The 56,493-nt window shown below is 71.1% G+C and carries 48 protein-coding genes and 1 pseudogene (2 of these 49 cut by a window edge); 22 read left to right on the top strand and 27 right to left on the bottom strand.

Going from position 1 to position 56,493, the window contains the following annotated elements; translation table 11 throughout:
• Positions 1–568 carry the 5' portion of an AIM24 family protein gene (locus tag FHS39_RS01265; RefSeq protein WP_184345878.1) on the bottom strand. The gene continues 71 nt to the left of window position 1, outside the view, so 568 of the gene's 639 nt are visible here — the first part of the coding sequence; its start codon is at positions 566–568; the stop codon falls past the left edge of the window.
• Between the two features lie 194 nt (positions 569–762).
• Between FHS39_RS01265 and FHS39_RS01260 the strand changes: the two genes are divergently transcribed.
• The 8 genes from FHS39_RS01260 (at position 763) to FHS39_RS01225 (ending at position 7,359) form a co-directional block, all read left to right on the top strand.
• Positions 763–1,107, top strand: coding sequence for a DUF3817 domain-containing protein (locus FHS39_RS01260; RefSeq protein ID WP_184345877.1), 345 nt, complete (start codon positions 763–765; stop codon positions 1,105–1,107).
• Positions 1,104–1,400, top strand: a complete 297-nt coding sequence (locus tag FHS39_RS01255) for an MTH1187 family thiamine-binding protein (protein ID WP_184345876.1) — start codon at positions 1,104–1,106, stop codon at positions 1,398–1,400. The genes FHS39_RS01260 and FHS39_RS01255 overlap by 4 nt, the downstream gene beginning before the upstream one ends.
• A 90-nt stretch (positions 1,401–1,490) precedes the next feature.
• Complete coding sequence (locus FHS39_RS01250; RefSeq protein WP_184345875.1) at positions 1,491–2,021, top strand: MarR family transcriptional regulator; 531 nt, start codon at positions 1,491–1,493, stop codon at positions 2,019–2,021.
• A 66-nt stretch (positions 2,022–2,087) separates the two neighbouring features.
• Positions 2,088–2,426 carry a DUF3817 domain-containing protein gene (locus FHS39_RS01245; RefSeq protein ID WP_184345874.1) on the top strand — a complete coding sequence of 113 codons (339 nt, stop codon included), beginning with the start codon at positions 2,088–2,090 and terminating at the stop codon, positions 2,424–2,426.
• Positions 2,427–2,521: 95 nt separating this feature from the next.
• A complete protein-coding gene (gene icmA / locus FHS39_RS01240) occupies positions 2,522–4,222 on the top strand; it encodes a coenzyme B12-dependent isobutyryl-CoA mutase large subunit (RefSeq protein ID WP_184345873.1) in 1,701 nt (566 codons plus the stop codon).
• A gap of 274 nt (positions 4,223–4,496) precedes the next feature.
• Positions 4,497–6,254: a TIGR03767 family metallophosphoesterase gene (locus tag FHS39_RS01235; RefSeq protein ID WP_184345872.1), complete on the top strand. Its 1,758-nt coding sequence runs from the start codon at positions 4,497–4,499 to the stop codon at positions 6,252–6,254.
• Between the two features lie 149 nt (positions 6,255–6,403).
• Positions 6,404–7,171, top strand: a complete 768-nt coding sequence (locus tag FHS39_RS01230) for a helix-turn-helix domain-containing protein (RefSeq protein WP_184346619.1) — start codon at positions 6,404–6,406, stop codon at positions 7,169–7,171.
• Positions 7,168–7,359 (top strand): DUF397 domain-containing protein, encoded by a 192-nt coding sequence (locus FHS39_RS01225; RefSeq protein WP_184345871.1) that lies wholly within the window; start codon positions 7,168–7,170, stop codon positions 7,357–7,359. The genes FHS39_RS01230 and FHS39_RS01225 overlap by 4 nt, the downstream gene beginning before the upstream one ends.
• On the opposite strand, the gene FHS39_RS01220 is transcribed toward FHS39_RS01225, so the two are convergent.
• Positions 7,338–8,000, bottom strand: a complete 663-nt coding sequence (locus tag FHS39_RS01220) for a TetR/AcrR family transcriptional regulator (RefSeq protein WP_184345870.1) — start codon at positions 7,998–8,000, stop codon at positions 7,338–7,340. The two genes, FHS39_RS01225 and FHS39_RS01220, sit on opposite strands and share 22 nt — an antisense overlap.
• 195 nt (positions 8,001–8,195) lie before the next feature.
• Between FHS39_RS01220 and FHS39_RS01215 the strand changes: the two genes are divergently transcribed.
• From FHS39_RS01215 to FHS39_RS01200, 4 genes and pseudogenes are all read left to right on the top strand, one after another.
• On the top strand, positions 8,196–9,161 hold the full coding sequence (locus tag FHS39_RS01215) for a tetratricopeptide repeat protein (RefSeq protein WP_184345869.1): 966 nt from the start codon (positions 8,196–8,198) through the stop codon (positions 9,159–9,161).
• A gap of 586 nt (positions 9,162–9,747) precedes the next feature.
• The gene (locus FHS39_RS01210) at positions 9,748–10,374 is read left to right on the top strand and encodes a DUF6230 family protein (RefSeq protein WP_184345868.1); all 627 of its coding nucleotides are present in this window, start codon (positions 9,748–9,750) and stop codon (positions 10,372–10,374) included.
• Between the two features lie 102 nt (positions 10,375–10,476).
• Positions 10,477–10,875, top strand: a pseudogene (locus FHS39_RS01205) (DUF6114 domain-containing protein); the annotation flags it as partial.
• 16 nt (positions 10,876–10,891) lie between these two features.
• A complete protein-coding gene (locus tag FHS39_RS01200) occupies positions 10,892–12,205 on the top strand; it encodes a hypothetical protein (protein WP_184345867.1) in 1,314 nt (437 codons plus the stop codon).
• Positions 12,206–12,285: 80 nt separating this feature from the next.
• Here FHS39_RS01200 and pyk read toward each other — a convergent pair whose 3' ends face one another.
• The 3 genes from pyk to pta form a co-directional block, all read right to left on the bottom strand.
• On the bottom strand, positions 12,286–13,713 hold the full coding sequence (gene pyk / locus FHS39_RS01195; RefSeq protein ID WP_184345866.1) for a pyruvate kinase: 1,428 nt from the start codon (positions 13,711–13,713) through the stop codon (positions 12,286–12,288).
• 72 nt (positions 13,714–13,785) lie between these two features.
• A complete protein-coding gene (locus FHS39_RS01190; protein WP_184345865.1) occupies positions 13,786–14,997 on the bottom strand; it encodes an acetate kinase in 1,212 nt (403 codons plus the stop codon).
• 62 nt (positions 14,998–15,059) lie between these two features.
• The gene (pta, locus tag FHS39_RS01185) at positions 15,060–17,156 is read right to left on the bottom strand and encodes a phosphate acetyltransferase (RefSeq protein WP_184345864.1); all 2,097 of its coding nucleotides are present in this window, start codon (positions 17,154–17,156) and stop codon (positions 15,060–15,062) included.
• A gap of 232 nt (positions 17,157–17,388) precedes the next feature.
• Between pta and FHS39_RS01180 the strand changes: the two genes are divergently transcribed.
• Positions 17,389–18,414, top strand: a complete 1,026-nt coding sequence (locus tag FHS39_RS01180; RefSeq protein WP_184345863.1) for an ATP-dependent 6-phosphofructokinase — start codon at positions 17,389–17,391, stop codon at positions 18,412–18,414.
• Between the two features lie 69 nt (positions 18,415–18,483).
• Here the strand turns inward: FHS39_RS01180 and FHS39_RS01175 are convergent, their stop codons facing one another.
• The 4 genes from FHS39_RS01175 to FHS39_RS01160 all read right to left on the bottom strand — a co-directional run bounded on the left by FHS39_RS01175 (position 18,484) and on the right by FHS39_RS01160 (position 23,465).
• Entirely contained in the window at positions 18,484–21,015 is a 2,532-nt protein-coding gene (locus FHS39_RS01175) for an ABC transporter permease (protein WP_184345862.1), read from the bottom strand.
• 32 nt (positions 21,016–21,047) lie between these two features.
• Entirely contained in the window at positions 21,048–21,860 is an 813-nt protein-coding gene (locus tag FHS39_RS01170; RefSeq protein ID WP_184345861.1) for an ATP-binding cassette domain-containing protein, read from the bottom strand.
• Between the two features lie 188 nt (positions 21,861–22,048).
• Positions 22,049–22,909: a carbohydrate ABC transporter permease gene (locus tag FHS39_RS01165; protein ID WP_184345860.1), complete on the bottom strand. Its 861-nt coding sequence runs from the start codon at positions 22,907–22,909 to the stop codon at positions 22,049–22,051.
• Positions 22,910–23,033: 124 nt separating this feature from the next.
• On the bottom strand, positions 23,034–23,465 hold the full coding sequence (locus tag FHS39_RS01160) for a CBS domain-containing protein (RefSeq protein ID WP_184345859.1): 432 nt from the start codon (positions 23,463–23,465) through the stop codon (positions 23,034–23,036).
• A 210-nt stretch (positions 23,466–23,675) separates the two neighbouring features.
• Here FHS39_RS01160 and FHS39_RS01155 point away from each other — a divergent pair, with 210 nt between their 5' ends.
• Both FHS39_RS01155 and FHS39_RS01150 read left to right on the top strand, forming a co-directional pair.
• Complete coding sequence (locus tag FHS39_RS01155; protein ID WP_184345858.1) at positions 23,676–24,461, top strand: VOC family protein; 786 nt, start codon at positions 23,676–23,678, stop codon at positions 24,459–24,461.
• A gap of 169 nt (positions 24,462–24,630) precedes the next feature.
• Positions 24,631–25,869, top strand: coding sequence for an MFS transporter (locus FHS39_RS01150; protein WP_343069295.1), 1,239 nt, complete (start codon positions 24,631–24,633; stop codon positions 25,867–25,869).
• Positions 25,870–25,876: 7 nt separating this feature from the next.
• Here FHS39_RS01150 and FHS39_RS01145 read toward each other — a convergent pair whose 3' ends face one another.
• Positions 25,877–26,599 (bottom strand): methyltransferase domain-containing protein, encoded by a 723-nt coding sequence (locus tag FHS39_RS01145; protein WP_184345856.1) that lies wholly within the window; start codon positions 26,597–26,599, stop codon positions 25,877–25,879.
• 70 nt (positions 26,600–26,669) lie between these two features.
• On the bottom strand, positions 26,670–27,407 hold the full coding sequence (locus FHS39_RS01140) for a hypothetical protein (RefSeq protein WP_184345855.1): 738 nt from the start codon (positions 27,405–27,407) through the stop codon (positions 26,670–26,672).
• Between FHS39_RS01140 and FHS39_RS01135 the strand changes: the two genes are divergently transcribed.
• Together FHS39_RS01135 and FHS39_RS01130 are read left to right on the top strand one after the other, a co-directional pair.
• Positions 27,406–27,546, top strand: a complete 141-nt coding sequence (locus tag FHS39_RS01135) for a hypothetical protein (protein ID WP_184345854.1) — start codon at positions 27,406–27,408, stop codon at positions 27,544–27,546. The genes FHS39_RS01140 and FHS39_RS01135 overlap by 2 nt on opposite strands.
• A gap of 130 nt (positions 27,547–27,676) precedes the next feature.
• A complete protein-coding gene (locus tag FHS39_RS01130; RefSeq protein WP_246469744.1) occupies positions 27,677–29,029 on the top strand; it encodes an NsdA family TPR-like regulatory protein in 1,353 nt (450 codons plus the stop codon).
• A gap of 7 nt (positions 29,030–29,036) precedes the next feature.
• Here FHS39_RS01130 and FHS39_RS01125 read toward each other — a convergent pair whose 3' ends face one another.
• Together FHS39_RS01125 and FHS39_RS01120 are read right to left on the bottom strand one after the other, a co-directional pair.
• A complete protein-coding gene (locus FHS39_RS01125) occupies positions 29,037–29,399 on the bottom strand; it encodes a DUF397 domain-containing protein (protein ID WP_184345853.1) in 363 nt (120 codons plus the stop codon).
• 9 nt (positions 29,400–29,408) lie between these two features.
• On the bottom strand, positions 29,409–30,260 hold the full coding sequence (locus FHS39_RS01120; protein ID WP_184345852.1) for a helix-turn-helix domain-containing protein: 852 nt from the start codon (positions 30,258–30,260) through the stop codon (positions 29,409–29,411).
• A 180-nt stretch (positions 30,261–30,440) separates the two neighbouring features.
• Here FHS39_RS01120 and FHS39_RS01115 point away from each other — a divergent pair, with 180 nt between their 5' ends.
• Positions 30,441–30,875 carry an ATP-binding protein gene (locus tag FHS39_RS01115; protein WP_184345851.1) on the top strand — a complete coding sequence of 145 codons (435 nt, stop codon included), beginning with the start codon at positions 30,441–30,443 and terminating at the stop codon, positions 30,873–30,875.
• 334 nt (positions 30,876–31,209) lie between these two features.
• Here the strand turns inward: FHS39_RS01115 and FHS39_RS01110 are convergent, their stop codons facing one another.
• From FHS39_RS01110 to FHS39_RS01090, 5 genes are all read right to left on the bottom strand, one after another.
• Positions 31,210–32,067, bottom strand: a complete 858-nt coding sequence (locus tag FHS39_RS01110) for a hypothetical protein (RefSeq protein ID WP_184345850.1) — start codon at positions 32,065–32,067, stop codon at positions 31,210–31,212.
• A 554-nt stretch (positions 32,068–32,621) separates the two neighbouring features.
• Positions 32,622–32,933 carry a hypothetical protein gene (locus FHS39_RS01105; RefSeq protein ID WP_184345849.1) on the bottom strand — a complete coding sequence of 104 codons (312 nt, stop codon included), beginning with the start codon at positions 32,931–32,933 and terminating at the stop codon, positions 32,622–32,624.
• Between the two features lie 84 nt (positions 32,934–33,017).
• Entirely contained in the window at positions 33,018–33,374 is a 357-nt protein-coding gene (locus FHS39_RS01100; RefSeq protein WP_184345848.1) for a hypothetical protein, read from the bottom strand.
• Positions 33,375–33,383: 9 nt separating this feature from the next.
• Complete coding sequence (locus FHS39_RS01095; protein ID WP_184345847.1) at positions 33,384–34,304, bottom strand: LLM class flavin-dependent oxidoreductase; 921 nt, start codon at positions 34,302–34,304, stop codon at positions 33,384–33,386.
• A 64-nt stretch (positions 34,305–34,368) separates the two neighbouring features.
• Positions 34,369–35,496, bottom strand: coding sequence for a serine hydrolase domain-containing protein (locus FHS39_RS01090; protein ID WP_184345846.1), 1,128 nt, complete (start codon positions 35,494–35,496; stop codon positions 34,369–34,371).
• A 173-nt stretch (positions 35,497–35,669) separates the two neighbouring features.
• On the opposite strand from FHS39_RS01090, the gene FHS39_RS01085 reads away from it, so the two are divergent.
• Positions 35,670–36,920: a hypothetical protein gene (locus FHS39_RS01085; RefSeq protein WP_184345845.1), complete on the top strand. Its 1,251-nt coding sequence runs from the start codon at positions 35,670–35,672 to the stop codon at positions 36,918–36,920.
• 13 nt (positions 36,921–36,933) lie between these two features.
• Here FHS39_RS01085 and FHS39_RS01080 read toward each other — a convergent pair whose 3' ends face one another.
• The 4 genes from FHS39_RS01080 to FHS39_RS01065 form a co-directional block, all read right to left on the bottom strand.
• A complete protein-coding gene (locus FHS39_RS01080) occupies positions 36,934–37,788 on the bottom strand; it encodes a carbohydrate ABC transporter permease (RefSeq protein WP_184346615.1) in 855 nt (284 codons plus the stop codon).
• Positions 37,788–39,146: an extracellular solute-binding protein gene (locus FHS39_RS01075; protein WP_184345844.1), complete on the bottom strand. Its 1,359-nt coding sequence runs from the start codon at positions 39,144–39,146 to the stop codon at positions 37,788–37,790. The genes FHS39_RS01080 and FHS39_RS01075 overlap by 1 nt, the downstream gene beginning before the upstream one ends.
• A 137-nt stretch (positions 39,147–39,283) precedes the next feature.
• Complete coding sequence (locus FHS39_RS01070; protein ID WP_184345843.1) at positions 39,284–39,988, bottom strand: response regulator; 705 nt, start codon at positions 39,986–39,988, stop codon at positions 39,284–39,286.
• The gene (locus FHS39_RS01065) at positions 39,985–41,622 is read right to left on the bottom strand and encodes a sensor histidine kinase (RefSeq protein ID WP_184345842.1); all 1,638 of its coding nucleotides are present in this window, start codon (positions 41,620–41,622) and stop codon (positions 39,985–39,987) included. Before FHS39_RS01065 ends, FHS39_RS01070 begins: the two co-directional genes overlap by 4 nt.
• A 120-nt stretch (positions 41,623–41,742) precedes the next feature.
• Between FHS39_RS01065 and FHS39_RS01060 the strand changes: the two genes are divergently transcribed.
• Positions 41,743–43,095 (top strand): cation:dicarboxylate symporter family transporter, encoded by a 1,353-nt coding sequence (locus FHS39_RS01060; RefSeq protein ID WP_184345841.1) that lies wholly within the window; start codon positions 41,743–41,745, stop codon positions 43,093–43,095.
• Between the two features lie 117 nt (positions 43,096–43,212).
• Here the strand turns inward: FHS39_RS01060 and FHS39_RS01055 are convergent, their stop codons facing one another.
• Entirely contained in the window at positions 43,213–43,812 is a 600-nt protein-coding gene (locus FHS39_RS01055) for a TetR/AcrR family transcriptional regulator (RefSeq protein ID WP_184345840.1), read from the bottom strand.
• A gap of 115 nt (positions 43,813–43,927) precedes the next feature.
• On the opposite strand from FHS39_RS01055, the gene FHS39_RS01050 reads away from it, so the two are divergent.
• On the top strand, positions 43,928–45,586 hold the full coding sequence (locus tag FHS39_RS01050) for an MFS transporter (protein ID WP_184345839.1): 1,659 nt from the start codon (positions 43,928–43,930) through the stop codon (positions 45,584–45,586).
• A gap of 148 nt (positions 45,587–45,734) precedes the next feature.
• On the opposite strand, the gene glgB is transcribed toward FHS39_RS01050, so the two are convergent.
• The 4 genes from glgB to FHS39_RS01030 form a co-directional block, all read right to left on the bottom strand.
• Positions 45,735–48,374 carry a 1,4-alpha-glucan branching enzyme gene (glgB, locus tag FHS39_RS01045; protein ID WP_343069292.1) on the bottom strand — a complete coding sequence of 880 codons (2,640 nt, stop codon included), beginning with the start codon at positions 48,372–48,374 and terminating at the stop codon, positions 45,735–45,737.
• A 91-nt stretch (positions 48,375–48,465) separates the two neighbouring features.
• Positions 48,466–49,998, bottom strand: coding sequence for a maltokinase N-terminal cap-like domain-containing protein (locus FHS39_RS01040; RefSeq protein WP_184345838.1), 1,533 nt, complete (start codon positions 49,996–49,998; stop codon positions 48,466–48,468).
• A 313-nt stretch (positions 49,999–50,311) separates the two neighbouring features.
• Positions 50,312–52,024: a maltose alpha-D-glucosyltransferase gene (gene treS, locus FHS39_RS01035; protein WP_184345837.1), complete on the bottom strand. Its 1,713-nt coding sequence runs from the start codon at positions 52,022–52,024 to the stop codon at positions 50,312–50,314.
• Positions 52,021–54,012 carry an alpha-1,4-glucan--maltose-1-phosphate maltosyltransferase gene (locus tag FHS39_RS01030; RefSeq protein ID WP_184345836.1) on the bottom strand — a complete coding sequence of 664 codons (1,992 nt, stop codon included), beginning with the start codon at positions 54,010–54,012 and terminating at the stop codon, positions 52,021–52,023. Before FHS39_RS01030 ends, treS begins: the two co-directional genes overlap by 4 nt.
• A gap of 648 nt (positions 54,013–54,660) precedes the next feature.
• On the opposite strand from FHS39_RS01030, the gene glgP reads away from it, so the two are divergent.
• Positions 54,661–56,493 carry the 5' portion of an alpha-glucan family phosphorylase gene (glgP, locus tag FHS39_RS01025; protein WP_184345835.1) on the top strand. It continues 795 nt past the right edge of the window, so only the first 1,833 of its 2,628 coding nucleotides appear in the window; its start codon is at positions 54,661–54,663; its stop codon lies off the right edge, out of view.

The raw sequence follows: 56,493 nt of genomic DNA, 5'->3' as shown, positions 1-56,493 counted from the left end.
TCTGGAAGGACTCGCCCGAGCCCTCCCCGATGAACGTGCGGAAGTTCACGCCCGACTGGAAGTGCTGCTTGAGGTTGCCGGTGTGCGCGATGTACGCGCCCGGGTCCACCTGCAGCGGCATCTGCTTGGTCACCCGCAGCACGATCGCCGTGCCGTCGGAGAGGATCGCCGCCTGGCCGGACCCCTCCACGGTCGTGGTGAACAGGCCGTTGCCCTGCGAGGCGCCGCGCAGCCCCGTGAAGGTGGTGCCCGTCCGCAGCGACGAGTCGGTGCACAGCAGGTTGCTGGCCTCGACATGGAGCGTCTCGCCCCGCAGCGTCACCAGATTGACCTCGCTCGCCCGGTCGGCGAAGTAGCAGGTGCCGTGCCCCTTCACCTCCATCACTGCCATGTGTTCACCGGTGAGCCGTCTGGTGACCATGCCGCGCAGGCCGTCACCGCCACCGGTCATCTTCTTGAACGTCATTTCGCCTTCGTACGCGACCATCGCACCGTTTTTGGCCTTGACCGCGTCACCCGCCATATCGACGGCGAGAACTTTGCTCCCATGGAGCCGAAACTGAGCCACGCCCCGACGCTAGCGGGCGGACATACGCCTCCAACAGGCCCCAGGGGCCCGGAATGCCCCCGGAATACCCCCGGAATCGCCCGGACCGGACCCCGATCCCTTGATCACTCGCCGCCCTGACACAATGGGGGAGCTTGTGAATGCCGTCACAAGCGGTGACCGTTCCGCCACTCCGACCGAAGGTGTGCCCCACCGTGGACATCAAGACTGCCGACTCCCTGCGCCGGCTCCGCCTGGTCTCCGTCCCGGAGGCCGTCTCCTGGCTGCTGCTGATCTGCTGCATCGTCCTCAAGAACACGACGTCGTTCAACGCGGTGCCGGTCATGGGCTGGGTGCACGGCATTTCCTTCATCCTCTACGTGGTCTTCCTGGCGGACGCCTGGAACCGCACCAAGTGGCCGTGGACGCGGGCCGCCCTCTACTTCGCCCTCTCGATCATCCCCACGGGCGGCTTCTTCGCCGACCGCATGCTGCGCCGCGAGTCCGAGGCGACCGTCATCGCCGCCCGTGCGCGCAAGGAGAGTGTGGTCAACGCATGATCGTTGCCTTCTCGGTCTCCCCGCTCGGCGTCGGCGAGGACGTCGGCGAGTACGTGGCCGACGCGGTCCGCGTCGTCCGCGAATCGGGCCTGCCCAACCGCACGGACGCGATGTTCACCTCGATCGAGGGCGAATGGGACGAGGTCATGGACGTCGTCAAGCGCGCGGTGGCCGCGGTGGAAGCCCGCTGCGGCCGTGTCTCCCTCGTCCTCAAGGCCGACATCCGGCAGGGTGTCACGGACGGCCTCACCTCGAAGGTCGCGACGGTGGAACGGCACCTGGCGGAGGGCTGACATGCGCTCGGCCCGGGGCGGGCCTCAGAGCCTGTCCCGGAGTGTGAGATCGGGGCGGTCATGATGTGGCCGCCCGGTACGCTCGTGTGCGTGCCGAAGCCGCTCAGCCTCCCCTTCGATCCGATCGCCCGCGCCGACGAACTCTGGAAGCAGCGCTGGGGTTCCGTGCCGTCCATGGCCGCCATCACCTCGATCATGCGGGCCCAGCAGATCCTGCTCGGCCAGGTCGACGCGGTGCTCAAGCCGTACGGGCTGACCTTCGCGCGGTACGAGGCGCTGGTGCTGCTCACCTTCTCCAAGGCCGGTGAGCTGCCCATGTCGAAGATCGGTGAGCGGCTGATGGTGCACCCGACGTCCGTCACCAATACCGTGGACCGCCTGGTCAAGGCGGGTCTGGTGGCCAAGCGGCCCAACCCCAACGACGGCCGTGGCACGCTCGCCTCGATCACCGACAAGGGGCGCGACGTCGTGGAGTCGGCCACGCGCGACCTGATGGCGATGGACTTCGGGCTGGGCGCGTACGACGCCGAGGAGTGCGGCGAGCTCTTCCGGGTGCTGCGGCCGCTCCGGGTGGCGGCGGGGGATTTCGAGGACGAGCCGGAGCCGCAGCCGGGCGGATAACGACCGCGCAACTACGGGGCGGGGCGGCGAAGATCGCCCCGGAACGTGCCGTTACGCTCTCTGCTCATGAAGAAGAACGTACTGACCCGCTACCGCGTGATGGCGTACGTCACCGGCGTGCTGCTGGTCCTCCTGACGATCGGCGTCATCGCCAAGTACCTGCTCGACATGGACGGCGCCGCGGGCCCCACGCGCATCGTCGCCATCGCGCACGGCTGGCTCTACGTCCTCTACCTCGTTTTCGCCTTCGACATGGGTTCCAAGGCCCGCTGGCCCTTCGGCAAGCTCGCCTGGGTGCTCCTCGCGGGCACCATTCCGACCGCCGCCTTCTTCGTCGAGCGCAAGGTCTCGCGCGAGCTGGAGCCGCTGGTCGTGGACGAGGCGGCGCAGGCCGCCGGCGCCTGACGCGCGCCCTCCGCGCGACACGCGAACCGCCCGCGCCACAAGGCGCGGGCGGTTTCTCATCGACAATTACTAGGACGTCCTAGTAAATTCGAAGCATGGACGCAGAAGCGATCGAGGCGGGGCGCAGCCGCTGGCAGGCCAGGTTCGACGCGGCGCGCAAGCGCGACGCCGACTTCACCACCCTCTCCGGCGACGAGGTCGACCCCGTGTACGGCCCCCGCCCCGGCGACACCTACGAGGGCTTCGAGCGGATCGGCTGGCCCGGCGAGTACCCCTTCACTCGCGGTCTGTATCCGACCGGCTACCGGGGCCGGACCTGGACCATCCGCCAGTTCGCGGGTTTCGGCAACGCCGAGCAGACCAACGAGCGCTACAAGATGATCCTGTCCAACGGCGGTGGCGGCCTGTCCGTCGCCTTCGACATGCCGACCCTCATGGGCCGCGACTCCGACGACCCCCGCTCCCTCGGCGAGGTCGGCCACTGCGGTGTGGCCATCGACTCCGCCGCCGACATGGAGGTCCTCTTCAAGGACATCCCGCTCGGCGACGTCACCACCTCCATGACGATCAGCGGCCCGGCCGTCCCGGTCTTCTGCATGTACCTGGTCGCCGCCGAGCGCCAGGGCGTGGATCCGTCCGTGCTCAACGGCACGCTCCAGACCGACATCTTCAAGGAGTACATCGCGCAGAAGGAGTGGCTCTTCCAGCCCGAGCCCCACCTGCGTCTCATCGGCGACCTGATGGAGCACTGCGCGCGCTCCATCCCGGCCTACAAGCCGCTGTCCGTCTCCGGGTACCACATCCGCGAGGCCGGGGCCACGGCCGCGCAGGAGCTCGCCTACACCCTGGCCGACGGCTTCGGGTACGTGGAGCTCGGGCTCTCCCGCGGCCTCGACGTCGACACCTTCGCCCCCGGCCTGTCCTTCTTCTTCGACGCCCACGTCGACTTCTTCGAGGAGATCGCCAAGTTCCGCGCGGCCCGCCGCATCTGGGCCCGCTGGATGAAGGAGGTCTACGGCGCGAAGACCGACAAGGCGCAGTGGCTGCGCTTCCACACCCAGACCGCCGGCGTCTCGCTGACCGCACAGCAGCCGTACAACAACGTCGTGCGTACGGCCGTGGAGGCGCTCGCCGCCGTGCTCGGCGGCACGAATTCGCTGCACACCAACGCCCTGGACGAGACCCTGGCGCTGCCCAGCGAGCAGGCCGCGGAGATCGCGCTGCGCACCCAGCAGGTGCTGATGGAGGAGACCGGCGTCGCCAACGTGGCCGACCCCCTCGGCGGCGCCTGGTACGTGGAGCAGCTCACGGACCGCATCGAGGCCGACGCGGAGAAGATCTTCGAGCAGATAAGGGAGCGGGGCCTGCGGGCACACCCCGACGGTCGGCACCCGATCGGCCCGATCACCTCGGGCATCCTGCGCGGCATCGAGGACGGCTGGTTCACCGGCGAGATCGCCGAGAGCGCCTTCCAGTACCAGCAGGCGCTGGAGAAGGGCGCCAAGCGGGTCGTGGGCGTCAACTGCCACCACGGGTCGGTCACCGGCGACCTGGAGATCCTCCGGGTCAGCCACGAGGTGGAGCGCGAGCAGGTCCGCGCCCTGTCCACCCGCAAGTCCGGCCGGGACGACGCCCGGGTCCGCGCCTCCCTGGAAGCGATGCTGGCCGCGGCCCGCGACGGCTCGAACATGATCGAGCCGATGCTGGAAGCGGTACGGGCCGAGGCGACCCTCGGTGAGATCTGCGACGCCCTGCGCGACGAGTGGGGTACGTACACGGAGCCGGCGGGCTTCTGAGCCGGGCCCTCCGGACTGCGCAACCGCCCCGGCTGCCGACCGATTTCACGGTCGGCAGCCGGGGTGTTTTTGTGTCGTCCGTCCTATCCATCTCATTGGCGAGGTTCGGCGAGGTTCGGCGAGATTCATAGCAAGGCTCAACAACTACCTCACTTTTCCTTCCTATTTCGTTCACGGAATCGCCAGTACCGGTCAGCATCCTGACGGTCAGCCAACTTACTCGCGAGTACGTACGTGCGACCCGCGGCCGACCGACCGTCAGGAGACACGCGGCATGCCCGCCTACAGCAGACGCCACTTCCTCACCGGTACCGCCGCGGCCAGCGCAGCCGCGGCCCTGTCCCTGCTGACCGACGGCCGGTTCGCCTCCGCGGCCGCCGCGGACCGCGCGATGGCGGCGAGCGCCGCCCGGGCCGTCCGCATCGAGGGCACCACCCTCGAACAAGTTGCCACCGCGACCGGCAGCGGCCCGTACAAGCGCCTGAGGTCCGGCCCCGGCTGGCCCCTCGTCGTACGGACCGACCTCGCGGCGGCCTCGTCGGCACGGGACGGGCGACGCACCGCGCTGGCCTGCTTCGTGCAGTTCACGGACATGCACCTGGTCGACACCGAGTCCCCGGTGCGCTTCGAGTACCTCGCCCGGGAGCTGGGCAGCGCCTACCGGCCGCAGGAGGCGCTGACCGTGCGCGGCGCGTCCTCGCTCGTGGAACGGATCAACTCCCTGCGGGGCGGCCCCTTCACCGGGAGCCCCTTCTCGCTCGTCATGGCCACCGGCGACAACACCGACAACCACGAGCACATCGAGCTCGACTGGTACCTGTCCGTCATGAGCGGCGGCCGCATCACCCCCAACAGTGGCGACCCCGCCCGCTACGAGGGCGTGCAGAACTCCGGCAGCGCGCTCTTCTGGAACCCGGAGTCCGCTTTCCGGGACGACTTCAAGGGGCAGGGCTTCCCCCAGGTCCCCGGCTTCCTCACCGCCTCCGGCAGTCCCTTCTCCGCACCCGGCCTGCGCACCCCCTGGTACAGCACCGTCGGCAACCACGACGACAGCATCGAGGGCACGCTCCCCGACCTCGGCCTGCTCCACTCCCTCTACACCGGCGACCGCAAGCTCGAAGGCATCGACGAGGACGAGGCCGCCAAGCTCGCCGACGCCCTGCGCAACGACCCCGCCCAGGCCATCGCCCACCTCGCCCGGCTGCTCAGGAACGGCGGCCCGGTCCGCGACATCACCCCGGACCCGCGCCGCACGCCCTTCTCACCCGCCGAGTTCGCCAAGGCCCACCTGGACCCCGCCCACACCGGCCCCGGCCCGGTCGGTCACGGTTTCACCGCGTCGGCGGCCGCGAGCGGGAAGCTGTACTACACCTTCCCGATCTCCGAGGGCGTCCTCGGCGTCAGCCTGGACACCACCAACCCGGCGGGCTTCGCGGACGGTTCGATCGGCACGGCGCAGCTGAAGTGGCTGGAGTCCGTCCTCCAGTCGCGCAGCTCGCACTGGTACGACGCGGACGGCCGTGTCGTACGGGGGAGCAGCGGCTCCGGCGAGCTGATTGTCCTGTTCAGCCACCACACCAGCGGCTCTATGGGCAATCTGCTCCCCGACCCCCACCACCTCTTCGAGAAGCGCCACGACGGCAACGAACTCGTCGCCCTGCTCCAGCGCTACCCGAACGTCGTCGCGTGGGTCAACGGGCACACCCACCAGAACCAGATCCTGGCCCACGGTCACGCGGTGCCCGAGCGGGCCTTCTGGGAGATCAACACCGCCTCCCACATCGACTTCCCGCAGCACGCGCGCATCATCGAGATAGCCGACAACGGTGACGGGACGCTGTCCCTCTTCACCACCCTCGTCGAGTCCGCCGCCCGCTACGAGACGGACTTCGGCGACACGTCGAACGCGGGCCTCGCGGCCCTGTACCGAGAGCTCTCCTTCAACGACCCGAACGCGACCCCGGCGAAAAGACTGGGCGCCCCGGGCGACCACAACACGGAGCTGCTGCTCGCAAAGCCGGGCAAGCGCTGAGGCGCGTACACCGAATCGGCGGATTTCTGAGCGAATCCGTCTCGCACACGGCTTGCCCGCCTTAGCCTCCGTTGGTACTGACAGAGGTACGGAGGGGGGCGGGTACGGCCGTGACGAGTGAGATCTCCCAGCCACCGACGGCCTGGCGCATGTGCGGCAACCAAGTGAAGTTGTGGCGCATGGACGCGGGCATCAGCCGAGAGGACCTCGGCAAGGAAGCCGGGTACGAGTACGAGTCCGTGAAGTCGATGGAACAGGGGAGGCGGCGGCCTACGCAGCGGCTTCTTGAGGTCGCGGATGAAATGTGCGGCGCGAAGGGCAAACTGGTCGCCACGCAGGGCTATTTGCAGCCGGACAAGAGTCCTTGGCTCCTGCCCGCGTTCCTGGACATGGAAGCCACGGCGATCGTGCAGTACCAGTACCAGGCACTTCTCGTCCCCGGGCTGCTTCAGACGGAGGAGTACGCCCTGGCACTGTTCAGAGCCCACTGGCCACCGGCGAATGAGCAGACGATCGAAGACCGGTTGGCGATGCGGTTGCAGCGGCAGGAGCGGCTGAAATCGACAGCGGTGTTCAGCTTCGTCATTTACGAGGCCGCACTGCGCACCGGGGTCGGCGGGCCGGAAGTGATGAAGGGGCAGATGCGGCGCCTGCTTGACGTCGGCACGCAGCGCAACGTCGCCATCCAGGTTCTTCTCGCCGAGCAGGGCTGCTACAGCTGGCTTCACGGGCCGATGACCCTGCTGGAGACGGAGGACCGTTCGGTGTGTGCCTATGTGGAAGGCCAGGGGTACCACACCATGTTTGCGGAGCGCGAGAAGGTGAGCGACTTGTCGCAGCGCTACGGCATGCTCCGGACCCAAGCCCTCAACTGCGAGGACTCAGCAGAGTTCATCGGGAAGTTGGCCGAGGAATGACGTCCAACCGCCGGATATGGCACAAGTCCAGCTACAGCGACGGCGAGGGTGGCGGCGAATGCGTGGAAGTCGCCGCCACCCCCCAAACCGTCCACATCCGTGACTCCAAACGCATACCCGGCCCCCAGCTGGCCGTACCCGCCACCGCCTGGGCGGAGTTCATCGCCTACGCGGCCGGGTCCGTATAACCGGCGGCGGCAGCCGTAAGCCCGCCCACCAGCAGTGCCGTGAACGCGCGTGCCCACTCCGCGTCCACCGGCTCCGCGCTCACCAGCGTCCGGTGGACGACCGCGCCGGCGATCACGTCGAAGATCAGGTCGGCGTTGCGGGCGGCCGCCGAGGCATCCGGTTCGGCCGGGAGTTCGCCGCGGGCCTGGGCGCGCTCGCGGCCCACCAGGACGAGCGTCTTCTGGCGGTCCACGATCGCGGAGCGGATGCGGTCGCGCAGGGCGTCGTCCCGAGTGGACTCGGCGACGACGGCCATCAGGGCCGTCTTGGTCTCGGGGCGTTCGAGGAGGGCCGCGAACTGCAGGACCACGCCCTCGACGTCGGCGCCCAGGCTGCCGCGGTCGGGCAGCTCCAGGTGCTCGTCGAAGAGTGCGGCCACCGCGTCCACCACGAGCTCGCTCTTGCCCGCCCAGCGGCGGTAGAGGGTGGTCTTGGCGACCCCGGCCCGCGCCGCCACGTCGCCCATCGTCAGCTTGCTCCAGCCCAGCTCGACCAGCGCCTCGCGCGTCGCGGCCAGGATCGCGCGGTCCGCATCCGCGCTGCGCGGCCGGCCCGTGCGGCCGCCGCCCGTGCGGTGCGTGGGGGGTGGGGCGGAAGTCATGAAAGCGACCTTACCGCCGGGTAGCACCCCGGGTATGAGCCAGATCACCGGAAAACCTTGCGCCGGGTACCGGGGATGCAGTTACGCTACGGCTCGTAGCGTAAGAGAGCGACAACCACGCATCAGGCTACGAGCGTCGGGTGGGGACCCGGCGTAATTTTCCGGTTAGCACCGCGGAGGGGGGAGGATAGGCCCATGCAGCCACGGAACATGTCCATGAGTGGAGTGGTCGACCTCGCCGCGGTGAAGGCGGCCGGTGAGGCGAAGCAGAAGGCCGAGCAGGCGCGCGCCGAAGCCGCGCGCCAGGGCGTGCCCGCCGCCGGTGCCGCCCGCCTGGTCTTCGACGTCGACGAAGCGGGCTTCGAGCAGGACGTCCTCCAGCGCTCCGCCGAGGTCCCGGTCGTCATCGACTTCTGGGCCGACTGGTGCGAGCCGTGCAAGCAGCTCGGCCCGCTCCTGGAGCGGCTGGCCGCGGAGTACGCGGGCCGGTTCGTCCTCGCCAAGGTCGATGTCGAGGCCAATCAGCTCCTGTTCCAGGAGTTCGGCGTGCAGTCCATCCCCGCGGTCTTCGCGGTGGTGGCCGGGCAGGCCCTGCCGCTCTTCCAGGGCGCCGCGCCCGAGGCGCAGGTGCGGGGCGTGCTGGATCAGCTCGTCGCCGTCGCCGAGCAGCGCTTCGGCATCGTCGGTGCGCCCGTGGCGGCTGGCGAGGCGGGGGAGGCCCCCGTGCCGCAGGCCCCGCCGAGCCCGTACGACAGCGCCCTGAGCGCCGCGCACGAGGCGCTGGACGCGGGCGACCTGGGTGGCGCCGTGCGGGCCTACAAGAACGTCCTCTCGACCGACCCGGCCAATGCGGAGGCCAAGCTGGGCCTGGCCCAGGCGGAGTTGCTGCAGCGGGTGCAGGGCGTGGACGCCCAGCAGGTCCGCAAGGCGGCGGCCGACGCCCCGGGCAATGTCGCGGCGCAGATCGCCGCGGCCGATCTCGACCTGGTCGGCGGGCACGTCGAGGACGCCTTCGGGCGGCTGATCGACACCGTCAAGCGCACCGCCGGGGAGGAGCGGGACGCCGCGCGCGTCCGGCTGCTGGAGCTGTTCGAGGTGGTCGGTGCGGAGGACCCGCGGGTGAAGGCCGCTCGCACGGCCCTCTCGCGCGCGCTGTTCTGAGGCGCGCAGGGCGGAATCTCGCCTCCCCTGTGCCTCACCCGGCACAGGCGCCGCACTTTGCCAAAACTTGGTAAAAGCGGCCGTCGTTACTTTCGGTAAGAAGAGCCCGGGCTTTCGCCCGGGTTTTTCTTTTGTGTCCCCCTCGATGTGTGCACGCAGCGGCACCTTGCCCCGCCTCTTCGATGCCGAGCGGACGCCCTTCGGTTATCGGCCCGTTACTCGCTAGTAATGAACCTCTTGTGCCCCGGCCGCGAATGCACCACGATCGGCGCAGCCCGGTCCATTCACGCGCTCGGCCCACCTGGCCGCGCACGGAGTTTGGGTCCCCACCGGGCGGGCCGGCGGCACAGTCCGCCGGTCCTGGGACAGGGGGGTCCCCGTGCGACAAGGACGGGGCCTGTTCCGCAGGTTGCGCGAAGGCGTGGCCAGTGGTTGTCGCTCGGGGGTGATCGCCGATGTGTAACGGGCGCGTTGGCGCCAGCGGATGCGACGGCGCTCTTCTTCCCGAGGACGTAGCACTTCTCCCATCCCGGGGCACGGGCCGGTGGCCCTGCTCGGGGGTGTACGTCCGAGAAGGAGGAAAGTCGTGAAGTCCCAGACTCGTGGCGGGACCAGATGGCGTAGGTTCGCCGTCGTCATGGTGCCCAGCGTCGCGGCGACGGCCGCGATCGGCGTGGCCATCGCGCAAGGCGCCCTCGCGGCGTCGTTCAGCGTGTCCGGCCAGCAGTTCCAGGTGACGGCCAAGAGCCTCGACGGTACTGGCTTCGTCCAGTACGGGGCGCTGGACCAGACCAAGAAGGGCAACAAGCCCGTGGCCGTCGTCGGCCTGCAGTCCGCGAAGATCACCAATCTCTGCCAGGCGGTCACCATTCCGACGCCCATCGGCGATGTGTCGATGACGCTCAAGGCGGGCGGCGGTGAGCAGGTCGACGCGCAGAAGCTCTACATCGACGCGACCGACATGAAGGCCAACGCACGGTTCGACGAGGTGGACATCGGCGTCGCGGTGGACGCCACCACCAAGGGGCCGGGCCCGGCGACGCCGGGTGAGAACGGCCGGGGTGCCTATGTGCCCGGCTCGTTCGCCCAGCAGGCCAAGACCGTGCACTTCACCGACGTCGACCAGAAGGCCTGGGCGACCTCGGCGGGAACGTTCACCCTTCCGGGTCTGACCATGAACGTCGCCATGGGCGGCGCCGAATGCAAGAACTGATCCGGTGAACGGTCGGGTGCGGGGCGGCGGTTGCCCCTCCCGTGCCCGTACCGTGCCCCGGTAACGCACCACGATTTCGCCCGTCCCGAGGAGCTGTAGACCATGAGCGCCGACACGCGACCACGGCTGATCGACACTCTCGGCCGCACCCGCCGTTCGTTCTGGGACTGGCGGGGCCGACGCCCCTTCTGGGGCGGGCTGTTGTGCATTCTGGCCGGCATCCCGATCATGTACATCCCGTACCAGACCATGACATTGGGCGACTTGAGCATCCGGCTGGCCACCACCGCCGGTGCCGGTTCGCTGATCATCGGGGTGCTGCTGATCGTCCTCGGGCTGACCATGTGGTTCCAGCCGCACTCCAGGGTCTTCGCGGGGGTCGCCGCGATCCTGCTCGCGCTGGTCTCCCTGGTCGTCTCCAACTTCGGGGCCTTCCTGGTCGGATTCCTGCTGGCCCTCATCGGTGGTGCGCTCGGGGTGTCCTGGGCGCCGGGCAAGCCTGCCGTGGAAGGTGAACATGCCGACTGAAGAGGCGCACGAGCCGGGCGATACCCACGATGCGCGCGCACCGCACGACGACCGCGGCAGAACGAGCCCCCGGCACGCCGCACCGCGCAAGCCGCTGCTGGCCCGGCTGCACATGCCCGCCGGGAAGGCGGTCGCGCTCGCCGCGATGCCCGGCGCCGTGCTGATGGGCATGGGGCTCACGCCCACGCTGGCGCAGGCCAAGCCCATCGAGCCGCCGAACCCCTTCGGTGACGCGCAGTGCGCCAGCACGCCCGACGCGACGCCCGAGGCGACGGCCACCCCGAGCCCCGGCGCGAGCAAGAGCCCGGAGGCGAAGCCGTCCGCGTCCGAGGAGACGCCGCCGCCGAGTTCGTCCTCTTCGCCGTCTTCGTCTTCGCCGGCGAAGTCCGGCGGCGGTACGAGCCGAGAGCCCTCCGCCTCACCGTCCTCGCAGCCGGCTCCGGACGCCAAGCCGGCGCCGTCGACGGCTGCCGCGCCGACCGCCTCGCCGTCCAAGACCGTGAACCCGCTCGACCCGCTGGGCCTCGGCGACAAGCTCGGCGAGATCCTCACCGGCGGCAAGAAGGGCTCGTCGAGCCCCTCCGCCTCGCCGACCCCGTCCGCCTCCCCGTCATCGGCCGCTCCCGCGCCGCGGCCGTCCGCACAGCCGACGGACGAGGCCAAGGACGGGACGAAGGCCGACCCCTCGAAGGACGCCAAGGCCACCGACGGGGCGAGCGCGAGTCCTTCCGCGAGCGCGTCACCGAGTGACTCCGCGAGCCCGTCCGCCTCGCCGAGCCCGTCCGCGTCCGCGAGCGACGAGGCCGGGAAGAAGCTGCCGCCCTGCCCCCGCACGGCCGTCGTCGACGAGAACGAGCACCGCGCCTTCCCCAACCAGCCCTGGTACCTGGAGGCGAGCCAGCTCACGCTGACCGGCCTGACCTACGAGGGCGTCAAGCGGATCACGACCGTGAACGGGCAGCAGAAGTCGGTCCTGAAGTTCACCGCGGACTCGCTGGCGATCAAGGACCTGCACCAGATCGTCAACGGCCAGGACAAGGAGACCCACGTCACCGGCCTGGGGACGACCTCCACGGTCACCGGCTCGAAGATCACCATGTACACCGAGGAGCTCAAGGGCAACCTCCTCGGCCTGATCCCGTCGACCCAGTCGCCGTCCAGCCCGCCCCCGCTGATCCCGGGCCTCAAGCTGCCGATCCCGATCTTCTTCACCAATGTGAAGATCCGGCAGGCGGGCCAGTTCGGCGGCACGCTGCACATCCCGGACCTGCACCAGTACCTGACCGACGGCACGTACTCCTGATCGGTACGTGCTCCTGAGCGGAAAACGCGATGGCCGCCACCCCCGAACCGGGAGTGGCGGCCACCGTGGTGCTCAGCGGGTCAGCGGGTCTCGCCGCCCAGGTGGTGCACCCGGACCATGTTCGTCGTGCCCGGGATGCCGGGCGGGGAACCGGCCGTGATGATCATGATGTCGCCCTCGGTGTAGCGGTTGAGCTTGAGCAGCTCCGCGTCGACCAGGTCGACCATCGCGTCCGTGTTGTCCACGTGCGGCACCACGTAGGTCTCCACGCCCCAGCTCAGCGTGAGCTGGTTGCGGGTCGAGGCGTCCGTGGTGAAGGCCAGGATCGGCTGCGCCGTGCGGTAGCGGGACAGCCGGCGGGCGGTGTCACCGGACTTGGTGAAGGCGACCAGCGCCTTGCCGCCCAGGAAGTCCGCGATCTCGCACGCGGCGCGGGCGACGGAACCGCCCTGCGTGCGCGGCTTCTTGCCCGGCACCAGCGGCTGCAGGCCCTTGGAGAGCAGCTCCTGCTCGGCCGCCTCGACGATGCGGGACATCGTCTTGACCGTCTCGATCGGGTACGCGCCGACCGAGGACTCGGCGGAGAGCATGACCGCGTCCGCACCGTCCAGGATCGCGTTGGCCACGTCGGAGGCCTCGGCGCGGGTCGGCCGGGAGTTGGTGATCATCGACTCCATCATCTGGGTGGCGACGATCACCGGCTTGGCGTTGCGGCGGCACATCTCGATCAGGCGCTTCTGCACCATCGGGACGCGCTCGAGCGGATACTCCACCGCCAGGTCGCCACGGGCCACCATCACACCGTCGAAGGCCATGACGACCTCGATCATGTTCTCGACGGCCTGCGGCTTCTCGACCTTGGCGATGACCGGCACCCGGCGCCCGACCTGGTCCATGACGCGGTGCACGTCCTGGACGTCCTTGGCGTCGCGGACGAAGGACAGCGCGACCATGTCGCAGCCCATCGCGAGCGCGAACTTCAGGTCCTCGATGTCCTTCTCGGACAGCGCCGGGACGTTCACCGCCGCGCCGGGCAGATTGATGCCCTTGTGGTCGGAGATGACGCCGCCCTCGATGACGATCGTCTTGACCCGGGGGCCGTCGACCTCGGTGACGCGCAGCTCGACGTTGCCGTCGTTGATCAGGACCTGGTCGCCCTTGACGACGTCGCCGGGCAGGCCCTTGTAGGTCGTGCCGCAGATCGTCCTGTCGCCGGGGACGTCCTCCGTCGTGATGGTGAACTCGTCACCGCGCACCAGCTCCACCGGACCGTCCGCGAAGGTCTCCAGGCGGATCTTCGGGCCCTGGAGGTCGGCGAGGACGCCGACGGCGCGGCCGGTCTCCTCGGCGGCTTTGCGGAGGCGGACGTACCGCTCCTCGTGCTCCGAGTGGGTCCCGTGGCTCATGTTGAAGCGGGCCACGTTCATGCCGGCCTCGATCAGCGTCTTCAGCTGCTCGAAGGAGTCGACGGCGGGGCCCAGGGTGCAGACGATTTTGGAACGGCGCATGAGGCGGATCCTATCGGTTTGTTTCGGCGCGGAATATTTGACCTGTGGGAACGACCAAGTAACAGTCGGGGATCAAGAGCTGACCAGCGCGTACGTCTGGGTGGCGATCTCCAGCTCCTCATCGGTCGGGACGACTGCGACCGCGACCCGGGCGGACTCGGGGGAGATCAGCCGCGCCGCGTCCGAGCGGATCCCGTTGAGACCCGCGTCCACGGCCAGGCCCAGCTCCTCCAGACCGGCGACGGCGGCCTCGCGCACGGGCGCCGCGTTCTCGCCGACACCCGCGGTGAAGGCCACGGCGTCGACCTTGCCGAGGACCGCGTAGTAGGCGCCGATGTACTTCTTCAGCCGGTGCACGTAGATGTCGAAGGCGAGCGCCGCCTGCTCGTCGCCCTCGTCGATCCGCCGGCGGATCTCGCGCATGTCGTTGTCGCCGCACAGTCCGATCAGACCGCTCTTCTTGTTCAGGAGCGAGTCGATCTCGTCGACGGACATCCCCGCGGTCCGCGCCAGGTGGAAGATCACGGCCGGGTCGGTGTCACCGGAGCGGGTGCCCATGACCAGGCCCTCCAGCGGCGTGAGGCCCATCGAGGTGTCCACGCACTTGCCGCCGCGCACCGCGGAGGCGGAGGCGCCGTTGCCCAGGTGCAGCACGATCACGTTGACCTCGGACGGGTCCTTGCCCAGCAGCTTCGCCGTCTCGCGGGAGACGTAGGCGTGCGAGGTGCCGTGGAAGCCGTAGCGGCGGATGCGGTGCGCGTCGGCCGTCTCGACGTCGATGGCGTAGCGCGCGGCGGCCTCCGGCATCGTGGTGTGGAAGGCGGTGTCGAAGACCGCGACCTGCGGCAGGTCCGGGCGGAGCGCCTGCGCGGTGCGGATGCCCGTGACGTTGGCCGGGTTGTGCAGCGGGGCGACCGGGATCAGCCGCTCGATCTCCGCCAGCACCTCGTCCGTGATGACCGTCGGCTCCGTGAACTGCTTGCCGCCGTGCACCACCCGGTGGCCGATCGCGGCCAGCTCCGGGGAGTCCAGGCCCAGCCCGTCGGCGGCCAGCTCCGCGGCGACGGCGTTCAGCGCGGCCGCGTGGTCGGCGAACGGCTCCTCGCGCTCGCGCTTGGCGCCGCCGGTCGCCAGCGGGGTGTGCGCCAGCCGGGAGATCGTCTCGCCGATCCGCTCGACCAGGCCGACGGCCAGCCGCGAGCCGTCGGCCATGTCGAGGAGCTGGTACTTGACGGACGACGAGCCGGAATTGAGGACGAGGACACGGGTGGCGTTGGCAGTCATGGAGCTTTCCGGGTAGGTGGGGGCAGGAGAGGGGGACGTACGGACGGGCGCGGGGGCGGCCGTCAGGGCTCCGTGCGCTCGCCGCGCTGCTCGCCCTGGGCCTGGATGGCGGTGATGGCCACGGTGTTGACGATGTCCTGCACCAAGGCGCCGCGCGAGAGGTCGTTGACGGGCTTGCGCAGGCCCTGCAGGACCGGGCCGACCGCGACCGCGTGGGCCGAGCGCTGCACGGCCTTGTAGGTGTTGTTGCCCGTGTTCAGGTCCGGGAAGACCAGCACGGTGGCCTTGCCCGCCACCTCGGAGCCGGGCAGCTTGGTCTTGGCCACGGCCGCGTCCACGGCGGCGTCGTACTGGATCGGGCCCTCGACGAGCAGGTCCGGGCGGCGCTCGCGGACGAGCTCGGTGGCCCTGCGGACCTTGTCCACGTCCGCGCCGGAGCCGGAGGTGCCGGTCGAGTACGACAGCATCGCGATCCGCGGCTCCACGCCGAACTGGGTGGCGGTGGCGGCGGACTGGATGGCGATGTCGGCGAGCTGCTCGGCGTTCGGGTCCGGGTTCACGGCGCAGTCGCCGTAGACGAGGACGCGGTCGGCCAGGCACATGAAGAAGACGGACGAGACGATCTGCGCGCCCGGCGCCGTCTTGATGATCTCGAAGGCCGGGCGGATGGTGGCGGCGGTGGAGTGCACCGCGCCGGAGACCATGCCGTCGGCCAGGCCCTCCTGGACCATCAGCGTGCCGAAGTAGGAGACGTCGGCGACCACGTCGTGGGCGAGCTCGACGGTCATGCCCTTGTGGGCGCGCACCTTGGCGTAGATCTCGGCGAAGCGCTCGCGCAGCGGAGAGGTCTGCGGGTCGATGATCTGGGCGTGGCCCAGGTCGAGGCTGAGCTCGGCCGCCCGCTTGCGGACGGCGTCCTCCTCGCCCAGCAGGATGAGGTCGCAGACGTCACGGCGGCACAGCACGTCGGCCGCGCGCAGCACGCGCTCCTCGGCGCCCTCGGGCAGCACGACGCGGCGGCGGGCGGAGCGCGAGCGCTCGATGAGCTCATGCTCGAACATCATCGGGGTGACGCGGCCGGAGCGGGCGACGGAGATGCGGTCGGTCAGCTCGCCGGTGTTCACATGGCGCTCGAAGAGGCCCAGCGCGGTTTCGGCCTTGCGCGGGGAGGACGCCTCCAGCTTGCCCTCGGTCGCGAAGAGCTCGGCCGCGGTCGGGAAGGAGCCGCCCGGCACCGCGACGACCGGCGTGCCCGGGGCCAGCCGGCCCGCGAGCGCCAGGATGTCCGGGCCCGGCCGCTCGTCCAGGGTGAGCAGCACGCCGGCGATCGCCGGGGCGCCGGCGCTGTGCGCGGCCAGCGCGCCCACGATCAGGTCGACGCGGTCGCCGGGGGTGACCACCAGGCAGCCGTCGGTCAGGGCGGGCAGGAACGCCGGCAGCATGGCGCCGCCGAAGACGAAGTCCTTGGCGTCGCGGGACAGGCCCGCGTCGTCGCCCAGCAGCACCTCGGCGCCCAGCTTGTGCACGATCTGGCGCACGGTCGGCGCCGACAGCGCGCTGTCCTCGGGCAGGGCGTAGCAGGGCACCGGCAGGCTCGCGGAGAGCCGCTCGGCGATCGCCTCGCGGTCGGCCGGGGCGACGCGGTTGACGACGAGCGCGACGACATCGCAGCCCAGCGACTCGTAGGCGCGGTACGCGTTGCGTGCCTCGGCCCGCACGGACTCGGCGGGCTGCTCCTGGCCGCCGACCACGGTGAGGACGGACGCGCCGAACTCGTTGGCCAGGCGTGCGTTGAGCGCCAGTTCGTCGGGGAGGTTGGTGGCCGCGAAGTCGGTGCCGAGCACCAGGACGTTCTCGTAGTGCCGGGCGACCGCGTGGAAGCGCTCGACGAGGGTGGAGACCAGCTCGTCCGTGCCGCGCTCGGCCTGCAGGGCCGAGGCCTCGCCGTAGGTCAGGCCGTAGGCGGTGTCCGCGGACTGCTCGAGCCGGTAGCGGGACCGCAGCAGGTCGAACAGCCGGTCCGGACCGTCGCCGTGGAAGAGGGGGCGGAAGACGCCCACCCGGTCCACCTTGCGGGTCAGGAGCTCCATGACTCCCAGCTCGATGACCTGGCGCCCGTCGCCCCGGTCGGTCCCGGTCACGTACACGCTGCGCGTCACGCGTGCTCTCCTTGATGCTTGATGCTTGGCGGGTGTTTCTGCGGATGTTCCAGCGGGTGTTTCTTCGGGAGAAAAAATAACCCGTTAAGGTGGCCTTGCCCTCTTGACAATACCTGCGCCCGTGGATAAGGCGCGCGTCAGTGTGGTGTCGGGGAGTGCGGCAGTACCGGTCGGCCCGTGAAAGAATTGGCCCGGCTCACATGTACCAGTAGCGAGCAGGAGAAACAGCCCTATGCGCATCGGAGTCCTCACCGCGGGCGGAGACTGCCCTGGCCTGAACGCTGTCATCCGTTCGGTGGTACACCGGGCGCTCGTCGGCCACGGTGACGAGGTCATCGGCTTCGAGGACGGTTTCAAGGGCCTGCTCGACGGCCGCCACCGCAAGCTCGACCTGGACGCCGTCAGCGGCATCCTGGCCCGCGGCGGCACCATCCTCGGCTCCTCCCGGCTGGAGCGCGCCCGGCTGCGCGAGGCCTGCGAGAGCTCCAAGGAACTCGCCCGCGAGTACGGCATCGACGTCCTCATCCCCATCGGCGGCGAGGGCACGCTGACCGCCGCCCGGATGCTGTCGGACGCCGGACTGCCGGTCGTCGGCGTGCCCAAGACCATCGACAACGACATCTCCTCCACCGACCGCACCTTCGGTTTCGACACGGCCGTCGGTGTCGCCACCGAAGCCATCGACCGCCTCAAGACGACCGCCGAGTCCCACCAGCGCGTGATGGTCGTCGAGGTCATGGGCCGTCACGCCGGCTGGATCGCCCTGGAGTCCGGCATGGCGGGCGGCGCGCACGGCATCTGCCTGCCCGAGCGTCCCTTCGACCCGGCCGATCTGGTCACGATGGTGGAGGAGCGCTTCGCCCGGGGCAAGAAGTTCGCCGTCATCTGCGTCGCCGAGGGCGCGCACCCCGCCGAGGGGACGATGGACTACAAGAAGGGCGCCATAGACCAGTTCGGGCACGAGCGCTTCGCGGGCATCGGCACCAAGCTCGCCGCCGAGCTGGAGCACCGCCTGGGCAAGGAGGCCCGCCCGGTCATCCTCGGCCACGTCCAGCGCGGCGGCACCCCCACCGCCTACGACCGCGTCCTCGCCACCCGCTTCGGCTGGCACGCCGTCGAGGCCGCCCACCGCGGCGACTTCGGCAAGATGACGGCGCTCAAGGGCACCGACATCACGATGGTGCCGATCGCCGAGGCCGTCACGGAGCTCAAGCGCGTGCCGGCGTCCCGGATGGACGAGGCGGAGTCGGTCTTCTAGGACCCCTGCGCAAACGGAAGGGCCCCGGTGCCATGCGGCGCCGGGGCCCTTCCGTTCGCAGGCGCGCCGTCACTGCGCCCCGATCGCCTCCAGCATGTTGAGCCTCGCCGCCCGGCGGGCCGGCCAGAGGGCCGCCAGGACGCCCACGACCGGCGCGATCAGCAGGAAGAGCGCCAGCCGGCCCCACGGCAGCACCAGCTCGTACTGCGGGAAGGACGAGCGCAGCATGTGCCCGGCCGACCAGGCCAGGAAGATGCCGACGCCCACGCCGAGCACCGCGCCGAACATCGCGATCATCACCGACTCCAGCCGCACCATCCGCTTCACGCCGGTGCGCGCCAGCCCGATCGCCCGCAGCATGCCGATCTCCCGGGTCCGTTCGAAGACCGACATCGCCAGGGTGTTGACCACGCCGATCACCGCGATCACGACGGCCATGCCCAGCAGCCCGTACATCAGGTACAGCACGGAGTCGATGTTCCCGGCGGCCGCGCGGCGCATGTCCTCCTGGCTCTCCACCTTGACGGCCGGGTTGCGGCCCAGGCTCTCCTTGATCTTCTCCGGCAGTCCGGCCGCCTGGCCCGGGGCGGCCTTCACCAGCACCTGGTCGTCGGCGACCTTCTCCATGTGCGGGTCAAGGAGCGCGGGGTCGGCGAGCACGTCGGCCAGGACGTCGTTGTCGGCGTAGATGGCGACGACGCGGGGCGCGGCCTTCTTCCCGTCGTAGAAGTCCATCGGCAGCCGGTCGCCGGGCCCGATCCCCTTGAGCTTGGCGTACGGCTCCGCCACGGCGACGCTCCCGGTGCCGCGGACGTCCGAGAGCGAGCCGCTGACCATGCGCACGCCGGTGACCTCGCCGACGGCCCCCGGCCGGGTGCCCAGCGCCAGCGCGGGAGCGCCGTCCCGCTCGAAGCCGACCGTGCGCAGCGGCACCGCGGCCGCCACCCCGGGCTGCGCCGCGAGGGTCTTCGCGACCTCGGGGGAGAGGCCGTGGAAGCCGGTGGAGCTGACCTTGTAGTCCGCCGTCAGGTCCTGTCGGCCCAGCTTGTCCATGCCGTGGCCGGCCGAGACCGCGCCCACGGTCAGGCCGGTGATCAGGGTGAGGCCGATCATCAGCGCGGAGGCGGTGGCGGCGGTGCGGCGCGGATTGCGCAGCGCGTTCTCCCGGGCGAGCTTGCCGTCCACGCCGAAGAGCCGGACGCCCGCCTTCCCGGCGAGGAGGACGAAGGGGCGGGAGAGCAGCGGGGCCAGCACGATGACGCCGGTGAGCGTCAGCACCGAGCCGGTCATCGCCAGGCCGACGCCGCTGGTGTCCCTGTACCCGGTGACGTACAGCATGACCGCGACGCCCAGCGCGGTCAGCACGCCGCCGATGGTGTTGCGCACCACCAGGCCGCGGGCGGCCGGTGCCTGGTCGACGGCGGCCAGCGCCTCGACGGGCGCGATCCGCGCCGCCCGCCGCGAGGGCAGCCACGCGGCCAGTGCGGTCACGAGCACGCCGACCGCGAGCGAGGACAGCACCGCGGTCGGCGCGATGACCAGCGGTCCGTCCGGCAGGCTCGCGCCGGTGGCGTTGAGCGCGGGCCGCAGCCCGGCGGCGATCCCGAGGCCGAGGACGAAGCCGGCGGCGGAGGCGGCCAGGCCCAGCAGACCGGCCTCGATCAGCACCGAGCGCACCACCTGGCGGCGGCTCGCGCCGACCGCGCGCAACAGCGCGATCTCCCGGCTGCGTTGGGAGACGAGCATGGTGAAGGTGTTGGCGATGATGAAGACGCCGACGAAGAGGGAGATGCCCGCGAAGACCAGGAAGGTGGTGCGGATCGACTTCGTCTGGTGGTCGATCATCGTGGACTGGGCGGCGGCCAGGTCCGCTCCGCTCTGCGCCTCGGCGCCGTCGGGGAGGATGCCGCGCACCGCGCCGGTGAGGGCCTTCTGGTCGGTGCCGGGGGTCGCTGCGATCACGAGCTCGGTGAACTCGCCCGGCTTGCCGAAGAGTTTCCGGGCGGTCGGGGTGTCGAACAGCGCGAGGCTGCCGCCCGCGCCGACGCGCGGGTCGTCGGTTTTGACCGTGCCGACCAGCTTCTTGGTCATGACGGGACCGTCGACCGCGAGCCGCACGGTGTCGCCGACCTTGGCGCCCGTCTTCCCGGCGGTCCTCACGTCGAGGGCGATCTCGCCGTCGGCCGCGGGACCGCGGCCCTGCACGAGCGGGTAGCGGCTGTCCTTGCCGTCCTTGCCCGGGACGTAGTTGGCGCCCGCGGAACCCCACTCGCTGCCCGCGGGGTTGCCCTTCCGGTCGGCGACGGTGACGGTGCCGTCGACGGACGGGCGCACGGAGGCCACGCCCGGCAGGGCGCGGATCCGCTCGACGAGGCGGTCGTCGAGGGCGCCCGCGTGGCCCTTGGCGCTGCGGGGGCCGGGGGTGACGGAGACGGCCACGTCGTCGAGGCTCTTGGCCATCTTGTTGCGGAAGGCGCTGCCGACGGAGTCGCTGAAGACGAGGGTGCCGGAGACGAACGCGGTGCCGAGGAGGACCGCGAGGGCGGTCATCAGCAGCCGCGTTTTGTGCGCGAGGAGGTTGCGCAGGGCAGTACGGAGCATAGGTATGTCCTGGGATCGGTGTCCGGCGGTGGTCAGCTCGTACGGCCCTGGGTGTCGGACGCGGGCGTCCGGGGGTTTCCCCCGGGGAAGCGGCGCATGCGGTCGAGTACGGCGTCGGCCGTCGGCTCGTACATCTCGTCGACGATGCGGCCGTCGGCGAGGAAGACGACGCGGTCGGCGTAGGAGGCGGCGACGGGGTCGTGCGTGACCATGACGATCGTCTGCTGGAGGGCGCGTACGGACTCGTGCAGGAAGCCCAGCAGTTCCGCGCCGGAGCGGGAGTCGAGGTTGCCGGTCGGCTCGTCCGCGAAGACGATCTCGGGCCGGGAGGTGAGGGCCCGGGCCACGGCCACGCGCTGCTGCTGGCCGCCGGAGAGCTGGCTCGGCCGGTGCGCGAGCCGCCCGGACAGGCCCAGCGTCGCCACGATCTGCTGCAGCCAGGCGGGGTCCGGCTTGCGGCCCGCGATGTCCAGGGGGAGGGTGATGTTCTCCAGGGCGGAGAGGGTCGGCAGCAGGTTGAAGGCCTGGAAGACGAAGCCGATCCGGTCCCGCCGCAGCTTGGTCAGCTGCCGGTCGCCGAGCGAGCCCAGCTCCACGTCGCCGATCCGGGTGGATCCGGAGGAGATGGAGTCCAGGCCCGCCATGCAGTGCATCAGCGTCGACTTCCCCGACCCCGACGGCCCCATGATCGCCGTGAACTGTGCCCGCCGGAACTCCACGGAGACCGAGTCCAGGGCGGCCACGCGGGTCTCGCCCCGCCCGTAGACCTTGCTGAGGTCCGTGGCGCGGGCGGCGACGGCGCCGACGGGCGCGAGCGGGGCGGCGTAAGGGGCCGTGGGGGACACGGGGCTCCTCCGGAGGGTTCGACGGCGTGGGGGGTGGTGGAATCACCTCTTCCAATTCTTGGCGGGGAAAGACGGCCGGACGTCAGCCGTACGGCCGGAAATCGGCGTCGGACTTTGGGCCCCCGCGGGCAGCGGACCGTAGTACTCCAGACGGACACGGTCATCCTCGGGACGCACAGGGCGGGCGGTCAGCCCTTGACGGCTCCGCCCAGCGCGAAGCCGCCGCCCAGGCGCCGCGCGATCAGCGCGTACAGCAGGACCACGGGGGTCGAGTAGAGGATCGAGAAGGCCGCGAGCTGCCCGTACGCCACCTGCTCGTAATTGCCGAAGAAGGTGAAGATGCTGACGGACGCGGGCAGTTGGTCGGGCGAGAGCAGCAGCATGAACGGTACGAAGAAGTTGCCCCACATCATGATGAAGCTGTAGATGGTCACGACCGCGATGCCCGGCCCCATCAGCGGCAGGATCACCCGCACCAGCGCCTGCAGCCGGCTCGCCCCGTCCGTCCAGGCCGCCTCCTCCAGAATGGCGGGCACCGAGTCCATGAAGTTCTTCATCAGCCAGACGGCGAAGGGCAGTTGCGCGGCCGCGAGGAAGAGCGCGGTGCCGTAGAGGGTGTCGATGAGGTCGACGCGTACGTACAGCGCGTACACCGGCACCATGACGGCCGTCAGCGGCAGGCACGTGGTGAAGAGGATGCCCAGCAGGTACGGGCGGCTGAAGCGCGAACGGTAGCGCGAGAGCGGATACGCGGCGAGCGTGGCACAGACGACGGTCAGCAGGGTCGCCCCGCCGCACAGCAGCAGGCTGTTGAGCATCGGCGTGAAGGTGATGTCATCGGTCAGGACGGCCGAGAAGTTCTCCGTCGTCGGGTGCGCGGGCGCCCGGACGCCCAGCCCTGCGTCCGGGTCCGCGGAAGCCAGCAGCAGCCAGACGAGCGGCACCGCGAACGCGGCGGCCACGAGGAGCAGCGCCGCGTCGGCCGCGGCCCGCTGCCGGACCGTGCGCGTGTGACGAGTGGCGGGCGGGCGCAGGGCGAGCGGGCGCATGGCACCTCCGAGCGCGGCGGCGGTGGCGCCCGGCGCGCGGACGGGCCGCGCGGGCAGCCGCTCGGAGGATAGCGCGCGGTCCCCGCCCGCGGCAGACGGCGTGAGCCACCCGCGCCCCGGCCGGTCAGTGGCGGACGGGCGCCGGCGAGTAGATGTGCCCGGCGAATTCGGCGAGCTGGTCGTCCGGCAGGTGCCGCGCCAGGTCCGCCTCGCTGATCATGCCGACGAGCCGCTTGTTCTCGATGACCGGCAGCCGCCGGATGCGGTGGCTCTCCATCTCGTGCAGGACGTCCTCGACGTCGGCGTTGGCGTCGATCCAGCGCGGGGTGCCCTCGACTATCTCGCCGGCCTTGCACTCCGCGGGGTTCTTGCCCTTGGCCACGCACTTCACGACGATGTCACGGTCGGTGATGATCCCGCACAGCCGCTCCTTGGCGTCGCCGACGGGCAGCGCGCCCACGTTCAGCTCCAGCATCAGCCGGGCGGCGTGGTCCAGGGTGTCTTCCTTGGTGATCCAGTGGGCACCCGGGTGCATGATCTCCTTGGCTATCGTCATGGTGGGCCTCCTCTGTCACGTATAGGGGCACTTTCCATCGTGCCTCCGTCCCCGGCCCGCGGCGACCCAGGTCCGCCGGACCCCAAGGCCGCCGCGATCCAGCACGCCGGGGGCGTACGCGCGGCCGCGCCGCGCGGGTGTCAGTGGGCGGTGCCAGACTGAATTCCGGCCGGGGGAACCCGGCGGAATCCGTCGAAGGAGCACATCACCATGCTCACCACTGACTTTGTCACCGGCGCGCCCAACTGGCTGGATCTCGGCAGCCCGGATCCGGCTGCGGCGGCCGCCTTCTACGGCTCGGTGTTCAGCTGGGAGTTCGAGTCGGCGGGGCCCGAGGCCGGGGGCTACGGCTTCTTCCAGAAGGACGGCAAGACGGTCGCGGCGCTCGGTCCGCTCACGGAGGAGGGCGCCGATTCGGCGTGGACGGTCTACTTCCAGACGCCGGACGCCGACGCCACGGCGAAGGCGGTCGAGCAGGGCGGCGGAAGGGTGCGGGTCGCGCCGTTCGACGTGATGGAGGCCGGGCGGATGGCGTGCTGCACGGACCCGGGCGGCGTCGACTTCTCGCTCTGGCAGCCCGGGGACGTCAAGGGCCTGGAGAAGACCTCCGAGGCGGGCTCCCTGTGCTGGGCCGAACTCCACACCCCGGACCCGGCCCAGGCGCAGGACTTCTACCGCACGCTGTTCGGCTGGCGCTCGGAGAACATGGACATGCCCGGCATGACCTACACCGTCCTCGCCACGGCGGAGGGCGGCGACCACCAGCAGGCGTCCTTCGGCGGCGTCGTCCCGCTCCAGGACGAGACGGAGCCGCCGCGCTGGGTGCCGTACTTCGACGTCGCGGACGTCGACGAGATCGTCGCGAACACCCAGGGCGCCGGCGGCACGGTGATCATGCCGGCGGCAGAGGTCCCGGAGGTCGGCCGCATGGCCTGGCTGGCGGACCCCTTCGGCGCCGCCTTCGCCGTGATCAAGCCGCAGCCGCCGCAGGGGTAGCCGGCCGGCTACCGGGCGGCTCGCTCCCGGTCGAGCCGCCCCGCCTTGGCGCGAGCGATGAGGGCTTGCGACGCGTACGGGCCGCTGACGTCAACCCATGGTCCGCTCTTCGGGGGAGGAGTTGCCGAACACGCTTTTTGATGTTCGACCCGCCCCTACAGTCGCGCGGGTGAGCTACGCGAGCCTGCTGCGGCGCCGTCCCATCCTCGTCCTGTGGTTTGCCGAGACGCTGTCCGTCTTCGGTGACCGGTTCTTCACTCTGGCGCTGGCGTGGACGGTCTGGCAGAGATCCGGTGCGGTGGCCATGGGCCTGGTCGTGGTGCTTGAGTCCGTGCCGCACCTGCTGATCGGGGCCTTCGGCCGGAAGCTGGTCGCCCAAGTCGCCTGTTTCCGGGCGCTGGCCGCGGTCGAGGCGGTGCAGATCGTGGTGGTGGGCGCGATGCCCTGGCTGTGGCAGTCGATCGGACTGGCCGGCGTCCTGGCGGTCATCGCCGTGATCGGCACGTGTGACGCGCTGACCGGGCCGGGCCTGTCGGCCCTGGTGCCCGCTCTGGTACCGGGTGACCAGGTGCGACAAGTGACGGGGCTGATGGACATGTCCAACCGGCTGACCTGGTTCCTCGGCCCCGGTTCGGCCGCGGTGCTGCTGGCCTTCGTCGCCGCCGAAGATTTGTTCCTGGTGGACGCCGCGACCTTCGCCGTCTCCGCGCTCGCCTTCGCCTGGCTCGGCCGCGCGCTGCCGCAGGCCGCCCGCATTCGGGTACCCGGCGGGGCGGCGAGGCCGGCCGGGGTGAAGGCCCTCCCCCTGCTGCGGGCCCGGCCCGTGATCACGGGTGCGCTCGTCCTGAGCGCGGTGGGGGAGTTCTTCCAGACCGTGGTGTCCATCGGGGTCCCCATCTGGCTGACCGAGCGCCTGCACGCGGGCCCGGGGGCCTACGCACTGGTGCTGTCGGCGATGGGGATCGGCTCGGTGGCAGGCAACCTCCTCGCGGGCCACGTCGAGCTGGCCGGCCGGTTCCCGGGGGGCTTGTGCGTGGTGTGGGCTGTGCGGGGGCTGCTGCTGGCGGCGGTCGCGACAAGTGGCAGCCTGATGCAGCTGGTTGTCCTCACGGCGGCCGGGAGTGCGCTGGTGCCGGTGACGTCGATCGGGCTGAACGCGGAGATCGCGTCCCTGGACGCGCCGGAACGGCTGCGGATGTTCAGCGTGTACTCCATGAAGCTGCACGCGGCGAGTGCGGGCAGCATGCTGCTGCTGCCCGCGCTGCTCCAGCGGGCCCCGAAGGCATCCTTCGCCTTGGGCGGCATGGCGACTGCGGCCGCCGCGCTGTTCGGGTGGGCCGTACTGACGTCCGTCGGCCGCCGCCAGAGCCGGAGTCCGGGCCGAGAGGCGGAGGTGGCGCGCACCTGACCGTGGGTCATTCCTCGACTGGGCGCCGGGCACGCAGGACCAGGGTGCGGTAGCACCGGCCGACGGGGTCGTCCACGGTCAACACGGTGTCCGTGGTCAGGCCGCTCGCAGTCAGCAACTGTCGCCAGGCATCCACGTCGTACGAGTAGTGCACGACGGGCAGGCGGGCACCGGTGTCCAGGGTGAGGTTGTCCACCCGGCGGCCGGGCAATTCCGCCGGGCGCGGAGCGTTGACGGTGAAGGCGAGCAGGCCGCCGGGCTTGAGGCGGTTGCGGATGACCGGCAGCAGCCGGGCGGGGTCGGAGTACCACAGGGCGCCGTAGATGGAGAAGCAGGCGTCCAGGCGAGGCAGGCGGGCCAGAACTTCGGCGGCGTCACCGACCGTCCAGATGGCGGCGGGCAGGTGGCCGAAGCGGGCCCGGGCTTGCTGGATGCGGCCCACGGCGATGTCAACGCCGAGGGCCAGACGGGCCCCGCGGGCGGCCGCGTACGCAGTGTGCTCACCGGTCCCGCACCCGAGTTCCGCGACCCGTCGGCCGACCAGGTCGCCGAGGAAGGCGGCGCCCGGTCCGTGGCCGGGCCAGCACGTCCACTCGATGTCGTCGGGAACCGTGCCCTTCTGCGGCGGCCCGTCGCCGACCGGCTTTTGGGCGGCGATGCTGTTCCATGCACGGGCGTTGACCTGGGTATCCACCAGGGCGTCACCGTGCAGAAGGCTGGTGTACGTCACTTCCGTGACCTCCTCTTCGTGGACACGGCAGGGGCCGGGAAGCACATCCCGGCCCCTGCCCGGTGATGTGTCACCGGCCCATGGCGGCGACGCGGTCCATCCAGTCGTTCTTCATCTCGCTCAACTCTGTGCGGAACTGTTCGAGGTCAGTGCCGTAGGCGAGCACGCAGCCGCCCATCATGTCGGCGGATGCCTGACAGCCGTGGACGAGTCGGCCGCCGAGGGCCGCGTGCGCGAGCACGGACTCCCGGCGTCGGGTCTCGTTGAACCACCCGCCGTGGTAGAGCTCGTCGACCTTCCTGCCCTCGTCCTCGGTGAAGCCATAGACGACCGAGGTGGCGACGGGGAAGAACCAGCAGGGGCCGACGTTGGACAGGTGGCCGTCCTGCTCGACCCGGTTCAGGGCCATGATCGTGGTTGCCTCGCGCAGGGCCTTCGTCTCCCGCGCGGTGACATCCAGGCCACCGATGCCGACGTACTCGTCGCGGAACAGGTACGCGGCGACCTCGTAGGCGGTCTCCAGGACCTTCGCCGGGTCGTCTGTGGGTCGGCCGTGGGCCTGGACGAACTCCAGGGCCCGCTGCTCGATGGCCTGCTCGCTGGTCTCGGCGGCGTCCAGGAGTCCGGTGTGGACCAGGTCCCAGTCCACCAGGAGCCAGCTTGGGTTCTCGTAGCGGAAGAAGTACTGGCTGGGGTTGATGCTGATGGTCCGGTCGGTGACCGTGATGCCGTCGATGCGGTTCCACGTCTCGGTGAACGTCTCGGGCAGCTCCACGGAGAACGTCCGGTGTGCGGTTGCGGTCGTCATGACGTGCCTCCATCGATTCCGGGAAGGCACCCCGGGATCCGCCGGGGTGCTGCTGGTGGCCGACCCGCCCAACGGGGAGTGCAGGCTGTGCGGGCAGACCGGCTGTATCCAGGACAGCGCCGCCGTACGGGCCGCGTGAAGCCGATTGAGGCTGCCGGGAGTTGCCGCCGGGTTGCTCGCCGTTGCCTTCTCCCCGGTTGCCCTGTTCCCGGCGGCGTCAGGGTGGCAGCACACTGGGGCCGTCCCCCTGGCCGGGAGGTGGTGCATCCATGGGTCCCGTGCTCGAACGCCATCCGCTCCGCTCTCTCCTTGCCCGCGAGCACACCACTGCCGCCGCGTACCTCAAGCGGGTTGCCGACCGGCACCAGGTCCTGGGCTATGGGCAGATGGCCCACCGCAAAGAGAAGTTCTCCCGCTGGATCAGCGGCACCGAACCGGAGCTGACCGCCCAGCTTGCCATGGCCGACCTGCACGGCATCGATCCGGAGGAGGTCCACCGCCGCGGCTGGCCCGACTGGCTCCTCCTTGCGCTGTGTGACGACCGTTCCGTGTGGGAGTTGCCGTGGACGGTGGCGGGTACGGTGGAAGCACTGGAGCAAGCGGGAGGGGGTCCCGTGGACCGACGCGGCTTCGTCATCGCATCGCTGGGCACGCTCGCGGTCACCGGCGCCCACTGGGCCGCCACCACCCCCGCCGCCGTCGCCGCCATGGGGGGTCGGCGTGTCGGCGCAGGCGCCGCCGAGCTCTTCGAGACCCGCCTGGACACCCTGCGGCATCTGGACGACGCCGTCGGCTCCGCCCACGCCTACCAAGCCGCCGTTGCCGAGCTACGGCTGATCACGGGTGTGCTCACCACCGGCTCCTACACCGACGCCACTGGCCGCCGCTTGTACGCGGCGGCTGCCGAAGCCTGCCGCCTCGCCGGATGGTGCGCGTACGACAGCGGGCACCTGGCGGATGCCGAGAAGCGCTTCACCGCCGCCCTGCGCGCCGCCGCAATCGGTGACGACGCCACCCTGGGCGCGAGCACGCTCGCATTCTGGGCCAACCTCCGTTACTCCTGCGGCGACCCCTACGGCGCCCTCGGCCTCGTCGAGCGCGCCCTGGACCACCGGCACAAAATCACCTCCGGCCGGGTGCTGGCCATGCTCCACGCCCGCCAGGCCCGCGCTCACTCCAAGGCCGGCGAACCCGCGGCCGCCTACCGGGCAATCGACGCTGCGTTCGCCGCCTACGACCGAGCCGGGCCCACCGAACACGACCTGCCCTCGATGTACTGGATGACCCATGGAGAGGTCCACGAGGTCGCTGCCTCCTGTGCGCTGTCCCTGGGCGAGCCGCAGCGGGCGCTGGAGCACTTCGACGCCGCTCTGCGGCACGAGGATCCGTACGACGCCCACACCGAGGCCCGCGGCGCCGGGATCTACCTGGCCCGCCAGGCCGAAGCCCACCTCGCTCTCGGTGACATCGACGCGGCCGTCGCCGTCGCCGAGCGGGCCATCGAGCAGTTGGGCGGCGCGGACTCCGCCCGCGGCACCAGCACCCTGGCCGACCTGCGCGGGCAGCTCGCCGCCCACCGCAAAGCTCGGCCCGTCGCTGACTTCCTCGACCTCACCGCGTAGGGGTCGGCTACCGGGCGGCTCGCTCTCGATCGAGCCGCCCCGCTTTGGCGCGAGCGATGAGGGCTCGCGCCGGGGCGGGGGAGGTGGATATGACGGTTCGGGGGGCGTCGCTCTCGCGGGTGAGGATGCGGGGTTCGCATGCGGCGAGCTCTATGCACTCGACTGCATCCGTCGAGAATGACGACTTTTGCCAGCGCGCGTCGGCTCTGGCATGCGCCAGAAGCGCTTGTAGCTGGGTGCGACTGGCATTGACGATGACGCGGGGTGCGTCGCTTTCACGTATCGCGATGCGGTCGTTGCGCCGACATAACTCGACGCAGTCGTCGCGGTCGCCGGAGTAGGTGGACTTCTGCCATTCTGTCTGAGACATCTCTACGCCTTATAGCTGCTTCGCAACCTTGTGGATGAAATCCCGCGAGTCTTTGGCATCGAGGGAGATATCGCGTGTACGACACAGAATGCACCGGTAGTTTTCTACATGCGTGTCTGCGTCGAGAAGAACCGACCCGTGGGCCGTGTCCAGCGCTGCCGTGTCGAGCTGTGGAACCGGTCCGGTGGCAAACGTAAGTGAGCTGTTCGCTCCAGGGAAGGCGCCAACTTCGAACGGGATCACCCGGATCGAGATGTCTTCCTGCTCACTCATCTCGATCAGCCGCTCCAACTGGCGGCGCTGACCGTCGGCTCCAGGGAAGAGCATGCGAAGAGCGGCTTCGTGTACAAGGAAAGTGCACGACTTCGCGGGCGTCCGCTCGATCACTCGCTTGCGTTGCATGCGATAGGAGACGCGACGCTGTACGTCCAAGTGGCTTAGCTTGGGGACGCTTTGACGGAAGACAGCCTGCGCGTACTCCTCGGTCTGCAGCAAGCCGGGGATGTACACGACTTGAAGCACCGTCAGGCTGACGGCATGCGATTCGAGCTCTGCCAGATCGAGCGCACCGGTGCTGAGCGTCCCGCGGTACTCCTCCCACCACCCCTTGCCTCGCTCCTCGGCCATTCCTGAGAGCGCATCCACGTACGCCGAGTCCGGCGCGGCGTAGATGTTCGCAAGTGTCCTGACGCGCTCTGTGCTGACGCCCAGGCGACCTGCCTCCATGTTGCTGATGCGAGTGCGATCGGCACCCAGCTCCCGGCCCGCGTCCGCGACCGTCAACCCGGCGCTTTCGCGCATCTTGCGCAGCTCAGCGCCAAGTCTTCGTTGCCTGGCCGTCGGCGCCGCCCTTGGTGGCATGTCGTTCCTCCCCTGCGTTCACCGCACAGTGTTGCGCGTCACCCCCTACGGGTCCACTCGGTGCACTGAATTACCGATTGTGGTTGCATGCGTGCACCGCGTGACTCTATGGTCCTGCCAGCACCGCGCATCGCGCTGTCGGGGCGAACCCCGAAGCGACACCCACCTGGAGACGTAGCCATGCGCACAGTCACGCTCACCCCCCACCTCCCCACCCCCTGCGAGCCCCCCGAGTTTTACGAGCTGCTCGCGCCCGCGACCGTCAAAGCGCCCCGCATCGCGCGGGAGTTCGTCACCGCCGTGCTCATGGGTGCCCAGCGCGGGCCGCTCGTTGACGACGCTCGCGTCTGCGTCAGTGACGCCGTCGCCAACGTCGTGCTGCACGCCCGCGTGCCGACCCTCGCCGTCGAAGTCGACGTGCGCTACGGCGGCGTGACCGTGGGCGTACGCGACGACAACCCCACCAGACGCCCGTACCGGCGCGAGGTCGGGGACGACGACGAGGGCGGGCGCGGGCTCATGCTCGTACGCAACCTCTCCTGTGCCTGGGGTGTTTCGCTCGTCTGGGAGGGACTCGCCATCGTCGGCAAGCGCGTGTGGTTCGAGCTCCGATAACGGGCTGACCCCGATTGATCGCCGGGGAGAATCACCACAGCGCTGTCACCTGCCACGTAGCCTCCGCGCCGGGCATGAGCCCCTTCGGCGGCAACGCCACAGACGAGGCCTGGAACAGAGTCGACCCGCGTCTCTTTCTCCAGGGCCCCATGGACGAACTCTCCCGCACGCAGGCAGCGTTCCGAGTCGCCTACTGCCTTCCGTCCGTCGGCACTGTCGCCGTTGGCTCAGACAATCCTGCTCATCTGCGCGAACTGCTTGATGCCCGACGCTACGAGGTCGACAGCCAGACAGTCCGCCAGTACCGCGACCTCCTTCAGGGCCGGGCACAGGGTCACCCTGCCTGCAGCTCGTCCACGATTCGCGCCGCCATGTCCCGAGCGGGCACAAGGCGAGGGTCCTCTGGATGAGCATCCGGGCCCAAGATCTTCGCGCAGACGAACAACGTCATCAACTTGCCGTCCCGGCTCTCGAAGTCACGGCGCCGCTCGTCCCGTACGCGATCGGCAAGAGCCGGGACGGCAAGGGAGTTTCCCCACAGTGAAGCGGAGTCCAGCCCGCGCGGCGCGTTCCCCCAGTCTTCCCAATCGAAGAGGGTGAACGTCGGACCGGTCGCGTTGGCCCAGTTCAGATCCGCATGCGCCGGCACCCACTGCTCAACGGTCGTATCAAAGTCGCAGGAGAACGCGGTGCGGATGGATTCCGTGACGAGGGACTGCGTGATCGTGACAGTGTCTGGTGTGGCGATGCGCCTCGTGTGCTGCGCCGCAAGCGCGTCCAGCGATTCGTTCATCGCTTGCCACCACTCATCGGGCAGTTGCGGATCTTCAGCGAGCACACTGGTACCGACTGGCGTACCCGGAAGGACACCTGTCTCGTCAGCCCGCCACATCACCGCGGCGTCTGTATCACGCCAGACCACACAGCCGTGCCACGTCGGCTTGGCAATGCCGATCAGACGGTCGGCGCACTCAGTGCCGTTCCAGCCCTGGACCCCGATCTTGTCGAGTCCACGCCGCTCGATCCGCACCCAGGTAGAGCGGTCCGTCCGAGCTCCGACGGACCGACGCTTCCGCACCACGGTGTCCCTGTCGAAACGCATCTGAAGGGAGCGTTCTACGCAATCAAGGACCTCATCAACCGGCTCGACTCGCAAGTCAACGGCACGGGCAGCGGAGACCGATAGCGACATGCGCGCGACGGTAGCGGTCCATTGTTCCTCGCAGAACGATTCCAGCCAGGATCACCCCTCCTGCTCGTCCGTCCTCCCTGCCGCGGGCCGCTGGGGTTCATCCGCTTCCGGGAGAGTCTCCAGGGCCTCGTCAGCACTCTCGACCAGTCAGCACCGGGTTCACCATCACAGTCGCGCCCAACCACAACCGCCAGGACGGAGCCATCGTGCCCTGCATAACCCACGAACAGCGCCGCACCTGATCGCGTCCAGAGCCGCACGCGCGAGATCTACAGCCACAGTCAGCTTCACGGCTCGCTCCGCAGGGTCGCCATGAGGCGAGCCCCAGCCGGGCGGACGACGTCTCCAGCCCCCATGCCTTGGCTGCGTTCATGGCTACGTACGTAGCCGCGCGGTCCCGTTTGAACCGGTGTGGACCGGGGTCTGGCCAAGCCGCCGATTCGACAAAAAGGGCCCCTGACCAGAATATTTACTGATTAGGGGCCCTCTCGACGGACGAGACCGGCCTGTACGCAGGGTGCTGTGCCCTGAGAACCGTGGGCTGGACTCTTGGCTCAACCATCGCTACCGAGCAGGGCACCTGGAAGATGCAGGCCGTCCACCTCACGTCCCGGGCCGGAGCGGCGGCAGGCGCAGGCGGGCCCCGTCTCGGACTGTCGGTCTTCTTGCAGGTTGTAGAGCTCGAAGAAGATGCCCGTCTGGGCGAGGCGGGTGTTGGCCGGGCGGTGGGTGATGAAGACGGTGGCCCGCCCGTCGGCGAGATTCTTGAGCCGGGTGAAGATGCGGCACAGCACGTACGGGGAAGCCACGCGCCCGTCAAGGAACGGCACCCGGCGGACAACGGGATTGTTGCCGTCGCAGCACATCACCCGTAAGGGTGAGGCCGTGATCCGGGGCGGGGAGGCTTGGCCAGGCCCCGGACCACGGCAGCTCCTACGGGACGGCCAGGACTACCGTCCACGGATGGTCGGCCGCGTCCGTGATGTCCCGTCCGACCGCACCGCCGGGGACTTCAGTCCAGACATGGGAAGAATCCGGCAGAAATCGGGCACTTGGCACCCGCCTTGGGTGTGGCGGCCGGTCAGCGCGGTCGCTCTGACCGTGGCCAGGCTGGTCTCCATGCACGCGATCCGCCACCATGCGGGCATCACCGAGTGCACCATGGCATACAGGGCGCCCACATGCCCCAGCCGCGCGTGCGGCAGGACACGCACGGTGCGGACGACGACGATCTGCCGGCGCAGCGGCGGCCGAGCGAGCACGACGGCCTGCTGAATCACCCGTCGGCCGAACCGCCAGGCCGGCACGACCCACACTCAATCGCGGGTCAGCCCGTGAGCGGCGGCGGGGGCCAGTTCCTCCAGGATGGCCTCCGCGCGGCCCAGCGCCGCCTCCGCGTCGACGTCGACGGACGCGATCTCCGGGTCGAAGTTGAGGTCGACGAAGGCCTCGGTGAACCCCAGCTCGCCGAGGCGGGCGAGGTCGTCCCGGATCTTCTCCGCGGGGCCGCAGAAGGGTGCACCGCCGGAAGGCCGCACCTGTACGGAGGCCCGGCAGACGTAGCGCAGGGAGTCCGGGTCGCGCCCGGCGTCCTCGGCCGCACCCCGCACCGTGGCGAGGAGTTCGCCGAGCGTGGCCGGGTCCGAGGAGCGGCTGGCGATCCAGCCGTCGGCTATCCGGCCCGCGCGGCGCAGCGCGGGCAGGGCGCGGGCACCGAGGAGGAGGGGCGGGTGCGGCCGCTGGACCGGCTTGGGCCCGAAGTGGCAGGCGGGCACGGTGAAGAACTCGCCGCGGTGCTCGGCGACTTCGGCGGTCCACAGGGTCTTGAGGACGGCGACGAACTCCTCGGCGCGGCGACCCCGGTCCCGGGTGCCGGCGCCCACCGCGGCGTACTCCGTCTCCGCGCCCAGGCCCAGCCCGACGTCGAGGCGGCCCCCGGAGAACAGGTCCAGCGTGGCGAGCTGTTTGGCCAGGACGGGCGGTGCGGCGTAGGGCATGTTGAGGACGGCGGCGCCGATCCTGATGCTCGACGTCTGGGCGGCGAGATGGGTCATCGCGACGATGGGATCGAGGACGCAGTGCGCGCCCTCCTCCCGGCTCTCGCCCAGCGGAGCGAACAGCCGCTGGTAGGTCCACAGACTGTGATAGCCGAGCTGCTCGGCGCGCTGGGCGATGCGGGTCAGGCCCTGCGCCGTGGCCCAGGAACCCGTCATGGGGGCGGCGAATGCGATCTTCATGCAGTCGATCACAACAGGGGGCGGCCCGAAAACCAACCCCCTGCCCGCCCGTCAGGAACTCCCGTCAGCCCAGGCAGCCGCGCAGGGCCGCCGTCAGCCGGTTGGCCCGGTCGTCGCCGGGGCCGACCATGCGGCTGGTGACGAAGGCGAAGCCGACGCCGAACTCGTCGTCACCGAAGGCCGTGTTGCCGCCCGCTCCGTCGTGCCCGAAGCTGCGGGCGCCCAGCGGGCGCCAGACGGGGTTGGAGTCGATCATGAAGCCGGTACCCCAACGCCCGCCGAAGTCGGGCATGTCGCCCGGCCAGGACGGGCCCGAGGACTGCTCGCGCAGCGCGTCCGTCACCGTCTGACGGCCGAGCAGCCGCGGCTGCCCGCCGAGGCCGGTGGCCGCCGCGGCGTACACGGCGGCGAGGCCGCGGGCGGAGCTGACGGCGCTGCCGGCGGGTATCTCGGCGCCCAGCAGGGGGAAGGAGCCCCAGTCGCCGGGGAAGTCCACTGCGCCGTTCAGGGTGAGCGTGCGGGTGATCAGCGCGTCGGCGGGCAGCTGCATCTGCTGGTCGGGCAGCTCCAGGCGGGCCAGGCGCGCGGCCTCCTCCTCGGGCAGGGCGAACCAGGTCGCGAGGTCCAGCGGGTCGCCGATGCTCTCGCGGAAGTAGGCGCCCGGCGTCAGGCCCGTCACCCGCCGGACCAGCTCACCGGCCAGCCAGCCCAGCGTCATCCCGTGGTAGGCGTGGGCGGTGCCGGGCTCCCAGAGCGGCACCTGCTTCTCCAGCGCCTCCACGACCGGGGCCCAGGCGAGCACGTCCTCGAAGGACAAGGAGGCGTCCACCACGGGCAGTCCGGCCCGGTGGGCGAGGACGGTGCGCACGGTGACGGCCTCCTTGCCGCCGTCCGCGAACTCCGGCCAGTACTGGGCGACCGGCGCGTCCAGGTCGAGGCGGCCCTCCTGGGCGAGGCGGTGCAGGAGGACGGAGAGGATGCCCTTGGCGGCGGAGAAGACCTGGGTGGCCGTGCCCTCTTCCCACTCCCGGCCGGTACGGGCGTCGGCGGCCCCGCCCCACAGGCTGGCCACCAGCTCGCCGTCCACGTACAGGGCCAGCGCCCCGCCGCCGCGCCCGTCCTCGGGGAGCACGGCCGCGAACGCGTCCGCCAGCGGGCCGAAACCCTCGTCGACCTGCCCCTTGACCTGCATGATTCGCCCCGTCCCTCGTGGTACGGCCGGTCCCTCGACCGGCGCCCGGGTCACCCCATCACAGGCCCGATGCACGCGCCAACAAAATTTCCGCGCTGCCATCCGGGGGAGATTCGCCGGTGTCCCGCCCCGCCCTCGCGGCGGGCGGAGGGCGGGCGGCAGACGCTGCTCCCATGCCTTGCGACTTCATCACCGTCACCGTCCGGACCGCCGACGACTGGATGGCCGGGACGGACGGCACCCTTCACCTCCGGCTGCACAGCGGCGGCCGGGTCACCCCTCCGCTCCTGCTGGCCGGGCCCTGGGAGCACCTCGCGCGGGGGAGGACGGCCCGCTACTGTCTGCCCGCCCCCGACGGCTTCGGCGTCCCCGACGCCGTCACCCTGGAGATCGCGGACGGCGAGGACTGGCTGTTCGACCGGGTGGAGGTCGCGGGGCGGGGCTGGGAGCCGCGCGGCATCAGCGGCGCGCCCCGCGGCCAGTGGCTCAGCAGGACCGGCGCCCCCACCGCCGCCAACCGGCACCGGATCATCCACCGGGGCTCGGCCACCTTCCCCCTGCACCGCGCCGGGGAGAAACCGGCCCCGCTGCCGTACCACGTGCTCAAGAACCGTGGCGGCGTGCGGACTTACGGCAAGACGCTGGCCTCGCCCGGCTACCGCCCCGCGCCCGGCCCGGCCGGCGGGCGCACGGTGCGGCTGTACACCCAGGGCGGCGCCCACCGCGACGTACCGCTGTGGGGCCGGCTGATCGAGATCGGGGGCGGCGCCGCCCACCCCAGCACGCTCGTCGAGGGCGACGAGTCCGCCGGTGCCTGGCCGGCCCTGACCGGGGTGAGCGACATCGCCGCGTTCGTGCCGGTGCCGGACCGTCGGCACGCCGACGGCGCCGGCGAGTACTGGCTGCTGCACTACGACGGCCGTCAGGACGCCGTCTACCGCAAGCTGACCGTGCCCGACGCCGACGACAGGGCCGCCACCGTCGTCGCGGTCGACCGTCCCGTGGCCGAATGGCCGTCGCTGGCGGGGATCGGCTGGATCGACGAGGTGCTCGCCGTCCCCGACCGGGAGCGGGTGGACGGTACGAGCCACTACTGGGTGTTCCACTGCGGCAAGGACGGCCCCCGCTGCCGGAAGATCACGATCGCCGACGGCTCGCCGCACGTCAATGACGTCGAGGCGGGGGACTACCCCATGGCCGACTGGCCCTGTCTCGCGGGCGTCGACCGGATCGACCTCGTGCTGCCCGTCCACGACCGGCAGCATGTGGGCGGCGGCACCAACGAGTACTGGGTCTTCCACCGGGCCGCGGACGGCATGCGCTACCGGAAGATCGCCATCGAGGACGGCACCGCCCACATCAACACCCTGCTCCAGGCCGACCGGCCGCTCGCCGACTGGCCGTCCCTCAAGGGCATCGAGTAGCCGCGCGGACCGGTCACGTCTCCTCCCTCATCAGCCGCAGATACACCGTCGAAAACACCGCACCCACCAGCAACAACAGCAGCGCCACCGCCGTCCCGTAGCCGATCAGCGACTTCAGGAACGCCTGGTCGTACATGAACACCGGCAGCGTCTGGCTCCGATTGCCCGGACCGCCGCGCGTCATGGCCCAGATCAGCCCGAAGACGGAGAGCGTCTGCAAGGTGTTGAGCATCAGGTTGGTGCCGATCGAGCGCCGGATCATCGGCAGCGTGATGTGCCACCAGCGGCGGAGGCCGCTCGCCCCGTCGACCTCCGCCGCCTCGGTGACGTCCTGCGGGATCCCGGCCAGCGCCGCCGAGTACACCAGCATCGAAAAGGCCGTACCCCGCCAGACGTTGGCGAAGGACACCGCGAGGATCGGCAGCGTGAACAGCCAGTTCTGCTGCGGCAGATGGAGCCAGTCCAGCAGTGCGTTGAGCGTGCCGCGCCGGTTGAAGAAGACGTAGAGCAGGAAGCCCGCCACGATCTCGGGCAGCACCCACGCCGCGATCACCACCGTGCCCGTCAGCGTCCGTACGGGCTTGGAGGCGCGCCGCATCAGGGCCGCCAGCGCCAGCCCCAGCGAGTTCTGGCCGACGATCGACGACAGGACCGTGAAGACCAGCGTCAGCACCACCGCGTTGCGGAATCCGTCGTCCGCGAAGGCCCGGCGGAAGTTGGCGAAGCCGGTGAACGAGGCCGACGCCTGGCCCGTCAACTGCGTGTCGGTGAAGGCGAGATACGCGCAGTAGGCGACCGGCCCGGCCAGGAAGAGCAGCATCAGCGCCGTCGCCGGGGCGAGCGGCAGCCAGCGCACGGCCCGGGACATCACCGCGTCACGCTCGCGGCGCCGACGGCCGTCCTCAGGCGCTCGTCGTAGCCCCGGGCCGCCTGCGCCGCGGTCGCGTCACCGGTCGTGACCGCCTCCATCGCCTCCCTGATCGCGTCCGACACCTGCGGATAGACCGGCAGCGCGGGCCGGTAGCGGGTGTCCTTGACCAGCCCGGTGAAGAAGTCGATGCCGGGCAGCGACTTCACGTACCGCGGATCGGCCGCCACGTCGTCCCGGACGGCGATCTGGCCGTCGCGCACCGTCCAGTCCGTGGCGTTGGCGGCCGTCTGCAGGGTCTCGATCACCTGCCAGGCCAGGTCCGCCTTGCCGGACTTGGCGCCGATCGACCACGTCCAGCCGCCGGAGAGGCTGACCCGGCCGGGCGCCTGGCCGTTCTGGGTGGGGAAGGCCGCCCGGCCCATCACCCGCTCCCACTGCGGCCACGGCTTGCTGCCGTCGGGCAGCCAGTTCTTGGCGAGCCAGGAGCCGTCGAGGTCGATGGCGAGCTTGCCCGACGGCAGCCAGCTCGTGACCACGTTGGTGCTGACGTTGGGGTCGAGCGCGTCCGACGGGTCGGGGCCCAGCTTCTCCGCGAAGACTGTACGGACGAAGTCCAGGGAGTCGGTGACGCCCTTGCCGCCCGCGACCCACTTCTTGCGCCCCGGGTCGTAGAGCGGATCGGTGCTCCCCGTCCCGTACAGCAGCATCTCGAAGCCCTGCATGGTCGCGGCCTCGCCCGCCGCCTTGCCCGTGTAGACGTTGAGCGGGACGACGCCGGGCACCTTGGCCTTGACCGTACGGGCGGCGTCGAGGACGTCCCGCCAGGTGTGCGGCTGCCAGTTCGCGGGGAGGCCCGCCCTGGCGAAGACCTCCTTGTTGAACCACAGGCCGCGGGTGTCCGTGCCGTCCGGCACGCCGTACGTCCTGCCGTCTGCGCCCTTCGCGGACGCCTTCGCCGTCGCCGCGAAACGGCCCCACTCCTTCCAGCCGGCCAGCTTGTCGTCCAGCGCTCTCAAATAGCCGCTGGTGATGTCGGAGTTGATGAGCGCCGTGTCCTCGTGCACCACGTCCGGCGACGTCTTGGGCGAGCGCATCATCTGCTGGATCTTGGCGTAGTAGTCGCCTTCGGCGGCCTGGACCGGCACGAGCTTGAGCTCCTTGCCCGGGTGCTCCCGCTCGAACTGCTTCTTGATCCCGGCCAGATAGCCGTCCATGATGCGGACCTTGTTGTCCGTGCTGCGCTGATAGGCGATCTTCACGGTGTCCGGGTCGCCGCCGCCCCCGCCGCAGGCGGTGAGCGGGAGGACGGCGAGAGCGGTGGTGACGGCGAGGAGTACGGGGGCGGTGGGACGCACGGGCACGACCTCCTACGGGCTCCTGCGAGCAAGGTCAGGGCGGCCGCCCGGCGGACACCGCGGGGCGGCACCTCCTACGTTCCCTGCCGGGCGCCCCCGCACGCGCCGCCCCGGTGCGCCTGACGCCTCCCGGGACGTCAGCGCCCGCTGAGCCAGCGGTAGCGGAGTTCGGGGCGGCCGATCTGCCCGTACTGCGGGGCGCGGTCGGCGCGGCCGGAGTCCACCAGGTATTCGAGGTAGCGGCGGGCGGTGATCCGCGAAATGCCCAGGGCCGAGGCCGCCGCACCGGAGGAGACGCCCTCGGGCCCGGCCTCCCGCAGCGCCCGGGTGATCGTCTGCAGGGTGCTCTGCGTCAGCCCCTTGGGCAGCGCCACCGGCTGCGGGGCCCGCAGCACCGACAGCGCCCGGTCGACCTCCTCCTGCCCGCTCGCCTCGCCCGCGGCCGCCCGGAACTGCGCGTAGCGGGCGAGCCGGTCGCGCAGCGTCGAGAAGGTGAAGGGCTTGAGCACGTACTGGACGACGCCGAGCGAGACGCCCTCGCGGACCACCGCCAGATCGCGCGCCGACGTCACCGCGATCACATCGGCGCCGTGCCCCGCACTGCGCAGCGAGCGGACGAGCTGGAGCCCGTGCCCGTCGGGCAGGTAGAGGTCGAGCAGCAGCAGGTCGACGGGCGTCCGCTTGAGGAAGTGCGAGGCGTCGGCGCGCGAATGCACCACACCCGCCACGGCGAAGCCCGGCACGCGCCCGACGTACAGCGCGTGCGCGGCGGCGGCGACGGGGTCGTCCTCGATCACCAGCACCCGGATCGTGTCCGCGGCGGTCGTCGGCTGCGTGCTCATACGGTTTCTCCTGCGGTGCGACGTGCGGGAAGGGGCAGCCGGACGGTGAACTCGGCGCCGCCGGAAGGGGAGCGGCCGAGCGCGACCGAGCCACCGTTGCGCCGGGCCGCCTGCCTGACCAGGGCGAGCCCGAGGCCGCGCCCGTGCACGGCGGCCGCGTCGGGTTCCTTGGTGGACCAGCCGCGGGCGAACACCTCGTCCGCCGATTCCGGGGCGACCCCCGGGCCGGTGTCGCCGACGCGCAGCAGCAGTTCGCCGCCGTCGGCGAGGACGGTGACGGTGACCTTGCCGCCGGTGCGCCGGGCGTCGGTGGCCGCGTCGACCGCGTTGTCGATGAGGTTGCCCAGGATGGTGACCAGGTCGCGGGCGGGCAGGTCCGGGGGCAGCAGGGCGTCGTCGACGCGGGTGTCCTCAGTGAGCACCAGCTCGACGCCGTGCTCGTTGGCCTGGGCCGCCTTGCCCAGGAGCAGCGCGGCGAGGACGGGTTCGGCGACGGCGGCCACGACCCGGTCGGTCAGCGCCTGGGCGAGCTCCAGCTCGGCGGTGGCGAATTCGACGGCTTCCTCGGCGCGGCCGAGCTCGATCAGGGAGACCACGGCGTGCAGCCGGTTCGCGGCCTCGTGCGCCTGCGAGCGCAGCGCCTCGGCGAAGCCGCGCACCGAGTCCAATTCCCCGGAGAGCGCCTGGAGTTCGGTGTGGTCGCGCAGGGTGACGACGGTGCCGCGCCGCTCGCCGCTGGAGACGGGGGAGGTGTTGAGGACGACCGTGCGCTCGGCGGTCAGGTGCACCTCGTCGACGCGGGGGCCGGGGGCGAGCAGGGCCGCGGTGAGGGCGGGGGGCAGGCCGAGGGCGTCGACGGGCCGGCCGATGGCGTCGTCGGGCAGGCCGAGCAGTTCGCGGGCGCCGTCGTTGACCAGGGCGATGCGCCGCTCGCCGTCGAGCATCAGCAGCCCCTCGCGCACCGCGTGCAGGGCGGCTTCGTGGTAGTCGCGCATCCGGGCCAGTTCGGCGGCGTTCATGCCGTGCGTCTGTCTTCGCAGCCGCGCGTTGAGCAGGTACGTCCCGGCGCCGCCTGCGGCGAGCATGGCCAGGGCCCCGGCGATCAGCATCGTGACCTGACGGCCTACTTCCGCGCTGATCGCGTCGACGGTGATGCCCGCGCTGACCAGGGCCGTGACCGTGCCGTCGGGCTCGCGCACGGGCGCCACGGCCCGTACGGACGGGCCGAGAGTGCCGGTGTAGGTCTCCGAGAACGTACGGCCCTGCAGGGCGGGGCCGGTGTGGCCGAGGAAGCGTGCGCCGATGCGGGCGGGGTCGGGGTGCGTCCAGCGGATGCCGTCCCGGCTCATGATCGTCACGAAGTCGACGCCCGTGTCGTGCCGGACGTCCTCGGCGTAGGGCTGGAGAGCGGTGGTCGGGTCCGCGGTGCGGACGGCCGTGCGCACCGCCGCCGAGGCGGCGACGGTGGCCGCCGTCGCGGTGACCTGACGGCGGGCCGCCTCCTCGGCCTGCTGCCGGTCGGCGAGGTAGGCGAACACCGCGCAGCCGGCCACCACGGCGGTGACCAGCACGATCTGCACCGCGAACAGCCTGCCGGCCAGGCTGCGGGGGCGGTGCATGCGAGGTATGCGCATGGCCGACAGTGTGCCTCCTGGCTTGTTTGTGTACGTAATGCACGCAAGGGTGACCGCCGTCACAAGGGGAGTGCATAGTCTGCGGGACGCCTTCGGGAACCACGACGAGGAGGAGAGACCGTGGCAGTACAGCCGGATGTGAGACCGGGCCGGGACCGGACCCATTACCTCTACCTCGCCGTGATCGCGGCGGTCCTCGTCGGCATCGCGGTGGGCTTCGCCGCGCCGGGCGTGGCGGTGCAGCTGAAGCCGCTCGGGACCGGCTTCGTCAATCTGATCAAGATGATGATCTCGCCGGTCATCTTCTGCACGATCGTGCTGGGTATCGGCTCGGTGCGGAAGGCGGCGAAGGTCGGCGCGGTGGGCGGGCTGGCGCTCGGCTACTTCCTGCTGATGTCGACCGTGGCGCTGGCCATCGGCCTGCTGGTCGGCAACTTCCTGGAGCCGGGCAGCGGCCTGCACCTGACGGACGCGGTGCGGCACGCGGGGGAGGCGCAGGCGAAGGGGACGGGCGAGTCCACCGAGCAGTTCCTGCTCGGCATCATCCCGACGACCCTGGTCTCCGCCTTCACCGGCGGGCAGGTGCTCCAGACGCTGCTCGTGGCACTGCTCACGGGCTTCGCCCTGCAGGCGATGGGCACGGCGGGCGAGCCGGTGCTGCGCGGCGTCGGGCACCTCCAGAAGCTGGTCTTCCGCATCCTGTCCATGATCATGTGGGTGGCTCCGGTGGGGGCCTTCGGGGCGATCGCCGCGGTGGTCGGCGCGACGGGCACGGCCGCGCTGAAATCGCTGGCCGTCATCATGGTCGGCTTCTACCTCACCTGCCTGATCTTCGTGATCGTGGTGCTGGGCGGGCTGCTGCGGCTGGTGGCGGGCGTCAATGTCTTCGCCCTGCTCAAGTACCTGGGGCGGGAGTTCCTGCTGATCCTGTCGACGTCGTCCTCGGAGTCGGCGCTGCCGCGGCTGATCGCGAAGATGGAGCACCTCGGGGTGAGCAAGCCGGTCGTGGGCATCACGGTCCCGACGGGCTACTCCTTCAACCTCGACGGCACCGCCATCTACTTGACGATGTCCTCGCTCTTCGTGGCCGAGGCGATGGGCAAGCCGCTCTCGGTCGGCCAGCAGGTCTCCCTGCTGCTCTTCATGATGATCGCCTCGAAGGGCGCGGCGGGCGTGACCGGCGCGGGCCTGGCCACGCTGGCCGGGGGCCTGCAGTCGCACCGGCCCGAACTGGTCGACGGCGTCGGCCTGATCGTCGGCATCGACCGCTTCATGAGCGAGGCGCGGGCGATGACGAACTTCGCGGGGAACGCGGTGGCCACGGTGCTGATCGGCACGTGGACCAAGGAGATCGACGAGGACCGGGTGCGCGAGGTGCTGGCGGGCCGGCTGCCGTTCGACGAGGCGGTGCTGGCGGACGAGACCCCGGCGGAGGAGCCCCCGGCCCCGGAGAAGCAGCCGGCCGTCGTCTGACGGCCACCAGAGACCACCCCCACGGCGGGGCCGCCCCCCACGGCGGCCCGGGCCTCGGTACGGCACCGCCGGGCCGCGCCGTGGGGGTCTTCGCCTTTTCCGGGTGGGCTTTTTCGGTTACTCGGACAAGAGATCCGCCACCAGTTCGGCCGACTCCGCCGCCGGGACGCCGGCCGCCGTCAGGGCCGTGACCGCCGCGCTGCGGCCCGCGTCCTGCGGGGCGAGGACACCGTCGTTGACGGCCTGCATCAGGCCGAAGAGGATCTGCTCGCGGACATAGGCCAGCGCCACCGCCGGCAGCGGCGAGACGAAACGGCCCGCGTCCAGGCCCTGCTGCAGCATCGCCGCGCACTCGCGGCGCACCGGCTCCAGGCGGCGGTGGATGCCCTCCACCGTGACGCTCCGCTGGGCCAGGGAGATCAGCAGCCGGTAGCCGTCCGCGATGTCCCAGACGGCCAGCATGGAGCGGGCCAGCGCCCGCGCCGGGTCCTCGACGTCGCGCAGCGCCTCGGCCTGGGCCGCCGCCACCGCTTCCGCCGCGTCGTCGACGAGCGCTCCGATCAGCGCGTCGCGGCTCGGGAAGTGCCCGTAGACCGTCCGCCGTACGACGCCCGCCGCGCGCGCGATCTGGTCCATGCTCGCGTCCGCGTCGCGCAGCAGCTCCGCGAGGGCGATGTCCATGATGCGGCGGCGATTGGCGTCGGCTCTGCCGGTCATCGGTTCTCTTCTCGGTCGGTGGGGGCCTTCATTTTGCACAGGGGCACCCCTGTCCCGTAATTTGCACAGCAGTGTGTAATTGCACAAGCGTGTGCAAGTTCCGAAAGGGGGGCCGATGGGCCTCGCGTTGTCGACACCGGTCGACGAGATGGACGGTCCGTACAAGAAGCGCTGGGCGGCGCTCGGCGTGCTGTGCCTCAGCCTGCTGATCATCGTCATGGCCAACACGTCCCTGACAGTGGCCGCCCCGGACATGACCAAGGCTCTGGGCCTGAGCAGCTCGGATCTGCAATGGGTCATCGACGGCTACACCGTCCCGTACGCCGCGCTGATGCTGATCCTGGGCGCGGTCGGTGACAAGTACAGCCGCCGCGGCGCGCTCGTCCTCGGCCTCTTCGTCTTCGGCGCGGCGTCCGTCGCCGGCTCGCTCGTCGACAGCGCGGGCGCGGTGATCGCCTCCCGCGCCGTGATGGGCGTCGGCGCGGCCATGATCATGCCGGCCACGCTGTCGCTGCTCTCCGCCACCTTCCCGCGGGCCGAGCGCGCCAAGGCCATCACCATCTGGACGGCCACCGCCGGCCTCGCCATCGCCGTCGGCCCGCTGGTGGCCGGTGCGCTGCTGGAGGACCACGGCTGGGCGTCCACGTTCCTCATCAACGTGCCGATCGCCGTGCTCGGCATCGTCGGTGCGCTGCTGCTCGTCCCGCCGTCCAAGGCGACGGGCGTCGACAAGATCGACTACATCGGTGGTCTGCTCTCCGTCATCTGGACGGGCTCCCTCATCTACATGATCATCGAGGGTCCGCACTTCGGCTGGGGCGCCAAGGCGATCGCCGCGGCCGTCGTCGCGGGCGTCGGCCTGGTCTGCTTCGTCCTGTGGGAGCTGCGCCACCCGCGGCCGATCCTGGACGTGCGCCGCTTCGGCAAGCGGGCGTTCGCGGGCTCGACGATGGCCGTCGCGCTCTTCTTCCTCGCCGTCTTCGGCGCGTTCTACTACCTCACCCAGCACCTGCAGTTCGTGCTCGGCTACTCGCCGCTCGACACCGGTGTGCGGATGCTGCCGCTGGCGGGCGCGGTGTTCGTCGGCGGTGCGCTGACGGCGGTCCTCACGCCGAAGTTCGGCATGAAGGTCACGGTCACGCTTGGCATGGTCGTGGGCACGGTCGCCATCGCGCTGCTGACGCGCGTGGACGTCTCGTCCTCCTACGGCGACTTCGTGGCGCCGCTGGTGGTGCTGGGCCTGGCCATCGGTCTGGCGCTGTCGCCCTGCACCAACGCGATCATGGGGTCCTTCCCCGAGGACCAGCTCGGCGTCGGCGGTGCCGTCAACAGCACCTCCATCGAGCTGGGCGGCTCGCTCGGCATCGCCGTCCTCGGCACGGTGCTGTCCAAGACGTACTCCTCGAACCTCGCCGACGCGGCAGCCAAGGCCGCGGCCCACGGCGGTCCGAAGATTCCGGCGAAGGCCCTGGACGCGGCGCAGGACTCGGTGGGTGCCGGCCTGTACGTGGCCCAGAAGGTCGGCGAGACGGTCGCGGCCCAGGCCGCGCCCAAGCTCGGTGCCCAGCAGGCGAAGTCGCTGGGCGCGCAGCAGGCGCAGACGATGGTGGACGCGGTCCACCAGGCGTTCGCGGACGCAGTCGCCCACACGAGCGTGGTCGGCGCGGTCGTCCTCGGCGTGGGCACGGTCCTGGTCGCGTTCCTGCTGCCGCGGGGCGTCGGCAAGGCGGAGTCTTCTGCGAAGAGCGAGCAGCAGGTACTGGAAAAGGTCTGAATGCACCCGGACGGCGCGGTCCGGCTCGGCACCGCCGGTCTGCGCCGCCGGGGCTGATCGCCGCTGCGGTGGCGACATCGGCCACCGGCCGATGTCGCCAATCACCGAATGCCCCCGCCGCGATGGTGATTCGCGACAGCAGACCGGTTCACACGAGCCGCAACCACACCGTCGCCAGCGGCGGCAGGGTCAGGGCGATGCTTGCCGGGCGGCCGTGGCAGGGGACGGGAGCCGGCTTCAGCGGATCCGGGTTCCGGACGCCGCTCCCGCCGTAGGCCTCCGCATCCGTGTTGAGGCACTCCTCCCACACCCCGTCCCCCCACGGCACCCCCAGCCGGTAGGCGTGCCGCACCACCGGCGAGAAGTTGCTGACCGACAGCAGCGGCACCCCCTCCGCGTCGAAGCGGAGGAAGGCGAAGACGTTGTCCTCCGCCGCATCGCCCTCGATCCACGCGAAGCCCTCCGGCACGGTGTCCCGCTGCCACAGCGCCGGCGTCGCGCAGTAGCGCGCGTTGAGGTCGCGCACCAGGTCCCGTACGCCCCGGTGGTCCGCCTCCGCCGCGTACGAGGGATCCAGCAGCCACCAGTCGGGCCCGTGCCCCTCCGACCACTCGGCGCCCTGCGCAAACTCCTGCCCCATGAACAGCAGCTGCTTCCCCGGGTGGGCCCACATGAAGCCCAGGAACGCACGGTGGTTGGCCCGCTGCTGCCACCAGTCGCCCGGCATCTTCGACACCAGCGACCGCTTGCCGTGCACGACCTCGTCGTGCGAGATCGGCAGCACGTAGTTCTCGCTGTAGGCGTAGACCATGGCGAACGTCATCTCGCCGTGGTGGTACTTGCGGTGCACCGGCTCCTTCGCCACGTAGTCCAGCGAATCGTGCATCCACCCCATGTTCCACTTCAGCCCGAAGCCCAGCCCCCCGAAGCCGCCCGCGCCGACGTGGTGGGTGGCGCGGGTGACGCCGTCCCAGGCCGTCGACTCCTCGGCGACCGTCACGACGCCGGGGCAGCAGCGGTAGACGGTGGCGTTCATCTCCTGCAGGAACGCCACCGCGTCGAGGTTCTCCCGGCCGCCGTGCACGTTCGGCGTCCACTGGCCCGGCTCGCGCGAGTAGTCGAGGTAGAGCATCGAGGCGACCGCGTCCACGCGCAGCCCGTCGACGTGGAACTCCCGGCACCAGTACACGGCGTTCGCCACCAGGAAGTTGCGGACCTCCCGGCGCCCGTAGTCGAACTCCAGCGTCCCCCAGTCCGGGTGCGAGGCCCGCGCCGGGTCCCCGTGCTCGTACAGCGGACGGCCGTCGAACTCGGCCAGCGCCCAGTCGTCCTTCGGGAAGTGCGCCGGCACCCAGTCGACCAGCACCCCGATCCCGGCGCGGTGCAGCGCGTCCACGAGGTACTTGAAGTCGTCCGGCGTGCCCAGGCGCGCCGTCGGGGCGTAGAAACCGGTCACCTGGTAGCCCCACGAGCCGCCGAAGGGATGCTCGGCGACGGGCATCAGCTCCACGTGCGTGAAGCCCAAATCCTTGACGTACGCGGGCAGTTGCTCCGCGAGCTGCCGGTAGGTGAGGCCCGGGCGCCAGGATGGCAGGTGCAGCTCGTAGACGGAGAACGGCGCCTCGTGCACCGGCCGGTCCCCGCGGTGCTCCATCCACGCGGCGTCGCGCCAGTCGTAGTGCGAGGCGTGCACGATCGAGGCGGTGGCGGGCGGCGCCTCGGTGCGCCGGGCCATCGGGTCGGCGCGCAGGGTGTGGGTGCCGTCGGGCCGGGTGATCTGGAACTTGTACAGCGCGCCCTCGCCGACGCCCGGCAGGAACAGCTCCCACACGCCCGTGCCGCCCAGCGAGCGCATCGGATGGCCGGTGCCGTCCCAGTAGTTGAAGTCGCCGACGACGCGGACGCCCAGGGCGTTCGGCGCCCACACGGTGAAGCGGGTGCCGGTGACGCCCTCGTGCGTCATGGGGTGCGCGCCGAGCGCCTGCCACAGCTCTTCATGGCGGCCCTCGCCGATGAGGTGCAGGTCGAGGTCACCGAGCGCGGGCAGGAAGCGGTAGGGGTCGTGGGCCTCCAGCTCGCTGCCGTCGTAGGTCACCATCAGGCGGTAGCCCTGCGGGATCTCGCTCAGCGGCAGCACCCCGGCAAAGAAGCCGTCGCCTTCGTCGTGCAGCTCGGCCCGGAGCCCTTTGGCGGTGACCGCCACGGAGCGCGCGAAGGGGCGCAGGGTGCGGAAGGCGACCCCACCGGGCACGTGGTGAGCCCCGAGAACGCCGTGCGGGTCGTGATGCGCGCCGTGCAGCAGCCGCGTGCGCTCGCCGTCGTCCAGCGGCTCGGCGCGGCGCACGCCCCGGCCGGGGCTCGTCGCGCCGTTCGGCGTGGGGTCGGGCGTGGGCCGCGGACCCGGCCCGGGTACGGGCGCGGGGGCGGGGTCGGGTGAGGGCGTCGGCCCGGGGTCGGGCAGCGGGGGAGTGGGCCTGGGGTCGGGGGTGGACCCGGGCCCGGGGCCCGGCGATGCGGCGCGGGGAGGCCGGGGCGTCGCCGGAGCCCCGCCGTCACCGCTCTCCGCCCGCGCCCCCGGCACCCCTTCGCGCTTGCGGCCCCGGGCCGCCTGGCGGACGGGCACGGCCGGGGGCAGGTGCGCCGAAGCGCCCGGTACCGGGCGCGGGGGCGGCACCGGCTCCCGGGTCCCGGCCGGGCGGCCGGGCAGGAACGTCGCCGGGATGCTGCCGGTTTCCGGGCCGGGGCCCGGCTCGCGGGGCGGGGGGCTGGACGGCGGTCGTGCGGTCACGGGGTGGTCCTCCATGAGGTGGTTCGGATCCGGTCGGCGGCGAAGTCCGCGGCGAGGGGGACGGCGCACGGGCCGCGTCGGGGTCGGCGCGTCATACGGGGCTTCCGTCCGCCGCCCGCTCGGGCCCCCGCTCCCGCTCCGCGAGCCTGCGGATCGCGGACATCGGGACCGGCAGCCAGTCCGGCCGGTGCCGGGCCTCGTAGAGGACCTCGTAGACGGCCTTGTCCGTCTCGTGGGCCCTCAGCAACTGCGGGTCCTCGCGGGGGTCGTGGTGCACGGCGGCGTAGCCCTCGCAGAAGGCGGCCCGCGCCCGCTCGGCCCAGGTGGAGCCTGCGGCGCGGCCGACGGCCGCCGCGTAGTCGAAGGAGCGCAGCATGCCCGCGACATCGCGGGCCACCGGCTGCGGCCGCCGCCGCTCGGCCAGCGGGCGCGCGGGCTCGCCCTCGAAGTCGATGACCGACCAGCGGCCGTCCGCTGGGGTGCGCAGCACCTGCCCGAGGTGCAGGTCGCCGTGGATGCGCTGGGCGCGCCAGGTCCGCCCGGCCCGCCCGAGCCCGGCGAGCTCGTCGTAGATCCGGCGCAGCGACTCGCGGTACGGGCGCAGCGCCGGGACGGCGTCGGCCGCGGTGTCCAGGCGCCCGGTCATGGCGGCGGCGAGCCGCTCCAGCTGGGGGCGGCGCAGCACGACGGTGGGCAGCGCCTCGGCCAGCGCCAGGTGCACCTCGGCGGTGGCGTGCCCGAGGGCGCGCGCGGACGCGGCGAAGTCGGCCCGTACGGCCAGGGCGCCCAGCGCCAGCTGCCAGCCGTCGGCGGAGCCGGGCAGATAGGGCTGGAGGATGCCGAGCGTCATGGGCTCCTCGCCCGCACCCGCCGGCTCCGCCTCGAACCAGGCGGCGGGCGCGGGGACGCGTGAGCAGCCCGTGTTTGCGAGTGCGCGCGGCAATTCGAGGTCGGGGTTGAGGCCGGGGCCGACCCGGCGGAAGAGCTTGAGGATATACGTTTCGCCGTAGACCGCCGAGGAGTTGGACTGCTCGGCACCGAGCAGCCGGGGGGTCAGGCCGGGCGGGATGGCGGCGTCCGGTTCGCGGGTGAAACGCAGCACGCCGAGCCGTCCGGGCACCCGCAGCCGCTCCAGCAGCAGCGAGGTCAGGCGCGGGTCGGCGAGCCCTTCGTAGACGGTGCGGCCGTGCAGCGGGCCGCCGGTGGGGCGGCCGATGAGGGCGGGGGCGAGCTGCGGGGGGAGGACGTCCTGGATGCCGAGCAGCAGTTGGTAGCAGTCGTCGGTGCCCGCGGCCGGTCCGGGCGCGTCGGCCGGGCCGGGCTGCTGGGCGCGGACGAGCAGGTGCAGCAGTCCGGGGGCGCTGCCGCCGTAGGGGCGGGGCAGCAGCTCGGTCGCCGCGACGAGCGTGAAGCCGGTGACGGGCCGGCCCTTGCCCGCGAACCAGCGCTGCCGCGGCAGCCACTCGGCCAGCAGCGGGGCGAGCGAGGCGAGCAGCTCCCGGCCGTCGTCCGGCCGCGGCTCGGCGCCGGTGGCGCGCGGCCGGGTGAGCGGGACCGAGAGGGCGCCAGGGGTGGGCCCCCGGCCGGTGGTGGCCTCCCGGCGGAACGGTGCAGCGTCCGACATGGCGTCGCGTCCTTTCCCCGGGGCACACGACAGATGGGGCAAAGTGTCCCGGATTGCGGCTTTGGCCCGTGCGCGGTGTGGGACGTGTCGGGCGAGGATCGTCCGTACGGTCAGCGCTTTCGGCCCGTGGGGTGCGGTGCGTGCGGCCGTGACGGCCAGTGCGGTGCGTGCGGTCCGTGTGCGGTAGGTGCGTACGTGCGTCGGAGGCGATCGGCCCGGCCCGGCCCGTATCCGGCGGTCGCAGGGGTACGGGTGCCCGGGGAGGGGGAGGGGAAACGCCCGTGCGCGCCCGGCGGGCGCGCACGGGGGGCGCTCATTGGGCGGCGGAGGGCGCGTTGCGGCGCAGCCGGAACCAGTAGAAGCCGTGGCCCGCGAGCGTCAGCAGGTACGGCAGCTCGCCGATGGCGGGGAAGCGCACTCCGCCGATCAGCTCGACGGGGTGGCGGCTGTTGAACGCCCGCAGGTCCAGCTCGGTCGGCTGTGCGAAACGGGAGAAGTTGTTCACACAGAGGACGAGGTCATCGCCGTGCTCCCGGAGGAACGCCAGCACCGCCGGGTTGCTGGAGGTGAGTTCGGTGTACGAGCCCAGGCCGAAGGCGGGGTTCTGCTTGCGGATCTCGATCATCCGGCGAGTCCAGTGCAGGAGGGACGACGGCGAGGACATCGCCGCTTCCACGTTCGTCACCTGGTAGCCGTAGACCGGGTCCATGATGGTCGGCAGGTACAGCCGCCCCGGATCGCAGGAGGAGAAGCCCGCGTTGCGGTCGGGCGTCCACTGCATGGGCGTGCGCACCGCGTCGCGGTCGCCGAGCCAGATATTGTCGCCCATGCCGATCTCGTCGCCGTAGTAGAGGATCGGCGAGCCGGGCAGCGACAGCAGCAGCGCGGTGAACAGCTCGATCTGATTGCGGTCGTTGTCCAGCAGCGGGGCCAGCCGGCGCCGGATGCCGATGTTGGCGCGCATCCGCGGATCCTTGGCGTACTCCGCCCACATGTAGTCGCGCTCTTCGTCGGTGACCATCTCGAGCGTGAGCTCGTCGTGGTTGCGCAGGAAGATGCCCCACTGGCAGCGGGAGGGGATGGCCGGGGTCTTGGCCAGGATTTCCGAGACCGGATAGCGCGACTCGCGCCGCACCGCCATGAAGATGCGCGGCATCACGGGGAAGTGGAACGCCATGTGGCATTCGTCCCCGCCCTTGGCGTAGTCGCCGAAGTAGTCGACCACGTCCTCCGGCCACTGGTTGGCCTCCGCCAGCAGCACCGTGTCCGGGTAGTGCGCGTCGATCTCCGCCCGGACCCGCTTGAGGAATTCGTGGCTGCGCGGCAGGTTCTCGCAGTTGGTGCCCTCCTCGGCGAAGAGGTACGGCACCGCGTCCAGCCGGAAGCCGTCGATGCCCAGGTCCAGCCAGAACCGCAGGGCGGCCAGGATCTCCTCCTGCACGGCCGGGTTCTCGTAGTTGAGGTCCGGCTGGTGGGAGAAGAAGCGGTGCCAGTAGTACTGCTTGCGCACCGGGTCGAACGTCCAGTTCGAGGTCTCGGTGTCGACGAAGATGATGCGCGCGTCCTGGTACTGCTTGTCGTCGTCGGCCCAGACGTAGTAGTCGCCGTACGGGCCGTCGGGGTCGGTGCGGGACTGCTGGAACCAGTCGTGCTGATCGCTCGTATGGTTCATGACAAAGTCGATGATGACCCGCATGCCGCGCTGGTGCGCGGCGTCCACGAACTCCACGAAGTCGGCGAGGTCGCCGAACTCCGGCAGCACGGAGGTGTAGTCGGAGACGTCATAGCCGCCGTCGCGCAGGGGCGACTGGAAGAACGGCGGCAGCCACAGACAGTCGACGCCCAGCCACTGCAGATAGTCCAGCTTCGCCGTCAGCCCCTTGAGGTCGCCGATGCCGTCGCCGTCGCTGTCCTGGAAGGAGCGTACGAGCACTTCGTAGAACACCGCGCGCTTGAACCAGTCGGGATCCAGGTCCTTGGCGGGGGTGTCCTCGAATGTGTCGGGTACGGGCTCGTTGACGATCATGGTGTGGGTGACCCTCCGATCTGTGAGGACGGTCGCAGCGAGAACACGTGCGCGGGCGCCATGGAACGGCCCGGCTCCAGGCGCACATAGTTGTCCCTGCCCCAGTGATAGGTCTCTCCGGTGAGCTCGTCGCGCACCGGGACGGACTCGTGCCAGTCGAGGCCGAGCTCCGGCATGTCCAACGAGACCGTCGCCTCCTGGGTGTGGTGGGGGTCGAGGTTGACGACCGTGAGCACACAGGACGGGCCCGAGCGCTTGGAGTAGGCGATGACCGCCTCGTTGTCGGTGTGGTGGAAGCGCAGGTTGCGCAGGAGGCGCAGCGCGGGCTGACGCCTCCTCAGCCGGTTGAGCGCCGTGATCAGCGGAGCGATGGTGCGCCCCTCCCGCTCCGCCGACTCCCAGTCGCGCGGCCGCAGTTGGTACTTCTCCGAGTCGAGGTACTCTTCGCTCTGCGCGTGCACGGGGGTGTTCTCGCACAGTTCGTAGCCGGCGTAGACGCCCCAGGACGGCGAGAGCGTCGCCGCCAGCACGGCCCGCACCTCGAAGGCCGGCCGGCCGCCCTCCTGGAGGTAGGCGTGCAGGATGTCGGGCGTGTTCACGAACAGGTTGGGGCGCATGCAGGCGGCCGACTCACGCGCCAGCTCCGTCAGGTAGTCGGTGATTTCCTGCTTGCCGTTGCGCCAGGTGAAATAGGTGTACGACTGCTGGAAGCCGATCGCGCCGAGCGTGCGCATCATCGCGGGCCGGGTGAAGGCCTCGGCGAGGAAGACCACGTCCGGATCGGTGCGGCCCACTTCGGCGATGACCCTTTCCCAGAACACCACCGGCTTGGTGTGCGGATTGTCCACCCGGAAGATCCGCACGCCATGGTCCATCCACAGCCGCAGAACGCGCAGCGTCTCCGCCACGAGGCCGTCGAAGTCCTCGTCGAAGGCGAGCGGATAGATGTCCTGGTACTTCTTGGGCGGATTCTCGGCATGTGCGATGGTGCCGTCGGCGCGGTGGTGGAACCACTCCGGGTGCTTGCCCACCCACGGGTGGTCGGGGGAGCACTGCAGCGCGAAGTCCAGTGCCACCTCCATGCGCAGCTCGTGCGCCCGCGCCACGAAGTGGTCGAAGTCCTCGAAGGTGCCGAGGTCCGGGTGGATCGCGTCGTGCCCGCCCTCGGCGGAGCCGATCGCCCAGGGGCTGCCCACGTCGCAAGGCCCGGCGCTCAGCGCATTGTTGGGGCCCTTGCGGAAGGAGCGGCCGATGGGGTGGACCGGCGGCAGGTAGACGACGTCGAAGCCCATCGCGGCGACCGCGGGCAGCCTGCGGGCGGCCGTGCGGAACGTACCGCTCCGGGGGCGCGCGCCCTCCAGGACCGCGCCCTCCGAGCGCGGGAACAGCTCGTACCACGAGCCGAACAGCGCCCGCTCCCGCTCGACCAGCACCGGCACCGTCCGGCTGGAGGTGACCAGTTCGCGCAGCGGGTGGCCGGCCAGCGCCGCGGTGACCTCGGGGGTGAGGGCCGCGGCCAGCCGGGCGGCCACCGGCCGGCCGGCGTCGCGCAGCGCGTCGACCGCGCCGAGCACCGCCTCGCGGCCGTCCTTCTTCGGCACCCCGGCGGCGGCCCGCTCGTACAGTCTCGCCCCCTCCTCCAGCACCAGCTCCGCATCGATCCCCGCGGGCACCTTGATCCCCGCCTGCCGCCGCCAGGTGGCGACCGGATCGCTCCACGCCTCCACCGCGTAGCTCCAGAGCCCCTCCCGGTCCGGGGCGACCTCCGCGCCCCAGCGGTCGGTGCCCGGCGCCAGCTCGCGCATCGGGGTCCAGGGCCCGCACCGGCCCGCCGGACCCCGCAGCACCACATTGGCCCCCACCGCGTCGTGGCCCTCGCGGAACACCGTCGCGGTCACCTCGAAGGCCTCGCCCACCACTGCCTTCACCGGCCTGCGACCGCAGTCGACGAGCGGGCCGAGGTCCAGGACGGGGATGCGACCGATCATGGGATCACCTGGAGATTCGACGGGTACGGCTGGCCGGACGGGTTCCACGGATACGACGTTTCAAAGGCCGGGGAGGGGGATTCCGTTCTTTCTATCTGCTCCGTCGGCAGTCGGCAGGGTGCGGGCATGACTGCTCCTGTCGGCGTTCACTCGGGTGGCCGGAAGGGGGACTGAAGCGGAATACAAGGCGATGAGCAGGGCGACGGACGGACGTCTCGGCATACCGGGTGAGCTTTCCCACCGGCCCCGGCCGGGCATGCCCGTGCCGTATCAACTACTCGTACGTAGTCTCCATGGCGTCGTGCGGGGAAGGCGGCCATTCCTCCGTCACCCGTACGGAGTCTCCTCGCTGGGCCGATCGCGTGCAATGTGACGAAACGGGGTAAGTGGCGGCCGTTCGGGGGAACGGGCGCGCGGCAACGTCTTCCAAGGCCTTAGCGGCATTTGGCCTTAGAGACCGCTGTTGTACGCGCGGCGTATTTCTGCCTAGTACTTTCCGCCTAGTGCGACGGCACCAGCCGGTCCCATCGCCCTCGCACCCCCGCCGGGGGCCGCACGGGGCCGCGGCCGGCAGGCGGATGGGGGCACTTGGCGGGCACTTGGCCGCTTGGCCGCGCACGGGCACGCCGCGCCGCTAACGTCGTCGGGGTGAAGGCCATTCGTCGATTCAGCGTGCGTCCCGTCCTTCCGGAGCCCCTACGACCGCTCAGCGAACTGGCGCGCAATCTGCGCTGGTCCTGGCACCCCGAGACCCGTGAACTGTTCCAGTCCGTCGACCCCGAGGGGTGGCAGGCCGCCGGGGGCGACCCGCTGCGGCTGCTGGGCAGCGTCTCCGCCCCCCGGCTGGCCGCCCTTGCCGAGGACCGCCGCTTCCGGCGGCGCCTGGCCGCGGCTGCCGACGACCTGCAGGACTACCTCGGCGGCCGCCGGTGGTATCAGGAACAGCCTCCGCACCTGCCCGCCGCCGTCGCCTACTTCTCCCCCGAATTCGGCATCACGGCCGCCCTGCCGCAGTACAGCGGTGGCCTCGGCATCCTCGCGGGCGACCACTTGAAGTCCGCCAGCGACCTCGGCGTCCCCCTCATCGGCGTCGGACTGCTCTACCGGCACGGCTATTTCCGGCAGTCCCTCTCGCCCGAAGGCTGGCAGCAGGAGCACTACCCCCTCCTCGACCCCAACGAGCTCCCGCTCACCCTGCTGCGCGAGGACGACGGCACCCCCAGCCGGGTCACCCTCGCGCTGCCCGGCGGCCGCTCGCTGCTCGCATACGTCTGGAAGGCCGAGGTCGGACGGGTGCCGCTGCTGCTCCTCGACTCCGACGTGGAGGACAACGGCCCCGGCGAACGCGACGTCACCGACCGGCTCTACGGCGGCGGCAGCGAACACCGCCTGTTGCAGGAGATGCTGCTGGGCATCGGCGGCGTCCGCGCCGTACGCACCTACTGCCGCCTCACCGGCCACCCCGCCCCCGAGGTCTTCCACACCAACGAGGGCCACGCCGGATTCCTCGGCCTCGAACGCATCCGCGAACTCGTCGCCGAGGGCGCCGACTTCGACGCCGCCCTGGAGTGCGTCCGCGCGGGGGCCGTCTTCACCACCCACACCCCCGTCCCCGCCGGCATCGACCGCTTCGACCGCGAGCTCGTCTCGCGGCACTTCGGCGATGGCGGCGAACTGGCCGGAATCGACGCCGGACGCATCCTGGAGCTGGGCCGCGAGGACTACCCCGGCGGCCGCGAGGACCTGTTCAACATGGCGGTCATGGGCCTGCGCCTGGCCCAGCGCGCCAACGGCGTCTCCACCCTCCACGGCCAGGTCAGCCGGGAGATGTTCGCGGGCCTGTGGCCGGGCTTCGACGCCGAGGAGGTGCCGATCACCTCCATCACCAACGGCGTCCACGCCCCCACCTGGGTCGCCCCCGAGGTCTTCCGCCTCGGCGCCCGGCAGATCGGCGCCGGCCGTGCCGAGGACGCCCTGGCCGTGGGCGGCTCCCAGCGCTGGGACACCGTCGCCGACATCCCCGACGCCGACATCTGGGAGCTGCGCCGCACCCTGCGCGAACAGCTCGTGGAAGAGGTGCGTGAGCGGCTGCGCGCCTCCTGGCGCGAGCGCGGCGCGGGCACCGCCGAGCTCGGCTGGATCGACGGGGTGCTCGACCCCGATGTCCTGACCATCGGCTTCGCCCGGCGCGTCCCCTCCTACAAGCGCCTGACCCTGATGCTCCGCGACCGCGAGCGGCTCACGGAGCTGCTGCTGCACCCCGAGCGGCCGATCCAGATCGTCGTCGCGGGCAAGGCCCACCCCGCGGACGACGGCGGCAAGCGCCTCGTCCAGGAGCTCGTCCGCTTCGCCGACGACCCCCGGGTGCGCCACCGCATCGTCTTCCTCCCCGACTACGGCATGGCGATGGCGCAGAAGCTCTACCCCGGCTGCGACGTCTGGCTCAACAACCCGCTGCGGCCGCTGGAGGCCTGCGGCACC

This window comes from Streptomyces olivoverticillatus (assembly GCF_014203555.1).
GTDB lineage: Bacteria > Actinomycetota > Actinomycetes > Streptomycetales > Streptomycetaceae > Streptomyces > Streptomyces olivoverticillatus.
The sequence above is the reverse complement of the archived record's forward strand: the minus strand, read 5'-3'. Positions and strand labels throughout refer to the sequence as shown.

Excerpts from the sequence above, each read along its gene's own strand:
- FHS39_RS01055 (WP_184345840.1), bottom strand. The coding sequence starts at position 43,812 with ATGACCGGCAGAGCCGACGCCAATCGCCGCCGCATCATGGACATCGCC.
- FHS39_RS01090 (WP_184345846.1), bottom strand. The coding sequence starts at position 35,496 with ATGCAGGTCAAGGGGCAGGTCGACGAGGGTTTCGGCCCGCTGGCGGAC.
- FHS39_RS01115 (WP_184345851.1), top strand. The coding sequence starts at position 30,441 with ATGCGCACAGTCACGCTCACCCCCCACCTCCCCACCCCCTGCGAGCCC.
- FHS39_RS01160 (WP_184345859.1), bottom strand. The coding sequence starts at position 23,465 with ATGACGATAGCCAAGGAGATCATGCACCCGGGTGCCCACTGGATCACC.
- pyk (WP_184345866.1), bottom strand. The coding sequence starts at position 13,713 with ATGCGCCGTTCCAAAATCGTCTGCACCCTGGGCCCCGCCGTCGACTCC.
- FHS39_RS01135 (WP_184345854.1), top strand. The coding sequence starts at position 27,406 with ATGACGTGCCTCCATCGATTCCGGGAAGGCACCCCGGGATCCGCCGGG.
- FHS39_RS01140 (WP_184345855.1), bottom strand. The coding sequence starts at position 27,407 with ATGACGACCGCAACCGCACACCGGACGTTCTCCGTGGAGCTGCCCGAG.
- FHS39_RS01030 (WP_184345836.1), bottom strand. The coding sequence starts at position 54,012 with ATGATCGGTCGCATCCCCGTCCTGGACCTCGGCCCGCTCGTCGACTGC.
- FHS39_RS01095 (WP_184345847.1), bottom strand. The coding sequence starts at position 34,304 with ATGAAGATCGCATTCGCCGCCCCCATGACGGGTTCCTGGGCCACGGCG.
- FHS39_RS01070 (WP_184345843.1), bottom strand. The coding sequence starts at position 39,988 with ATGAGCACGCAGCCGACGACCGCCGCGGACACGATCCGGGTGCTGGTG.
- FHS39_RS01125 (WP_184345853.1), bottom strand. The coding sequence starts at position 29,399 with ATGTCTCAGACAGAATGGCAGAAGTCCACCTACTCCGGCGACCGCGAC.
- FHS39_RS01175 (WP_184345862.1), bottom strand. The coding sequence starts at position 21,015 with ATGCTCCGTACTGCCCTGCGCAACCTCCTCGCGCACAAAACGCGGCTG.
- FHS39_RS01245 (WP_184345874.1), top strand. The coding sequence starts at position 2,088 with ATGAAGAAGAACGTACTGACCCGCTACCGCGTGATGGCGTACGTCACC.
- FHS39_RS01190 (WP_184345865.1), bottom strand. The coding sequence starts at position 14,997 with ATGACTGCCAACGCCACCCGTGTCCTCGTCCTCAATTCCGGCTCGTCG.
- FHS39_RS01065 (WP_184345842.1), bottom strand. The coding sequence starts at position 41,622 with ATGCGCATACCTCGCATGCACCGCCCCCGCAGCCTGGCCGGCAGGCTG.
- icmA (WP_184345873.1), top strand. The coding sequence starts at position 2,522 with ATGGACGCAGAAGCGATCGAGGCGGGGCGCAGCCGCTGGCAGGCCAGG.
- FHS39_RS01180 (WP_184345863.1), top strand. The coding sequence starts at position 17,389 with ATGCGCATCGGAGTCCTCACCGCGGGCGGAGACTGCCCTGGCCTGAAC.
- FHS39_RS01225 (WP_184345871.1), top strand. The coding sequence starts at position 7,168 with ATGACGTCCAACCGCCGGATATGGCACAAGTCCAGCTACAGCGACGGC.
- treS (WP_184345837.1), bottom strand. The coding sequence starts at position 52,024 with ATGATCGTCAACGAGCCCGTACCCGACACATTCGAGGACACCCCCGCC.
- FHS39_RS01220 (WP_184345870.1), bottom strand. The coding sequence starts at position 8,000 with ATGACTTCCGCCCCACCCCCCACGCACCGCACGGGCGGCGGCCGCACG.
- FHS39_RS01085 (WP_184345845.1), top strand. The coding sequence starts at position 35,670 with ATGCCTTGCGACTTCATCACCGTCACCGTCCGGACCGCCGACGACTGG.
- FHS39_RS01105 (WP_184345849.1), bottom strand. The coding sequence starts at position 32,933 with ATGTGCTGCGACGGCAACAATCCCGTTGTCCGCCGGGTGCCGTTCCTT.
- FHS39_RS01165 (WP_184345860.1), bottom strand. The coding sequence starts at position 22,909 with ATGCGCCCGCTCGCCCTGCGCCCGCCCGCCACTCGTCACACGCGCACG.
- FHS39_RS01235 (WP_184345872.1), top strand. The coding sequence starts at position 4,497 with ATGCCCGCCTACAGCAGACGCCACTTCCTCACCGGTACCGCCGCGGCC.
- FHS39_RS01200 (WP_184345867.1), top strand. The coding sequence starts at position 10,892 with ATGCCGACTGAAGAGGCGCACGAGCCGGGCGATACCCACGATGCGCGC.
- FHS39_RS01230 (WP_184346619.1), top strand. The coding sequence starts at position 6,404 with ATGTGCGGCAACCAAGTGAAGTTGTGGCGCATGGACGCGGGCATCAGC.
- FHS39_RS01050 (WP_184345839.1), top strand. The coding sequence starts at position 43,928 with ATGGGCCTCGCGTTGTCGACACCGGTCGACGAGATGGACGGTCCGTAC.
- FHS39_RS01215 (WP_184345869.1), top strand. The coding sequence starts at position 8,196 with ATGCAGCCACGGAACATGTCCATGAGTGGAGTGGTCGACCTCGCCGCG.
- FHS39_RS01120 (WP_184345852.1), bottom strand. The coding sequence starts at position 30,260 with ATGCCACCAAGGGCGGCGCCGACGGCCAGGCAACGAAGACTTGGCGCT.
- FHS39_RS01110 (WP_184345850.1), bottom strand. The coding sequence starts at position 32,067 with ATGTCGCTATCGGTCTCCGCTGCCCGTGCCGTTGACTTGCGAGTCGAG.
- FHS39_RS01130 (WP_246469744.1), top strand. The coding sequence starts at position 27,677 with ATGGGTCCCGTGCTCGAACGCCATCCGCTCCGCTCTCTCCTTGCCCGC.
- FHS39_RS01040 (WP_184345838.1), bottom strand. The coding sequence starts at position 49,998 with ATGTCGGACGCTGCACCGTTCCGCCGGGAGGCCACCACCGGCCGGGGG.
- FHS39_RS01155 (WP_184345858.1), top strand. The coding sequence starts at position 23,676 with ATGCTCACCACTGACTTTGTCACCGGCGCGCCCAACTGGCTGGATCTC.
- FHS39_RS01255 (WP_184345876.1), top strand. The coding sequence starts at position 1,104 with ATGATCGTTGCCTTCTCGGTCTCCCCGCTCGGCGTCGGCGAGGACGTC.
- FHS39_RS01080 (WP_184346615.1), bottom strand. The coding sequence starts at position 37,788 with ATGTCCCGGGCCGTGCGCTGGCTGCCGCTCGCCCCGGCGACGGCGCTG.